The organism is Sphingopyxis sp. YF1 (genome assembly GCF_022701295.1).
Classification (GTDB): domain Bacteria; phylum Pseudomonadota; class Alphaproteobacteria; order Sphingomonadales; family Sphingomonadaceae; genus Sphingopyxis.
Genome location: NZ_CP033204.1, coordinates 4,296,845 through 4,354,515, shown reverse-complemented (window position 1 = coordinate 4,354,515; position 57,671 = coordinate 4,296,845). Strand labels below are relative to the sequence as shown.

Here is a 57,671-nt window from a genome sequence, read left to right as displayed (position 1 = left end):
GCGCCCGCGACGTCGAGCAGCCGGTCGTAGGTCGCCTGTGCGCGCTCCTGACGCGGACGGGACCGCGGCGCAGCGGCCCCCGCGGTCACCGCGCGCGGCCGCGCGCGCTCACCGGCCAGATCGCGACGAGCGTGTCGCCGTCGACGACATGATAATGATCGTAGAGGTTCACCGTCGGGTCGCAGTGCGGGACGGTGAGCGTCACCGGGTCGCCGGGGGCGAGCGCATCGCCGATGCCCGGCGCGATCAGCGCGGCATGTTCGTCGCCCATGAAGGCGAAGAAGGCCGATTCGGGCGCCCCGACCCGCGCGACCGCGACGCCGCCGTCGGTCGACAGCGACTTGAAACCGGCGTCGATGGTGACGAGCCCCGAATGATTGGCGCTGACGACGCGCGCGTCGACCCCGAGCGCGGTTTCGAAAGGACAGCTACCGTCGCCGACGAGGTCACAGTCGAGATATTGCTTGTCCATGAAGACATAGCTGCCCGCCTGCAGCTCGGTGAACACGCCGAGGTCGAGGTCGATGCGGTGCGTGCCGGTGCCCGAGCCGGTGACGATTTCGGGCGCGAAGCCCGCGGCGGCGAGCGCCGCGATGACGGTTTGCAGCCAGGCGGTGCGCTCTTCGATCGCGGCGCGGCGTTCGCCATAGGCCTCGATATGCTGCTGCGAGCCGCAATAGAATTGGACGCCGCGATAGCGAAGCCGCGGCAGGCCGGCGATCGCGCGCGCCAGCGCGACCGCCGCCTCGGCCGAGGCGACGCCGGTGCGCGCGATGCCGGGGTCGATGTCTATGACGACGTCGAGCGTCGTCCCTGCCGCGGCGAGCGCGGCATCGACGCGCGCCGCGACCGCGGGATGGTCGACCACCGCCATCAGGCCGTCGGCCTGCCCCGCGAGCGCCGCCAGCCGGTCGATCGCGCGCGGCGCGGCGACGGGCGAGGTGATCAGGATTCCGGTCACCCCGCCCGCGGCGAGCGCCTCGGCCTCGCCGATCTTGGCGCAGCAGACGCCGAGCGCCCCCGCGGCGAGCTGGCGCCCCGCGATGTCGACGCTCTTGTGCGTCTTGGCGTGCGGACGCAGCCCGACGCCGTGCGCGGCAACGCGCTGCGCCATCGCGGCGATGTTGCGGTCGAGCGACGCGAGCTCGACGACGAGCACCGGCGTGTTGAGGTCGGCGCGGCCGCCCTGCCGGCCGACGAGATGGGCGTGCAGCGTCAGATCGTCGCTCATGCGAAAGACTTCATGAAAAAAGCGCCTCCAGATGCGGGTTGAGGAATTTGCCGGACGGGTCGGCAGCGCGGCGGACCGCGCGATAGCGTTCGGCCATCGGGTAGAGCGCGTCGACGTCGGCGCGCGCCAGCGTGTGACGCTTCGCCCAGTGCGGACGTCCGCCGTGGCCGCGAAAAATCGCCTCGGCGTCGGCGAACAGGCCGGCCCACGGCATTTTCGCATATTGGTGCATCGAAATCGCGGCGACCGGGCCGGCATTCATCGGACTCATCCAGATATCGTCGGCAGCGACGGTGCGATATTCGAAGGGAAAGGTCACCGGAAGGCGCCTGCGGCGGATCCAGCCGACGACCTCCGCGAGCGTGTCGAGTCCCGCGCCGCGCGGCATTTCATATTCCATCTCCTCGAAACGGATCGTGCGGTCGGAGGGAAAGATCGCGTGCGCGGGACCGCGGCGATGGCCCGAGAGATCGGTCTTCATCATGCCGCGCTGGAGCCAGGGCGTGAGGAAGGGCAGCCGCGCCGCGACGTCGAGCACGCGGCGAAAGGCGGTTTCCTCCATATCGGTCGTCGATGGCGGCGGGTCGCACGGATCGCAGGGGTCGAGCGTCTTGAGGATGACATGGTCTGCGTGCGGGAAGAGCCAGAATTCGATATGGCGATGCTGCTTCGCGAGATCGTCGAAGCTTTCGCGCACTTCGTCCCAGCGGCGCTTTTCGATGCGCTCGGCGAGGTGGAACGCCGGCACCACCGCGACAGCGATCTCGGTCGCGATGCCGAACAGGCCGAGCGACAGCCGCTGCGCCTGATAGAGATCGGGTTCGCTGTCGGCGTCGCACCAGCGCGCCTCGCCGTCGGCGCCGATCAGGCGGAAACCGCGCGCCATCGCCGCAAGACTGCCAAGGTCGACCCCGGTACCGTGTGTCCCGGTCGCCATCGCGCCGGCGAGCGACTGCGGATTGACGTCGCCCTGGTTGGCGAGCGCGAGCCCCTCGGCCCACAGCGCCGCGGTCAGCCGCTTGATGCTCCATCCCGCGGGGATATGCGCGGTGCGGCGGTCCGCCGCGATGCGCAGTTCGCCCGGCAGCGCATCGAGCGCGACGATGCGGTCGTCCGATTCGCACAGCGGCATGAAACTGTGTCCGGCGCCGGTCGCGCGAACACTGGCCGCGGCGCGGACGAGCGCCGCGAGTTCGTCCTCGCTTTGCGGATGCACGGCGGCCGGCGCCGCGGTGACGCTGCCCGACCAGTTGCTCCAGCCCATCGCGTTTCTCCCGCCAGCCCGATGCGCAGGCTGTCGCGCGCCAAAACGATAGTCAAGACTATATTATTGCGCGACCGCGGCGATCTGGCGCGCGAAATGGACCTGCACCGCCTGCCTTACGCCGCGCGCGACCTTTTTCTGGCCATCGGTCGAGGCGAGGAATTCGGCGTCGCCCTCGTTCGAGATGAAGCCCGTTTCGAACAAGACCGACGGGGTATCGGGCGCCTTGAGCACGATGAACGAAGCGAAGCGGTGCGCGGTCGACCGGAACTTGACCTCGTCGGCCGCCTCGCGCTGGAGCAGACGCGCAAAGTCCGAGGCGACGTTCATCGTCTCGCGCTGAGTGAGGTCGAGCAGGATCGCCGACACCTCGCTGCTGTGTGCGCCGAGGTCGACGCCGTTGATGACGTTCGCCTTGTTTTCGCGCGCCGCGAGCCGCGCCGCCTCGCGGTCGGACGCAACCTCCGACAGTGTATAGATCGACGCGCCGCTCGCCTGCTGGTTCTCGGCGGCGTCGGCGTGGACCGAAATGAACAGGTCGGCCTTGAGCCGCCGCGCGATCCCGTAGCGCTCTTCGAGCACGAGATAGCGGTCGTCGGAGCGGGTGAGCGCGACGCGGACGCGGCCCGAGGCGATCAAATCGTCGCGGATCGCCCGCGCGAGCGCGAGGGTGATGTCCTTTTCGCGCTTGCCGCTGTGCGGACTGATCGCGCCGGGGTCGTGCCCGCCATGCCCGGCATCGACAACGACGAGCGGCAGGCGCGGATTGTTCGGCCCCTGGATGGCGGGAAGCGCGACGGCCGCCTTGGGTCGCCCGATCGGCACCGTCACCGAATAGCGTTTTTCGGGCGGCTTGGCGCGGAACCGCACCGGCGGCTGCAGTTCGAGCCGCGGCGCGCGCGCGGCGCGCGCGAATTCGTCGGACGACACGGGGGCGAGCCGGAAAGAGAGGCTGCGCCCGTCGGCGGCGAAGCGGGCGTCCGAGACCAGCGCCGGCCGGTCGAGGTCGAGCACGACGCGCGCGGTGGCCGGATCGCGCTGTCCCTGACGGACGGTACGGACGAGGCCCGTTCCCTGCGGCGAACGCCCCGCCTGCGCGCCCGAAATGTCGAGCGCGATACGGTCCGGTCCCGCGAGCAGCAGCGCCGAGGCCCCCGCGACGAGGTCGTCGAACCGCACCGTGACGTCGCTGCCGTCGATCTCGATCGCGCCGATATTGCCCGCCAGTACTGCCGGCGTCGCCAGCAATGCGGACAGAAAAAGTGGCAGGAGCAGCATGGAGCGTTTATGCCGTGGCGCGCGGTGCGTGGTCCAGCGGTTATTCGAAAACATGGCGGCTCCGGCGGCACAAGGTGATGAACCACTCATTAGGCATGGCGTGTCAAGCACGCGTGAAGCAGCAAGGTTAACTGCTGATTCAGCATGTTTCCGTGACTTTTCAGTCATCCAGGCGCGGCGGGTTGCCTGCCGCGGAACCATTTTTTGGACCGGGCAGTTGCCGTTCGATGACACCGATGCTAGCACCGCCAACGCTGACGGTGTCATGGACCGAACCGTCGGGCCTTTGAGGGGAACGCGCCCGTCCAGATCGGACGGCGGCCCGTCCCCGGCGCCCGACACCCGGCCAGGGCGACCTGCCGCCAGCCCACCCCGATGACGGGGCAGCGAGTGAAGATCCATGCTGGTCGATTCGCGCTGGCCGGTCATCCCGTAACAGGTTGATGCCGCATGAGGCTTGCCATGCCCTCTTCTTATCGCGACGCGGGCGCTCCTGCCCCCGCCTTCGCGTGGGAAGACCGCATGCGCGTCCCCGATCGGACGCGAGCCGCGCACGGCAATAACGTCTTTTCTCGTTTGAATCCTATCGACCGTGCCCGCTCCCCACGAGCGGCCGCGGCCTTTTTTGTTGGCGCGCCGCGGCGCGCCTGGAGTGATAATAATGACCACGCGCATGTTGATCGACGCGCGGCATCGGGAAGAAACCCGTGTCGCCGTCACCAAGGGAAACCGCATCGAGGAGTTTGATTTCGAGTCCGCCGAGCACAAGCAGCTCAAGGGCAATATCTATCTGGCCAAGGTAACCCGCGTCGAACCGTCGCTGCAGGCGGCGTTCGTCGAATATGGCGGCAATCGCCACGGATTCCTGGCCTTTAGCGAAATCCACCCCGACTATTACCAGATTCCGAAGGAAGACCGCGAAGCGCTGCTGCGCGAGGAAGCCGAGCACGCCGCCGAGGCCGCGATGCGCGCCGAGGAGGATCTCGACGAGCTCGAAGGCGACATCGCCGAGGTCGAACGCCCCGGCGAGGACGAAAATGGCGACGTCCCGGCCCCCGAAACCGTCGGCGAAGACGCCGAGGGTGACGAGGAGCATGGCGACGACGAAAACGGCGACGCTGCGGGCGACGGCGACGAAGGCTCCGAAGAGGGCCGCGACGAGCGCGGCGACCGCAAGGGCCGCGGACGCGGGCGTGGTCGCAAGGGCGGCCGCGGACGCGGGCGCCGCGACGACGACGATGGCGAAAATCGCATGTCGCTGCGTCGCCGCTACAAGATCCAGGACGTCATCCGTCGCCGCCAGGTGATGCTGGTGCAGGTGGTCAAGGAAGAACGCGGCAACAAGGGCGCCGCGCTGACCACCTATCTGAGCCTCGCCGGCCGCTATTGCGTGCTGATGCCGAACACGATGCACGGCGGCGGGATCAGCCGGAAGATTTCGAACGGTGCCGATCGCCGCAAGCTGAAGGCGATGATCGACGAGCTCAACCTGCCGCCGACGATGGGCTGCATCGTCCGCACCGCCGGGATGAGCCGCACCAAGGTCGAGATCAAGCGCGACTTCGACTATCTTGCCCGCGTCTGGGACGAAATTCGCGAGACCACGCTGCAGTCGAGCGCCCCGGCGCTCGTCCATTCGGACAGCGACCTGGTCAAGCGCGCGATCCGCGACATCTATCACAAGGATATCGAGGAAGTTCTCGTCGAGGGCGACGAGGGCTACAAGGCCGCGAAGCAGTTCATGAAATTGCTGATGCCGAGCCATGCGCGGCGCGTGAAGCAATATGCCGATCCGGTCTCGCTCTATCAGCGATACGGGGTCGAAGACCAGCTCGCGGGGATGCTCAATCCCGTCGTCCAGCTGAAATCGGGCGGTTATCTGGTGATCAACCCGACCGAGGCTTTGGTGTCGATCGACATCAACTCGGGCCGGTCGACGCGCGAGCATAATATCGAACAGACCGCGCTCAGCACCAACCTCGAGGCGGCGCACGAGATTGCGCGCCAGCTGCGCCTGCGCGACATGGCCGGGCTGATCGTGATCGACTTCATCGACATGGATCACGGGTCGAACGTCCGCAAGGTCGAGCGCGCGATGAAGGAAGCGCTGAAGAACGACCGCGCGCGCATCCAGATCGGCCGCATCTCGGGCTTTGGCCTGATGGAAATGAGCCGCCAGCGCCTGCGCACCGGCGTGCTCGAAGCGTCGACGCGCCCGTGCCCGCATTGCGAAGGCACCGGACTCGTCCGCACCGCTTCGTCGGCGGGTCTCGGCGCGCTGCGCCTGATCGAGGAAGAAGCCGCTCGCGGCAAGGGCAGCAAGATCACGCTGCGCGCGAGCCAGGAAGCGACCTTCTACCTGCTCAACGAAAAGCGCCGCGAACTGCGCGAAATCGAGGAGCTTTACGGCGTCAGCGTCGAAATCCTGCCCGACGGCGAGACCGAGGGCGCGCGCATGGCGATCGAGGTCGGCGGCCCGCCGCCGGTCCAGCGCCGCAGCTTCGCGCCGATCGTCGAGATCGAGGAAGAGGAAGAAGACGTCTTCGACGAGGAAGATGACGTCGAAGAGGAGGCCGCCGAAGAGCGCCCCCGTCAGCGCGAACGCGAACGGAGCGACGACGAGGCCGACGGCGACGGCCGCAAGCGCCGCCGCCGCCGCCGCCGCGGCCGCCGCGGCCGCCGCGACGACGAGGGTGGCGAGATCGTCGATGGCGATAACGACGCCGACTCGGATAGCGATGGCGAAGCCGTCGACGCGGTGGAAACGGCCGAAGCCGAAACCGCAGCCGATGCCCCCGAAACCGAAACCGCCGAAGCGGAAACCAAGCCCAAGCGCCGCCGCGGCGGACGCGGGCGCAAGGCGAAGGATGAGGCGGCCAACGCCGAAGCCACCGAGGTCGCCGAGGTCGCCCCTGCCGGGGATGCAGCCGCGGAGGTCGCCGCCGAAACCGCGGACGTCGCCGCCGAAGCCACCGCCGAACCGGTAGCCGAAGACGCGCCCGCCGAAGAAAAGCCGAAGCGCAAGCGCGCGCCGCGCAAGACCAAGGCGGCGCTTGCCGCCGAGGCGGCCGCGGCGGCCGAAACCGCCGAAGCGCCGGCTGAAGCCGCCGCCGAGGACGCTCCTGCGAACGAAGCCGTCGCCGAGCCGGCAGCCGAAGACGCCCCCGTCGAGGAAAAGCCGAAGCGCAAGCGCGCGCCGCGCAAGACCAAGGCGGCGGCCGACGAAGCTCCCGCGACCGAAGCGCCGGCAGCGGAAGCCGAACCCGTCGGCGCCGGCGCCGAAGCGGAAACCGATGACACCCCCGACGGCGAACCCCGCCGCGGCTGGTGGCAGCGCACGTTCGGCAACTGATCGGCGGCGCTTGATCGCAAAGCGGCAATCCGGGCCTTGCCTCCGCGCGTCCTGAACCCCACAAGGCCTGTCATGGCTTCAGTCGGGGTTCAGGCGCGCGGCGCGAGGACGGACAAATGAGTTTCGCTATGCCGCAAAGAGCGGAACGGACGCCCGTGTGGCGTCCGCTGTTCCGCCTGATCGTGACGCTGCTCGCGCTGTTGACCCTGGCGGTCCGCCCGGTGGCGGCGCAGTCGATCCTGCGCGACGCCGAGACCGAGGCCCTGCTCCAGGACATGATGAGTCCGCTGCTCCTCGCGGCGGGGCTGCAACCTGGGCAGGTGCGCGTGCACCTGCTCGGCGAGCGCAGCATCAACGCCTTCGTCGCGGGCAGCCAGGATATCTACGTCTTTGCCGGGCTGATCGAATCGGCCGACAATGCCGAAGAGGTGCAGGGCGTGCTCGCGCACGAACTGGGTCACGTCATGGGCGGCCACGCGATCCGCGTGAACGACGGCGCCAAGACCGCGACCAACATCTCGCTGCTCAGCCTGCTGCTCGGCGCCGCGGCGATCGCCGCGGGCGGCGGCGAAGCGGGAATGGGAATCATGATGGCGGGGCAGCAGGCCGCGCTCGGCAAGTTCCTCGCCTTCAGCCGCGTCCAGGAATCGACCGCCGACGCCGCGGGCGCGCAATATCTGTCGAAAGCCGGGATCAGCGGCCGCGGCAGCCTGGCCTTTTTCAAGAAGCTCCAGAACCTCGAATTCCGCTATGGCGTCAAGCAGGACGACGATCAGGCTTATGGCCGCACGCACCCGATGTCGGGCGACCGCATCCAGGCGCTGCGCGAAGTCTATGTCGTCGATCCCGCCTGGGAAAAGCCCGCCGACCCCCTGATCGAGAAGCGTTTCCAGCGCGTGAAGGCCAAGCTCGAGGGTTTCATCGCCGAACCCGAGCGGACGCTGCGCAAATTCCCCGAAAGCAACACCAGCGTCCCCGCCCGCTACGCCCGCGCCTATGCCTGGCACAAGAGCGCCTATCCGCAAAAGGCGCTGGCGGAGGTCGAGGGACTGCTCGCATCCGACCCCAATGATCCCTATTTTCTCGAACTCGAAGGCCAGGTTCTGCTCGAATCGGGGCGGCCGAAGGAAGCGATCCCGCCGCTGCGCAAGGCGGTCGCCAATTCGCGCTCGCAGCCGCTGATCGCCGGCACCCTCGGCCATGCGCTGATCGCGTCCGAGGACCCCGCCAACTATGCCGAGGCCGAGGACGTGCTGAAGACCGCGGTCGCGCTCGACAACCAGAACCCCTTCGCCTGGTATCAGCTCGGCATCGTCTATGCGAACAAGGGCGACCAGCCGCGCGCGGCGCTCGCCTCGGCCGAACGCTATCAGCTGATGGGTGGACAGGAGATGCTCGCGCTGCGTAACGCCGACCTTGCGATGCAGGGCCTGCCCGAGGGGTCGCCCGACTGGATCCGTGCACAGGATATTTCGCTGGTCGCGCGCGCCGAGGTGGAACGGACGCGCAAACGGCGCTAGATTCGGTTAACGAATTCGGGGATGTGTCGCCCCGCGCGACACATAAGGGCAACAAGTGACTGAAAGAAAAGACGATTACTACCAGCCATGGCTGCGTGACGCGGCGGCAGCGCCGGTCGAGCCGCGCGCCGTGGCGTCCGACGCGCCCCCCGACGGCGGGCTGGCCAAGCCGCGCGAGACGGTGCCGCTCGGCCTCGACGTATCGCGCTATCCCGCCGAAGACCGCATGCCCAGGCGCGCGTCGGTCGACACCGACCGGCTGAAAGACGGCGCCGGGCGCCTCTGGCAGGCGATCCGGACCGGCGGCAGCGCCTTTGCCGACTGGACGATCCGGCTCGGCGAAACCGCCGACGTGCCGCGCCGCGTCGAGGAGATGGAAATTCCGCGCCGGTCGCGCGAACTCGCCGGGCGCACCGCCGACGGCACCGCGCGCACCGTCAAGGCGCTGGGGCGCGGCACCGCGAAGGGCAGCCGTGCGACCGCGGCGGCGAGCGCCGCGCTGTGGCAGAAGATGGCGCTGGGCGAGAAGGTCAGCAAATTGTCGAGCGAAGCGCAGCGCGGACTGGGCGACGTCGCGGGCAAGGCCGGCGAAGCGCTGGGCCAGGCCGCGCAGGCGGGCAAGGACAGCCTGGGCGATGCCGCGAGCAAGCTGCGCCCGGCACCGCGCGAAGACGCGCCGCCGCCGCCGTCGGGGCTCGAGCAATTGCTGGCCCGCGAGGAAGCCGAAGCCGCGGCCGCCGAAGCCGCGAGCCGCCCCGCTACGCCCGATCTGCCGCTGTTCGCGGGCGACCCAGGCGTAGAGCTGGCCAAACCGAGACCCGCGAAAGCCGCGAAAGCCGCGGCGGCGACCCCGCCGCCATCGGTGTCGGCCCCGGCACCCGACGACCGCATGCCGCATCGCGCGGCGCCGTCGGCGGGCGGCACCGGCCGCGCCGGCGGATCGCCTGCGCTGGCGCTCCCCGCCCCCGGCTGGGCGATCGGGCTGGGCGCGATCCTGCTGCTCGCCGCCGCCTTCTGGCTCGGCGGCCGCTTCGGCGGCGGGCTGAGCAAGAGCGAGGTCGAGACGGTCGTCGCCGACTATATCCGCGCCAACCCGCAGATCATTCCCGAGGCGATCGAGGCGCAGCAGAGCCGCGAGATGGCAAAGGCGATCGACGCGATTCGCCCGGCGCTCGAAAAACCCTATGCCGGCGCGTGGACGGGCAGCGCCGATGGCGACGTCACGCTGGTCGTCTTCACCGATTACGCGTGTGGATTCTGTCGCGCGAGCCTGCCCGACATCGACCGGCTGGTGCGCGAGGACCGGCGGGTCAAGGTGGTGTTCCGCGAACTGCCGATCATCGCGCCGCAGAGCCGCGATGCCGCGATCATGGCGCTCGCGGCCGCACGGCAGGGCAAATATGACGCCTTCCACCACGCGATGTTCGCCGCCTCGTCGCTGAGTCCCGACGCGATCGCGGCGGCGGCGGAAAAGGCCGGCGTCGTCACCGACGGCAGCGCCGACGCGACCGCGAACGAGGCGTTGTTCCAGCGCGAGCTCGACAGCAACCTTGCGATCGCCAGCCAGCTGCGGCTGAACGCCACCCCGACCTGGGTGGTCGGCGACGAGCTGCTCCAGGGGCAGATCGGCTACGCCGCGCTGAAGGCGGCGGTCGCGCGGGCGCGCAAGGGCTGAACGCCGTGACCGCGGACCCGGCGCAGGCAGCGATCGCCCGAGGCATCCGCAACCCCGCGCTGATGGAGGCCGCGCTCGCGCTCGCCGAGGGACGGCTGCACGACGCCGAACCCGCGCTCAAGGCGCATCTGAAGCGCGACCCGTTCGACGTCGCGGCGATCCGCATGCTCGCCGAGCTGGCGGCGCGGATCGAACGCTATCGCGATGCCGAAGCGCTGCTGCGCCGCGCGCTCGAACTGGCGCCCGACTTCCTCGCCGCGCGCTCGAACCTTGCAACCGTGCTGCACCGGCAGGGGCGGTCGGGCGAAGCCGTCGCGGAGCTCGAGCAATTGCAGCGGCTCGACCCCGGCAATCTGGCGAACGCCAATCTGAAAGCCGCGGCACTGGGCCGCGTCGGCGAGTTCGACGAAGCGCTGGCGCTGTACGAGCAGGTCCTCCGGACACTCGGCAGACAGCCAAAGATCTGGATGTCCTACGGGCATATGCTCAAGACCGTCGGCCGCCAGCCCGATGCCGTCGCCGCGTACCGCAAGGCGCTGGCGCTCGCCCCGACGCTCGGCGAAGCCTGGTGGAGCCTTGCCAATCTGAAGACCGTCGCGTTCGACGACGCCGACATTGCCGCGATGGGCGCCGCGCTCGATCGCGACAACATCGGCCCCGAGGACCGCTTCCACCTGCATTTTTCGCTCGGCAAGGCGCACGAGGACCGCGGGCAGGCCGAGGCGGCCTTTACCCATTATGCCGAAGGCAACCGGCAACGAAAGGCGCTGATCGACTATGACGCCGGCCAGACGCGCGCCGCGGTCGAGCATGCCATGGCACTCTACACCCCCGACTTCTTCGCCGCGCGGACCGGCCATGGCTGCGCGGCGGGCGACCCGATCTTCATCGTCGGCATGCCGCGCGCCGGCTCGACGCTGATCGAGCAGATTCTGGCGAGCCATTCGATGGTCGAGGGCACGATGGAACTGCCCGACATTCCCGCGCTCCACGCGCGTGCACGCGCGATGGGCGGCGTCGCCGCGCTGTCAGCCGACGATGCGCGGATGCTGGGCGAGCAATATCTGCGCGACACCCGGATCCAGCGCAAAACCGACAAGCCATTCTATATCGACAAGCTGCCGAACAACTGGCTCCACGCGGGCTTCATCCGGCTGATCCTGCCGCAGGCGAAGATCATCGACGCGCGGCGGCATCCGATGGATTGCTGCTTTTCCAACTTCAAGCAGCATTATGCCCGCGGGCAGGCGTTCAGTTACAGCCTGTCCGACATGGGACGCTATTATGCCGACTATACCGGGCTTATGGCCCATTTCGACGCGGTGCTGCCCGGCCGCGTCCATCGCGTCTTTCACGAACATCTGCTCGACGACCTCGAGCGCGAAGTCCGCGCGCTGCTCGATCATCTGGGCCTGCCGTTCGAGGCCGCCTGCCTCGATTTCCACAAGAGCGACCGCGCCGTACGCACCGCCAGTTCGGAGCAGGTGCGACGCCCGGTCAACCGCGACGGGGTCGGCCAGTGGCGCCCGATGGAAGCGTGGCTGGCGCCGCTCGTCGAGGCGCTTGGCCCCGCGCTGACCGAATATCCCGCGAGCAGTTGATGCGGACCCGAATGTTGCAATTTTGTCATAGTGGCCGCGAAAGTGCGGACGCGGACGAGCCGGTGCGTCGGGCGCGATTGACGGCGGGCCGAAACTGATCAAACTCCCCTCCGCTGCGCCGCGAAAAACGGCGCCGGAACATAGAGGGGGGTCTTTATGCAGGTCCGTTTATCCCGTCGTGCGCTGCTTCTGGCATCGCTGTCCGGTTCGATTCTTTCATCCGCACCCGCGTTCGCACAGGACGCGCCCAAGACGGGCTATGACGACGAGATCATCGTCACCGCGCAAAAGCGCGAGGAAAATCTGCAAAATGTCCCGATCAGCATCCAGGCGCTGGGGACGCGCAAGCTCGACCAGCTGAACGTCACCAATTTCGAGGATTTCTCGAAGCTCCTGCCCAGCGTCTCGTTCCAGTCGAGCCAGCCGGGGGTCACCACCGTCTATATGCGCGGCGTCGCGAGCGGCGGCGACGGCAACCATTCGGGCTCGCTGCCCAGCGTCGGCGTCTATCTCGACGAGCAGCCGGTGACGACGATCGGCGGCACGCTCGACGTCCATGTCTATGATATCGCGCGCATCGAGTCGCTCGCAGGACCGCAGGGCACGCTCTACGGCGCCTCGTCGCAGGCCGGCACGATCCGCATCATCACCAACAAGCCCGATACCAGCGGCTTCGAAGGCCGCGTCGACGGCGAGCTCAACAGCGTCAAGAGCGGCGGCATGGGCGGCAAGCTCGAAGGCATGATTAATGCCCCGCTGAGCGACCGCGCCGCGGTCCGGCTGGTCGGCTGGTACCAGAAGGATGCCGGCTATATCGACAATGTGCCGGGGACGCGCAGCTTCCTCGGCGCGCCGATCCTCGACCAGAACGGCGACCTGATCGGCAATGATCCCGGCATCACCGTCAACAATGCCGCCTTCGTCAAAAAGAATTTCAACGACGCCGAAGTTTACGGCGGCCGCGCCGCGCTCAAGGTCGATCTCGACGACAATTGGACCGTCACGCCGACCGTCCTGTACCAGAAGCAGAAGAACAACGGCACCTATGCGCAGGATCCGCGCGTCGGTGATTTGCAGACGCAGCGTTTCTACCCCGACAAGCGCACCGACAAGTTCGTCCAGGCGGCGCTGACGATCGAGGGCAAGATCGGCAATTTCGACGTCACCTATGCCGGCGCCTATCTCGACCGCAAGGCGTATCAGATCAACGATTACACCGACTATTCCGAGGCCTATGACGCGCTCTATGCCAATTATACCTACGAGGGCGATTTCGTGTGCAGCGGCCTGGCGGGCTGCTTCTATCTTCAGGACAACGGCGGCAACACCATCGACCCGCGGCAGTTCATCATCGGCACCGACCATTTCCGCAAGCTGAGCCAGGAACTGCGCGTCGCGTCGCCGCAGGACGAACGCTTCCGCGTCGTCGCCGGCCTCTTCTACCAGCGGCAGAGCAATCAGATCCATCAGGATTACATGATCCCCGGTCTCGCCGGCAATCTGTCGGTCAACGGCCGGCCGGGCACGCTGTGGCTGACCGAGCAGAAGCGCGTCGACAAGGATTATGCGGCGTTCGGCGAGGCGAGCTTCGACATCACGCCGACCATCACGCTGACCGGCGGCGGACGCTTCTACAAATATGACAACAGCCTGATCGGCTTCTTCGGTTTCGGGCGCGATCCGAACGGCCCGCCCTATAATGGCGCGGCCAGCTCGCGCACCGGCGTCGCGGGCTGCTACACGACCACCGGCGCGATCCTGCGCGACAATCCCGGCGGCACGCTGTTTCCCGCGGCGGTTCCCGGCGGTCCCTGCACCAACCTGGCCGACTTCGTCGACGGCAAGCTGGTCCCCAAGCGGACCAAGGACGACGGCTTCACCCACCGGCTCAACCTGACCTGGAAACCCAGCGAGGATATGCTGCTCTATGCGACCTGGTCGCGCGGCTTCCGTCCGGGCGGGATCAACCGGCGCGCGACGATCGTCCCCTATGCGGCCGATTTCCTGACCAACTACGAACTGGGGGTCAAATCGACGCTGGCCGACGGCCGGGTGCGCCTCAACGCCGCCATCTACCAGCAGGAATGGAAACGCTTCCAGTTCTCCTTCCTCGGCGAGAACAGCTTTACCGAGATCCACAATGGCCCCAACGCCCGTATCCGCGGGATCGAGGCCGATGTGAACATCCGGCCGACCGACGGGCTGACGATCACCGCCGCGGCCTCCTACACCGACGCCAAGACCAAGAATAACCTCTGCGCGATCGACGATCCGACCTATCAATGTACCGATCCCGGGAACTCGATTGCCGCGGAAAAGGGAACGCGTCTGCCGGTGACGCCGAAGTTCAACGGCAATGCGACGGTGCGCTACCAGTTCCCGGTCGGGCCGGGTGAGATGCACCTGCAATCGGTGATCGCGCATCGCAGTTCGGCGACCCCCGACATCCGCGTCGCAACGGCGAACGCGCTGGGCCGGATCCGCGGGTCGACCACGGTCGATTTCGCGGTCGGTTTCGACTGGACCAACTACAGCTTCGAACTGTTCCTGCAGAACGCATTCGACGAGCGCGCCGAACTCGCGCGCTATTCGAACTGCGGCCAGTGCGACGGCCGGGTGCAGATATTGGTGAACCAGCCCCAGACGATCGGGGCGCGGCTCGGCGCCAAGTTCTGACCGGGTGACCGGACACCGCAACGACAACGAAGGGCCGGGCCAAAAGCTCGGCCTTTCCATGTGCATCGCGCTCGTGATGGGCAATATGATCGGGTCGGGGGTGTTCCTGCTCCCCGCGAGCCTGGCGCCCTTCGGCTGGAATGGCGTCGCGGGCTGGGCGATCACCATCGCCGGGGCGCTCGCGCTCGCCTTTGTGATCGCAAGGCTGACCGTCGCCTTTCCCGACGCGAGCGGACCGACGGGTTTCGTCGAGCGCGCCTTCGGCCGCATCCCGAGCTTCATGATCGGCTGGGCCTATTGGGTGTCGGTATGGACCGCGAACGTCACGCTGGCGGTGGCAAGCGTGTCGTTCCTGAGCCTCTTCCTGCCCGAACTGCGCGGGCATATGGCGGTCTCGACGATCGCGCTGATCTGGATGGTCACCGCGATCAACTGGCGCGGCGCGCGCGCCGCCGGGCGCTTTCAGGTCGTGACGCTGGCGATCAAGCTGATCCCGCTGCTCACTGTGGTCGTCCTGATCCCGGTGGCGTTCGGCCGCAGCGAACCCGTCGCGATCACCCCCTTCCCCGCCGGCGGCCTGTCGGTCGCTGCGGTGAGCGGTTCGGCGATCCTGACCCTGTGGGCGCTGCTCGGCTTTGAATCGGCGAGCGTCGCCGCCGACAAGGTCAGGAACCCGACCGTCACCATTCCGCGCGCGACGATCATCGGCACGCTCGCGACGGGCATCCTCTACCTGATCGTCTGTTCGGCCATCGCGCTGATGCTCCCCGCCGCCGCGGTCGCGACATCGGAGGCGCCCTTCGCGCTGTTCGCCGAAACCTATTGGGGGCACGGCCCCGCGGTATGGATCGCCGCCTTCGCCGCGGTCAGCGCGCTCGGTGCGCTCAACGGCTGGACGCTGATCCAGGCCGAACAGCCCGCGCGGCTCGCCGAACAGGGGCTGCTCCCCGCCTGGTTCGCGAGGACGAACCGCCACGGCACGCCGGCTGCCGCACTGCTGCTGTCGAGCGGAATCGCGACCGTGTGCGTCATCCTCAACAGCAGCAAGTCGACCAGCGAGATGTTCACCTTCATGGCGGTGCTGTCGACCTCGGTGACGCTCTGGCTCTACCTCGCCTGCGCTGCGGCGGCGCTGCGGCTGCGCGTCGCGATGGGAGTCGCGGTGGCGGGGCTTGGCTATGCCGTCTGGACGTTGTGGGGCGCGGGCCCCGGCGTCAGCGCGATGAGCCTGATCCTGATGGTCGCCGGGCTGCCGCTCTACGCCTGGACGCGGATGCTCGCGGCCAAGCCGGCGGCGGGTGCCGCCTCCGGCGGCTGAAACCTTGCGCGCCGGGCCGAAATCGCCTATCGGCGTCCTCCCGCTGGCCCGGATTCGGGCTTTTTCTGGAGACGTGACGTGTCGGACCGCCGAATAATCCAGGGTTTGAAACCCTGCGGCATCCGCCCGCTGTCGTAGCGCGTTTTTCCTGACGCGGTGCGCCCGGGCGCTGCCGCAATTTCCAACCCGCCCATCATACTTCTGCCGTCGGGCGCCGTGCGTCCGCCGGCCGCAGGCAGGTATTTATGTTGCACGACAGCCATTGGGCGCGCACTCGCGCGCGCCGTCGCCACGGATCATCCGGGCAAGACAAAGACTGGCCGGGCCTTGCTCGGCTGGGCCCGCGCGCGCGCCGCCGCGCTCGGGTTCAACGACAAGACCATCGCGCGTGCCGCGCTGCTCGGGGCTCCCGCCCCGGCACCCGATGTGCGCGCGGACGAGAGCCTGCTTCAGGCGAACCGGCTGGCCGACGCGCTCGACCTCGCCGCCGACGAGCGTGCGCTGTTGCTGCTCGCGACGGCGATGGAGCGCGGCCCGTTGACGCGCAGCCTCGCCAAACTCGTCGAGAGCGAGGCGCTCGACATGGAGGCGCTGGTGAGCGCGCTCACCGGCTTCGCGCCGCACGCGATCCGCGGCGCCGAGGTGGTGCGGCTCGATCTCGTCGGGCGCTGGACGACCAAGGAAGGCAAGGTCGAATTCGGGCTCTGCTGGTCGTTCGAGCGGCTGCTCGACGCGCGGCCGGGGCAGCATGAAAGCCTGATCGACGGCCTGCTCGGTCGGCGCCAGACGGCACGCCACGCGCTCGCCGCCTTCCCGGCGCAACAGCACGATGCCGAACTGGCGCTGGCGCTGCTCGGCGGTGCGCTCGCGAACGGCGCGCGCGGGATCAACATCCTGATCCACGGCCCGCCCGGTACGGGAAAGACCGAGCTGGCGCGTACGCTTGCCGCGACGCTCGGCGAACCGCTGCACGCGGTGGGCGAAGCCGACAGCGACGGCGACGAGCCGAGCCGCTTCGACCGTCTCGCCGCGCTGCGGCTCGCGCTACGCACGCTTGAAAAGCGCGGGCGCGCGCTGCTGCTGTTCGACGAGATGGAGGATATGCTCGGCGACACGCGCATCGAGCAGGACGGCCGCGTGCGCAAGCGCGCGGGGTCGAAGCTGTTCGTCAACCGGCTGATCGAGGACAATGTCGTCCCCGTGATCTGGACCTCGAACTGCATCGCCGACCTCGACCCCGCGATCCTCCGCCGCTTCAGCCTGTCGATCCGCATGGATTTCCCCGGCCAGGGTCACAGCCCGGCGATGCTCGCGCGCGTCAGCGCCGAGGAGCAGGTCGCGGTCGACCCGGCGCTGCAGGCGCTCGCGGCGCGCGCCCCCGAAACCGCGTCGCTGTTCCGCGTCGCGGCGCGCGCGGCCGCGCTTGCCGGCGATCCCGAATCCGCGAACCGCTTTGCGGGTTCGATCCTCGGCGCGATGCGCGGCGAGGCGGTCGAGGCGCGCGCCCCGCGGGCGTTTGACGAGAGCTTGCTCGCCGCCGACACCGACCTCCCCGCGCTGTTCGCGAGGCTCGCAGAGGCGGCCGCGCCCGCCGACTTCTCGCTGCTGCTCACCGGGCCGCCGGGAACGGGCAAGACCGAAGCGGTGCAGGCGCTCGCACGCCGGCTCGGACGGCCTCTGCACGTCAAGCGCGCATCGGACCTGATGTCGAAATGGGTGGGCGAGACCGAAAAGGCGATCGCCGCCGCCTTTGCCGACGCAAAGCGGCAGGGGGCGCTGCTCTTCTTCGACGAGGTCGACTCGCTCCTCGCCGACCGCGGGAGCGCGACGCGCGGCTGGGAGGTGAGCCAGGTCAACGAGCTTCTGACGTGGATGGAGGATCATCCGCTGCCCTTCGCCGCGGCGACCAACCATGCGGCGAAGCTCGACCCGGCGTCGGCGCGGCGCTTCGTCTTCAAGGTCGAGATGCGGTGGCTCGACGAGATGCGCGCGCGACGGGCGTTCGCGCATTTCTTCGGGCGCGAAGCCCCGGGGACGCTCGACGGGCTCGATGGGCTGACCCTCGGCGACTTTGCCGTCGTCGCGCGTCAGGCGCGTTTCCTCGGCACGCTCGACGATGCGGCGCTGCTCGACCGGCTGCGGCGCGAGCGGGCGGCGCGTCCCGCGATGCCGCAGGCGATCGGTTTCGGCGCGGTACCGGCGCTAGCGCCACCGGGGCGCGAAGAAACCCCGGTCGCGTAGGATTACCTCGGCCGCATTGTGCCCCGGCGCCCCGGTCACGCCGCCGCCGGGGTGCGTCCCCGCCCCGCACATGTAGAGCCCCTTCACCGGCCCGCGGTAACCGCCGTTGCCGAGAACCGGGCGTGCGGCCCAGAGCTGGTCGAGGCTCATATTGCCGTGCATGATGTCGCCGCCGACGAGCCCGAACTTGCGTTCGAGGCCCTTGGGCGACAGGCGCGTCTGCGCGATGATGCTCGCGCGGAACCCCGGCGCATGCTGCTCGACCGTGTCGATGATGCAGTCGGCGGCGGCGTCCTCCTCGTCGTCCCAGTCGCGGCCGTCGGGAAGCTCGGGCGCGAACTGCTGGCAAAAGAGGCTCGCGACATGCTGGCCCGGCGGCGCGAGGCTGTCGTCGACGGTCGAGGGGATCAGCATCTCGACGATCGGCGCCTTCGACCAGCCATGCTGTTTTGCGTCGAGGAAGGCGCGGTCCATATAGTCGAGCGTCGGCGCGAGGATGATCCCCGACTGGTGATGCTCGCCGGGTTCGGGGAGGCAGGTGAATTTCGGGAGCTCGCTGAGCGCGACATTCATCCGGAACGTGCCGCTGCCCGCCTTGAAGCCCTTGATGCGGCGCTGGAAATCGGCAGGCAGGTCGCTCGCGTCCATCATCCGCTCGTAGAGCAGCTTCGGCCCGACATTGGCGATCACGCGCACCGCAGCGATTTCCTCGCCGCCGACGAGCTTCACGCCGACCGCCTTGCCGCCATCGACGAGCACCTTGTCGACCGGGCTTTCGAGGCTGGTCTCGACCCCCATGTCGCGGCAGACCTTGGCCATGATCTCGGTGATCTTGCCCATGCCGCCGACGCTGTGGCCCCACGCGCCCTTCTTGCCGTTCACTTCGCCGAAAACGTGGTGAAGGAGCACATAAGCACTGCCCGGCGTATCGGGGCTGGCATAATTGCCGACGACGGCGTCGAAGCCGAAGGCCGCCTTGACCGCCTCGCTCTCGAACCAGCTGTCGAGCATCGTGCGCGCCGATTTGGTGAAGAGGTCGAGCACGTCGCGCTGCTGTTCGAGGCTCAGTCCCGCGAAGCGCCGCCCCTGCCGCGCACCGTCGAGCAAGGTGCGAAGACCCTCGCCGACGTTCGGCGGCACGCGGAGCGCGAGGTCGCGGAGCAGTTCGGCGACATTTTCGAGCGCATCATAATATTGGGGCAGCACCTCGGCATCGCGCGCGCTGAACTTGCGGAACTCGGCCTGCGTGCGTTCGAGCCCGCCGCCGAGCTTCAGATAGCCGCCACCTTCCTGCGGCAGGAAATTGCTGATCGGGCGTTCGATCACGCGATAGCCGTGATCGGCGAGCTTCATGTCGGCGATCACCTTCGGCTGGAGCAGACTGACCGTGTAGCTCGCGACCGAATTGCGGAACCCCGGCGCGAATTCTTCGGTCACCGCGGCGCCGCCGACGACGTCGCGCGCCTCGACGATCCGCACCTTCAGCCCCGCCCTCGCGAGATAGAAGGCGCAGACGAGGCCGTTGTGGCCGGCACCGATAATCAGCGCGTCATAGGCTTTGGTCATGGAAACTCTTTCGCAAGCGGGGACTGGACATGCTGACGGCCGAACCCGAGGCCGAGGATCCGGCCCGGAATGCGGCGCAGCAGCGGAATGGAATCGAGCAGGCGCACCGCGAGGGGCACGCGGGTGATCTCACCGCGGAGCATCGGTTCGATGACGCGCTGATGCGCGAAGCGCTGGATTGCCTGCATGCGGGTGGTCGGTTTCCAGCGGCGTTCCTGCACCTTCGTCAGCAGCGGATCGGCGTCGGCGCCGACGGTGAGCGGCGCTGCGAGGATATTCGCGGCCGCGACGGCGTCCTGCACCGCGAGGTTGATCCCGACGCCGCCGACGGGCGACATGGCGTGCGCGGCGTCGCCGATCGCGAGCAGCCCGGGACGCGACCAGCGCGTCAGCCGGTCGAGCGCGACCGAGAGCAATTTCACATCGTCGAAGCTCCGGATCGCATCGATCCCGGCGGCAAGGCCGGGTGCGATCGCGACGATCTCATCCCGGAACGCCGCGATGCCGCGAGCCTCGATCGGTGCGAAACCACCCTTCTCGATGATCCGCGCACATTGCCAATAATCGCCGCGCGGGATCGCGACGACCATGCCGCCCTTGTCGATCGTGCCAAGCGCGACTTCGGACATGTCCATGCCCGCGGGAACCGGAATGCGGAACCACAGCACATCCATCGGCGCGCCGAGATCTTCGAGCGGCAATTCGGCGGCCTCGCGCAGCACCGAGCGACGCCCATCTGCGGCGATGACGAGCCGGGCGGGCAAGGTTTCGCCGTTCGCGAGCGTCACCCCGTTGACGCGGCCCGCATCGTCATGGGTCAGCCCGGTCGCCTCGGTCGACATGCGCAGATCGAAGGTCGGATAGCGCCGCGCCTGCCCGGCGATGAAATCGAGCAGGTCCCATTGCGGCATCATCGCGACAAAGCGCGCCGCGACGGGCAGATGCTTCATCGTCGCCACCGTATAGCGCCCGCCCAGCAGGTTGAGCGTCATCGTGTCGATCGCGGCGTGCGGTTCCTTGAGCAGCTCACCCAGCAACCCGATCTCGTTGAACAGCTCGAGCGTCGAGGGATGCACCGTGTCGCCGCGGAAATCGCGAAGAAAGTCGGCGTGCTTTTCGAGCACCGTCACGCGCACCCCGGCACGCGCGAAGAGCAATCCCGCGACCATGCCGGCGGGTCCGCCGCCGACGATCACCACGGGGAGACTATCAGCCATTCCGACCTCCGTTCGTGTCGAGCGAAGTCGAGACACCCTGCGGTCGTGCGCTCACGATGGGCATCTCGACTTCGCTCGATGCGAACGGAGAAAAGGCGATCATGCGCGGCTCCACCCTGCCCCGGGCGCCTTCTCCAGCCGCGCCTCGGGGATGATATCGCGCATGCGCGAACAGAAATGCTTGAGGCAGACTTCCTTGTCGCTGAGCGGGCCCATCGAGAAGCTCTTCGACTGCATGCCGGCCTGAACGCGAGTGATCAGTTCGGTGTCCTCGGCATTGACCTGCCGGTTGATGCGCCAGTTGAGGTAGCGCGCGGCCTTCATCTCGCGGCGCTCATCGGGCAGGACGTAGCTGATTTCGCGGATCAGGCACGTCGTCGGGCCGGTCGGCAGCCACTGCATGAAGTCGACCTGGTCGGGATAGATGTCGAACGCGACATTCGGCCATAGCTTGAAATAGAGCCAGTGGCGCTGGTTGGCCTCGGGCAGGTGCGGCACCGGCGGCAGCAGCCGCTGGTACATGCGCTCGGACCAGTTGGCTGACGGGCGATCGATCAGGTCGCCCCACATGCGGTCGACATTGTCCTCGGCCTCGACGCCATAGCTTTTGCCGAACAGACGCGTCAGGCCGGGGTGCGCGACGGGGATGTGGAGGCCGTCCGAATAATTGTCGCCGACATTCTTCCAGTTGACCTCGCGCGGGCGCAGCGTGACGCGGCCCAATGCACCGAGTTCCTCGAAGCGATAGGGCGCGACCTGCGCCTCATAGGGCGCCATCATCGATGCGACCGACGGACCGCCGTCATCCTCGATCCGCACGAACCAGAAGCCGCGCCATTGTTCGAGGCCGACCGGGACGAGCCCTGCCCTGTTCCTGTCGAGTGTCGGATAGCTCGCGCTGTCGGGCACGCCGGTCAGCCGGCCGTCGAGGTCGTAGGTCCAGGCGTGATAGGGACACACGAGCTTCTTCGCGCAGCCCGTCGCCCCGTCGACGAGGCGCGACCCGCGGTGGCGGCAGACGTTGGTGAAGGCGCGCACGATGCGGTCGGCGCCGCGCACGACGATCACGCTTTCGCCGCAATAGTCGATGCTGTGCCAGTCGCCGGGGTTCGGGATATCGCTGTCGTGGCAGACGACCTGCCAGCTGGGGCGGAAGATGCGGTCCATTTCGACCGCGTGGAAATCGGGGTCGCTGTAGGTCCACGCGGGGAGCGACCAGCCGTCCAGGGAATCTTCGGGAGCGGGGTCGATGTTGTCGAAAGTGTCGCGCAGCGTTGCCATGGGCCCATCCTTGTTGTACATACGTATAACAACATGACACCCGCTCGCCAAGCCTTTACGCGCGAAAGCGCCGATGCCCGGAGGGCGGACCTGATCGAAGCAGTGGCGGCGTGCCTTGCCGAACAGGGTCTCGCGGGCACCAATGTTCGCGCCATCTGTGCAAAAGCGGGGGTGTCACCCGGGCTGCTGCGCCATTATTTCGCGGGAATCGACGATCTGATCGCCGCCACCTATCAGGCGACGAGCGACCGGATGGACGCGATTTTCGCGGGCGCGGTCGAGGGCGCGGGCCCCGATCCGCGGGCGCGGCTGACCGCGTACCTCACCGCCAGCTTCCGCGCGCCGGTGACCGATCCCGAATTGCTCGGCGCATGGACCGCCTTCTGGGCGCTGGCGCGGAGCGATGCGCGGATGGCCGCGATCCACGCGGACAGCTACGCGGGCTATCGCGAACGGCTGGGCGACCTGCTCGTCGCGTGCGGCGCGACCGACGCCGGGCGGCTGGCGATCATGCTGACCGCGATGGTCGACGGGCTGTGGCTCGAACTGTCGCTCGACGCGGACAGCTTCGGCGCCGAGGCGGCAGTGGCGATGGTCGAGCGCGCGGTGGCGGCGTTGGTTTAGGCCACCACACCCCGTTCGCCCTGAGCCTGTGGAAGCCTGTCCTGAGCGCCTGCCTTGGCAGGCAGTCGAAGGGGGCCGTCCTTCTCTTGCAACGTCGAAAGAAAGAACGGTGCTTCGACAAGCTCAGCACAAACGGGGTTCGATTGGTCAGCCGTTTATTTCGACAAATCTCTGAGCAGACTGTCCCAATGCGCGAGCGCGGGGGCGATCGCATCGACCGGCACGCGTTCGTTGAGGCCGTGCGCGTAGCTGTCGCTGGCCTTCGAGAAAAGACCCGCAACGCCGTAGCTCGGCACCCCCTGGATACGGAAATGATAGCTATCGGTGGCGCCCGCGCTCATCGACGGGATGATCGGCAGGCCCGGCGCGCGGGCATGCACCGCCTTCGTCACCGCGGCGACGACGTCGGGGCGCAGCGGCGAGGCGTCGCTGGCACTCGCGTCGGGATCGGTGTGCACCTTGATCGCGGGGTCGGCGATCACGCGTTCGAGTTCGGCGCGCACCGCCTCGACCGCCACGCCGGGGAAGATGCGGCAGTTGATGTTCGCGGTCGCCCTTTGCGGAAGCGCATTTTCGGCGTGGCCGCCCTTGACCAGCGTCGGCACGCAGGTGGTGCCGATCTGGCCGACATATTCGGGCTCGGCACGGATCTTCGCGATCGCGGCCGCATCCGCCGGATTGGCGGCAAAGGCCCTGAGGGCTGCACCGATGTCACCGCCGACCTGATCAGCAACGATCGGCATGCCGACCTTGGTCAGCTCGTTCTGCTGCGGGGTGAAGCGGTAGGCGCCGACCTTCGCGAGCGCGTTCGCGAGCTGGACGATGGCGTTGGTGTCCGAGGGGCGCGAACTGTGGCCGCCGGGGTTGGTGACTTCGAGCATGAAGTCGGCATAGGTCTTCTCGCCCGCCTGCAGCCCGTAATATTTGGGCTTGCCGTCCTCGCCGATCGTCCCGCCGCCGCCGTCGCCGTTGAGCGCGAATTCGGCGCCCTTATATTTGGCCGCGAGCGCGCGCGTCGTGGTCATCGAGGTTTCCTCGTCGCCCGAGAGCGCGAGGATGATCGTGCGCTTCGGCTTGAAGCCGTCGCGCTTGAGCTGCGCCATCGTCGCGACCATCATCGCGACGTCGAACTTGTTGTCCTCCGACCCGCGGCCGAAGATATAGCCCTGCTCCTCGACGGGGACGAAGGGATCGCGCGTCCAGTCTTTCGCGTCGGCCTCGACGACGTCCATATGCCCGAGCAGCACGATCGGCTTGCCCTTCCCCGTCCCCTGCAGCGTAGCGGCGAAGGTCGCGGTTTCGCCGATCGGGGTGATCTCGATATCGGCGTCGGTGTAGCCTGCGGCCTTGAGCACGCCCGCATAGTAAGCGGCGAGTTCGGGCACCTTCCCGCGGCCCTCGACGGTCGGGATCGCGATGCTGTCGATCAGGATCTTCTTCGCCGCGCCGGTATCGGCGGGCTTGGCGTAGGCGGGAACAGCCGCGAGCAGGGCTGCGGAAGCAAGGAAAGCGGAAACAAGACGCATATCGTCGACCCCTTTTGATTATCCTGATTCATTCGTTCGGGCCGAGCCCGTCGAAGCCCGGTCCTTGATACGCATGCTGGAGGAAGAACGGCCCTTCGACAAGCTCAGGCCAAACGGAAATTCAAGCCACCGCCTTCTTCGTTTTCGGCGCGGCCGTCTTCGGCTTGAACCGGCACAGGTCGGCGACCGGGCAGCGCCAGCATTCAGGGGTGCGCGCCTTGCAGATGTAGCGGCCGTGGAGGATCAGCCAGTGATGCGCCCCGACGCGGAAGGGCTGCGGCGTTTCCTTTTCGAGTTTCTTCTCGACCGCGAGCACCGTCTTGCCCGGCGCGAGGCCGGTGCGGTTGCCGACGCGAAAAATGTGCGTGTCGACCGCAAAGGTCTCCGCGCCAAAGGCACAGTTCATCACGACATTGGCGGTCTTGCGCCCGACACCCGGAAGCTCGACGAGCGTGTCGCGGTCAGCGGGGACCTCACCCCCGAAATCGCGGACGAGGATTTCGCTGAGCGCGATGACATTCTTCGCCTTGGCGTTGAACAGCCCGATCGTCTTGATATGCTGTTTGAGGCCATCCTCGCCGAGGTCGAGCATCGCCTGCGGCGTCGCCACCTCCTGAAACAGGCGCCGCGTCGCCTTGTTCACCCCGACGTCGGTCGCCTGCGCCGAGAGCACCACCGCGACGAGCAGCTGATAGGTGTTGCCGAATTGCAGCTCGGTCTCGGGACTGGGGTTCAGTTCGGCGAGGCGACGGTAGAATTCGAAAATGTCGGCTTTTTTCATTGCGATTCGGGCGGATGCGCCGCCTTCCATTCCATTGCGGCGCGGACGCGGCGTTCGACCGAGGGGTGCGAGTAGAAGATGAACTCTTCGGCCGCATTCGGGCGCGGGTTGCGATATTCGGCGGTCTTGACCAGCGCGCTGGCGAGCGCGTCGGGCAGGTTCACGGTGCGCAGCGAATAGGCATCGGCCGCGCTTTCATCGTAACGCGAAAGGCCATTGCGCACCGGCTGCGCAAGAAAGGCGAAAAGCGTCAGCATAAACATCAGCACCGGCAGGCCGCGCGGATCGCCGATCGCGGCAGCGCTGCCGAAGGTGCGGGCGACGCGCGCGTACAGCCGGTCGGCGAGGAAGAAGAGCAGGATCGCGAGCAGCGAGAAGACCGCGATCATTATCCAGATATGGCCGAGGACATAATGGCCGATCTCGTGCCCGGTGACCGCTCGCACCTCGTCGAGCGAGGCGCCCTTGAGCGCGACGTCCGAAATCGCGATGCGCGCCGAATGACCGAGCCCCGACACATTGGCGGTGAAATTGTTCGACTGGCGCGAGCCGTCGTAGAGGAAGATGCGGCCGGGCTCGATCCCCGCCTGCTGCGCCTGCACGACCAGCGCATCGCGCACCGGCCCGGCGGGAACGGGCCGATAGTCGTTGAACAGCGGTTCGACCACCACCGGGGCGAGGAGCAGGAGCAGCGAGATGGCGAAGGCCGCGAGACCGCCCGACCAGATCCACCAGCGCCGTCCGGCGCGGCGGATAAGCGCATAGATGCCGAGGAAGAAAAGCGCCCCGAACAAGGCCGCGAAGACCATGCCGATCGCGCCCTGCGCCAGCCAGTCGCCGAGCGGCTGGCTGGTACGGCCATAGGCGCTTTCGCGCCACCAGTCCTGATAGAGGTTCCACGGCAGCGCGACGATCGCCGACAGCAGCAGGAAGGCGGCGCAGACGAGCAGGGTGCGCAGCACGAACCCGCGCCCCGCGAGCCGCGCATCGAGACAGTCGAGGATGCGCAGCCGCACGAACAGGACGGCGACGAGCGCTGCGACGACGACATCCCACAAACCCAGCCATTCGCCGCCGCGCGTATAGGCGGCGGCCTTTGCGAGTGCGGCGGGGCCGAGCGCGTCGATATAGGCGGCGGTGGCGGCGGCGGGATCGAAAGCCATGGTCGGTGTCCTCGTGCGGCGGTCAACGCAGCCAGCGGCTGAGCGCGGGAAAGGCGGGCAATCCTTCGGCGAGCGCGGTGCGCAGGTCGGCGGTCATGCCATAGAGACCGAGCATCGGCGCACCGATGAAATGGCCGGTCGCAAAGCTGGCGATCAGCGCCGCGCTGTCGCCGCGATAGCCGCCGTCGTGGAACAATTGGCGCGGAGTCACCCCGCACGGGAAGGAGGCGGCATAGGACCAGGCGATCGCCGCCATCTCGTCGACCGGGTCGGCGTCGATCGGGCCGAGCGCGGGCCGGTCGGCGGCGTCGACGACCGCGATATGCCCGGCCTCGTGGAGCAGGTCGCCGGGCCATACCGGGGTTTCGGGGTCGATCAGGAGGCGCCCGTTCACGATCGCGAGGCCGCCGAGCAACTGCTCCTTTTCCGCGCCGATCCAGTCGACCGCGATGCCGATTTCTTCGAGAAAGGGCAGGATGCGCGCCGCCGCGGCTTCGCCGCCGCCCTCGTCGCGCCATGTGCAGGCGGATGCCGTGACCTTGTCCATCGTCAGTCCTTTTCGACGAGGCGCGAGACGATGGCAACGAACATCAGGCTGGCGATCCAGCCGAACATGATGTTGAACCACATCAGCCAGCGCAGCGCGCGCCCGCCCCACAAGGTTTCGCCCGCCGCGTTCGCCACCAGCGGCCCCCAGTCGGCCTCCTGATGCAGGTCGACGAAGGGCAGGGTCACGTCGAGCGCGAAGAAGAAGGGTTGGAAGGTCGAATATTCGGGGGGCACCGGACAGCGTGAATCGGTCCAGTGATACCGCGCGCCGGGATCACCCGGTGCCCCGCAATCCGCGGTCGTGCCGCTCATATGGACAAGCGGGCTGGTCGGGCCGATCAGCCCGTGATCGCGCCCCTCATAATAAGCGAGCGACGAGAAGGCCACGAGCAGGAGCGTCAGATAGACGATGCGCTGCGGCTTGTGGCCATAGCCCGAGAGCTTTCCGTAGACATAGTGCCAGCCGCGCGCGACGAGATTGGCGAGCGGGTTCCAGCCGCGATCGAGCGTCTGCCGGAAAGCGGGCGCCCAATGGTCGGGGAACGCCTGCGGCTCGCGCATGCCGACCGAGCAAGCGGCACGGCGCATGTCCTGTTTCGCAATCGCCACTTCGGCCGCCTCGGTCATGTGCCCCGTAGCGCGCAGCGTCTTGACGAGTTGCTCCCACGGCTGCGGGTAGAAATCGGGTTTCCTGCCGTTCCTGAGCGCCCGCGCCGCCTCTTCCCGCGTCCGGATGTGCGACTGGGTCTTGAGCCAGGCGATGCGCATTTTCGAATCGGTCGGGCCGTTGATCTTGTGATATTCGAAGCCGTCGAATTCGTTTCCCGAAGGCCAAGCGAAGCGGGTATCGGCGAGTTCGCCGACCGAGGCCGAGGCCAGCCCGATCGTGCCGTGCACCAGCGCGCCCTCGAGAAACAGCGAGCCCGTGACCTTCATGCCGTCGGCGACGAGGACGTGCCCGGGCGCCGCCTTCCCGGGCGTTCCGATCTCCGCTCCCCTGAGCGTAAGATCGCCGCCGATCTGGGCGTTGACCAGTCGCAGCGTCCCGTCGCAGACGAAGGGGGTTTGCGTCTCGCCCGCGCGCAGGAACAGCGTGCCGTCGAGCTCGATCCGGTCGGCGAGCAGCGTGGGCAGCCGGCTTCCCGACAGGACGAGCGAATCGAGATGCGCGTGCCGCACGACGACCTCTTCCGCGAAGGTGCAATCCTTGAGCTTCAGGACGCGGGGGACGTCGACATAGTCGAGGTCGAGCTTGCCCGCGATCCAAGCGCCCTGCACCTCGATGCCCTTTTCATGCACCGGGTGATGTTCGTCGCCGCCCAGCAACAGGAAGCGGATCAGCGCGGCATCGATCGTCACCTCGCGATCGGCCCGATCGGGCCGCGACGTACCGAGGAGGTACGGTTCGCCGCGCGCGGCGCAGTCGAGCAGCACCATATGGCCGGGATAATCGGTGCGGATATCGCTGTATCGGCGGCCGTGCGCGACGACCTTGCCGCTGGTCACAAACCGAGCACCTGCGGCATCGTGTAGCGCCCCGGCTTCTGGTGGATCAGCCACAGCGCCGCGCGAACCGCGCCGCGCGCGAAGATCATGCGGTTCTCGGCGCGATGCGAGAGGGTGATCATCTCCTCGGGTCCCGCGAAAATGACGTCATGGTCGCCCGCGACGGTGCCGCCGCGCAGGCTCGCGAAGCCGATATGACCGTGGCCGCGTGCGCCGGTGACGCCATCGCGGCCGCGTTCGGAACAGGTGGCGAGGTCGATGCCGCGCCCCTCGGCCGCCGCCTGCCCGAGCAGCAGCGCGGTGCCGCTGGGCGCGTCGACCTTGTTGCGGTGGTGCATTTCGACGACCTCGATGTCCCAGTCGGCGTCGAGCCGCGCCGCCGCCTCGCGCACCAGATGCGCAAGCAGGGTAACCCCGAGCGACGTATTGCCGGTCTGGAGCACCGCGATATCGCGCGCGGCATCGTCGATCAGCCAGTGATGGCGTTCCTCGAGCCCGGTGGTGCCGATGACGATCGGCGTCTTCGCCGCGATGCAGGCGCCCAGCGTCGCCTCGAGCGCGGCGGGCGAGGAAAAGTCGACGAGCACCGCGGCGTCGCCCGCAAGCTTTGCGACATCGCCGCCCTTGTCGATGCCGAGATGACCATGCCCCGCCTCCGCCGCCGCCGCGGCGAGCGCGACACCCATGCGGCCCTGGCTACCGACGATACCGATGCTGGTCATATTCCGTCCCCCATATTTCGGATCCCCCCTTAGCCGCTCGCATCGCGCGAAGTCGAGATGCCGAGACGGGCGGCACCCCGTCGACGGATGTCTCGACTTCGCGCGACCCGAGCGGATAAGAGGGCGCCATGACCGACATTCAGAACATCGTGATCCTGACCGGCGCCGGCGTGTCGGCCGAAAGCGGGATCGACACGTTTCGCGACGGCGGCGGATTGTGGGAACAGCACCGCGTCGAGGATGTCGCGACCCCCGAGGCCTATATCCGCGACCCCGACCTCGTCCACCGCTTCTACGACGCGCGGCGCGCGGCGATCCAGACCAAGGTCCCGAACGCGGCGCACGACGCGCTGGCGCGGCTCGATGCGGCGTGGAAGGGCGAGTTCCTGATCGTCACGCAGAATGTCGACGACCTGCACGAACGCGCGGGGGCGAGCCGGCTGCTCCACATGCACGGCGAGCATCTGAACGCCTGGTGCACCGCGTGCGACAACCGCAGCCACTGGACGGGGACGCTGATCGAGCGGCCGCCCTGCCCCGCATGCGGCTTGCCGGGATATCTGCGCCCCGACGTCGTCTGGTTCGGCGAGATGCCGTACCGGATGGAGGACATCTATCGCGCGATCAACCGCGCCGACCTGTTCGTGTCGATCGGCACGTCGGGCGCGGTCTATCCCGCCGCGGGCTTCGTGCGCGAGGCGCGCGCCGCGGGGGCGAAAACGCTCGAGCTCAACATGGAACCGAGCCAGGGATCGCACTGGTTCGACGAAGCGCGCCACGGGCCCGCAACGGCGCTGGTGCCGGCGTGGGTCGACGCGATGCTGGGCCGCTAGCGCCGCGCCGCGAAAAAGTCCCGCAGCAGCGCCGCGGCTTCGTTCGCGCCGATGCCGTCGTAGATTTCGGGGCGATGATGCACCGTCGGCTGCGAAAAGACGCGCGGACCGTGGACGACCGCACCGCCCTTGGGATCGTCGGCGCCGTAATAGAGGCGCGCCATCCGCGCATGCGCGATCGCCCCTGCGCACATCGCGCAGGGTTCGAGCGTCACATAGAGGTCGCAGCCGTCGAGTCGCTCGTTGCCGAGCTTTGCCGCCGCAAGGCGAATCGCGACGATTTCGGCGTGCGCGGTCGGATCGTGCGATTCGCGCGGACGGTTGTGCCCCTCGGCGATCACCTGCCCGTCCTTGACGACGACCGCGCCGACCGGCACTTCGCCCCATTCCGCCGCGATCCGGGCGAGATCGAGCGCGCGGCGCATCGGGTCGGGAAGCGGAAACTGGGCCATGGCTTTCCCGCTAATCGCTTGACGAATCTCCGGCAAGCCGATAAGCGCGCGCCTTTCCCGGCCCACCCGGTTCTTTCGGTGCCTTTTCGCGCCAACCCGGACGCCGCCCATTGATTCGAGGAAGAAGACCATGTCGCGCATTTGCGAACTGACCGGCAAGGGCCGCCAGGTTGGCCACAACGTCAGCCACGCCAACAACAAGACCAAGCGCACCTTCCTGCCCAACCTGCAGAATGTGACGCTGCTGTCGGACGCGCTCGGCAAGGGCGTCAAGCTGCGCGTTTCGACGCACGGCCTGCGCACCGTCGAGCATAATGGCGGCCTCGACAACTGGCTGCTCAAGGCCGGCGACGACCAGCTGTCGGCTGGCGCGCGCAAGGTGAAGAAGGAAGTGGCGAAGAAGCTGGCCGAAAAGGCCGCCTGACCCCCCTTCGAATCGCGAGCCAATCAGGCCGCCGGTTTACCGCGCGGCCTTTTTGCTGTCCGCGCGGCGCGGCGGCAGGTCGACGAGTTCGAATTGCAGCAGCAGGCTGCGCTGCCAGTTGTTGAAATTGTCGTCGGCGACGAGCCAGAGGAAGGTGCGGCCGCCCGCGACCGAAACCGCCGCGCCCTCGTAATTTTCGCGCAGCGGTTCGGGGACCCGGCCGATCGCGACCGAGCGGACGACGCCGTCCTCGCGAATGTCGGCGGGATCGACGATCGCGAGAATCGTCGTGAACAGCGGCGCAATCCCCAGCTTGCGGTGAACGAGGAGGATGCGCCCGTCGGGGAGCGGCGCGGCGTCGCTGACCAGCCCCTTGCCTTGCGCATCGTAGAAGAAGCGCAGCGCCCGCTTGCCGGGCGTCGCGGGATCGCCAGCGAAGACAAGCGCCTCGGTCCCGCGCGCATCGTCGTCGGCCTCCTCCGAAAAAACGATCGTGCGTCCGTCCGCGAGCCGCGCCATCGCCTCGGCACCGCGATTCGTCGGCCAGGGTTCGAGTTGCGGCGAGCGGTTGCGCGATTCGATTCGCGTCAGTTCGGGATTCAACCGCCAGATCTGGTCGATTCCCTCGAGCGCGACCCAGACCTTGCCGCTCGCGGCATCGACCGACACCGCCTCGACGTCGGTGAAGGCCTTGCTGCCCGGATTGCGCGGCGGCAGCGGCAGACGGCGGATCGCGACCTCCGAGACCGTGCCGCCTTCTGCCAGCGTCAGCCGCGTCGCATAGCCATTGTCGCCGACGAGGAGGAAGCGCCCCTCGCCGAGATGCGCGAGCCCCGAGAAGCCGCCGAACAGGCTGTGCGGGCTGGTCAGCCGCCAGCCGCGCACGAAACGCAGACTGCCCGCCGTCGCGGGCGGAAAGACGAGCGGGCGCGCCGCCGCCGTCTGGCGGAAATCGTCGACGGGAAAGCGATGCCGCGTCCCGGGCACCGGGCCGAGCGCAAGGAAAATCAGGACAGCGAGGAGCGGGCGGCGCATGGCCGCGGCGATAGGGCAAAGCTGAACGCCAGCCAACAGCGGCGTTCAGCATCGGCTCAAGGCGAATCACCCATAACCCCTTCATCGACCAGCCCAAAGGGGCCGAGACGACGACGAAGGAGAATGACGATGAAGAAGATGGTGACCCTTTCGATCGCCGCCCTGATGTCCACCGCGACGCTGGGCCTGGCGACTCCCGCCGCCGCGCAGAACGGCTATTACTACCGCGACGGCTATTCGAGCTACGACGCGCGCTACGGCCGCGACGACCGCCGCTATGACCGCCGCGACTATCGCAACTACGACCGCCGCGATTATCGCCGCGACCGCCGCTACGACAATCGCCGCTACAACAACCGCTATCGCTGCGACAACGGCACCGGCGGCACGGTGATCGGCGCGATCGCCGGCGGCCTCGCAGGCCACGAGATCGCAGGCCGCGGCGACAAGACCGTCGGCACGATCATCGGCGGCGCGGTCGGCGCCATCGCGGGCCGCGCGATCGACAAGGGGAATGACGGCTGCCGCTAAGGCCGGACCCGACCCCCAATAACTTCCCTCTCCCCCTTGCTCGCCCCGTCCGGTTTCGTACCGGGCGGGGTTTTCTTTTGGGGTGGCAGCGTGATGGTTTTCGACCGGTAGCGGCCAAAAGATCCTCCCTGTGCCGCAGGCATGGGGAGGGGGACCACCCGAAGGGTGGTGGAGGGGCTGCGGCCATCCACGACGCCTGACGGCGTCGGCCCCTCCGTCAGCGCTTCGCGCTGCCACCTCCCCATCGCTGCGCGACAGGGAGGATTGGCAGAAAGCGACCGGTTGCGGACAGATATCCTCCCTGTGGCGAAGCCATGGGGAGGGGACCGCTCGCGCAGCGAGTGGTGGAGGGGCCGAAAGGTCGCGCGACGCCTGACGGCGTCGGCCCCTCCGTCAGCGGCTGACGCCGCTGCCACCTCCCCATCGCTGCGCGACAGGGAGGAGCTGGGTCGCTTCGACCGGCTACGGGCTTGTCTTTCATCGTCGCCCCGAACTTGATCCGGGGTCCATGACTTCGACGCTGCTATGGATCCCGGATCAAGTCCGGGATGACGAAGTCAGGCGGGAACGTCCGCTTCCCACCCCAAACCCGCCATTGGGTCGGCCGCCGCGCGCGCCCGTCCCCCCGGGGTTGCCATCGTCCGCCCGCGCGCCTAGTCTTGGCCCAAGTGCACGTCCGCTCTTCGGGCGCGTGAGAAACAGGTACAATAGCCATGCGGCAAATGGCAGCGTCCTCCGGACCACCGCCGCGGCCCGGGGTGGCAGCGGCGAAGAATCGGAAACCGGCGGTGACGGGTGCGCGTCCCGCCCCCTTCGTGCGGCAGAAAAGCTATGCCGCAATCGACCTTGGCACCAACAATTGCCGGTTGCTGATCGCGCGGCCGCAGGATGGCGAGCTGGTCGTCATCGACGCCTTTTCGCGCATCGTGCGGCTGGGTGAGGGTTTGCACGGCAGCGGACGGATCAGCGACGCGGCGATGGACCGTGCGGTTGCCGCGCTGGCGATCTGCGGCGACAAGCTGCGCCGGCGCCACGTCAGCCTGTCGCGCGCGGTCGCGACCGAGGCGTGCCGCCGCGCGAGCAACGGCGCCGAACTCGCCGACCGGGTGCGCCGCGAAACGGGCATCGTGCTCGACATCATCTCGCCCGCCGAAGAAGCCCGCCTCGCGGTGCTCGGCTGTCACAACCTGATGGAGCCCGGCGACGGCCCGGCGCTGATTTTCGACATCGGCGGCGGGTCGACCGAACTCATGCACGTCGAAGGCGACGGGCACGACGTGGCGATCCGCGACTGGGTGAGCGTGCCGTGGGGCGTGGTGTCGCTGACCGAACATGCCGCGGGCGCCGGCGAGAGCGCCGCCGACCGCCAGGCGAGCTATGCCCATATGCGCGCCGTGACGCGCGAGGCCTTTGCCGCCTTTGCGGCGCGTGCGACCCGCTTTTCGGGCCAGCCGCTGCGCCTGCTCGGCACCAGCGGGACGGTGACCACGCTCGCCAGCGTCTTCCTCGACCTGCCGCGTTACGATCGCCGCGCGGTCGACGGGCTGGTCGTGCCCACGGGCGCGATGCGCGACATCAGCCGCCGCCTCGCCGAGGCGAGCATCGCCGACCGCGCCGAAATCGGCTGCATCGGGCGCGAACGGGCCGACCTCGTCGTCGCGGGCTGCGCGATCCTCGAAAGCATCATCGACCTGTGGCCCGCCGCGCGCGTCGGCGTCGCCGACCGCGGCATCCGCGAAGGCATATTGCGCACGCTGGCGATGCAGGGCCGCGATATCCCCGTAACCCGGCGCGAGTTCCGTAAATGAGTCAAGGCAAGAGCAAGGGCGGCGGCGGACGCGGCGGCCTGCACGTCCGCGTCAAGACCGCGAAACGGCGCAGCACGTCATCGACGCGCTGGCTGCAGCGGCAACTCAACGACCCCTATGTCCGGCGCGCGCAGGCCGAGGGGTACCGGTCGCGCGCCGCGTACAAGCTGATCGAACTCGACGAGAAATTCGGTCTGCTCAAAAAGGCGCGCGCGGTGGTCGACCTGGGAATCACCCCCGGCGGCTGGTCGCAGGTGGTGCGCAAGGCGAACCCGCGGGCACGTGTCGCGGGGATCGATCTGTTGCCGTGCGAACCGCTCGAGGGGGTCGAGATCCTCGAGATGGACTTTATGGACGATGCCGCCCCCGACGCGCTGATCGAGGCGCTGGGCAGCGCCCCCGACCTCGTCATTTCGGACATGGCGGCGAACACCGTCGGCCATCCGCAGACCGACCATTTGCGCACGATCGGGCTCGCCGAGACCGCCGCCGATTTCGCGGTGCAGAACCTGCTGCCCGGCGGCACCTTTGTCGCCAAGGTGTTCGCGGGCGGCGCCGACCGCGAACTGCTAACCCTGCTCAAGCAGAATTTCACGAGCGTGAAGCACGCCAAGCCGCCGGCGAGCCGCAAGGGCTCGCCCGAACTTTACGTGATCGCACAGGGGTTCAAGGGCCGCGCCGCGGACGCGGACGAATGAACGACTAACGTCAGGACAGACGAACCGGGGGAACAGCGTCATGGGGTCCAAATTCAGCCAATCGGTCGCCGCGATCGCGCTGGCCGCCTTCACGCTGGCATCGTGCGGCGGCGGTGGAGGTGGCGGAGGCAGCGCCCCGCCGGTCACCGTCACCCCGACTCCCTCGCCCACCCCGACCCCGACGGCGGGTTGCGGCCTGTCGGCGCGCCAGGCCTTTGCCAAGGCGGTGATCGACGAATGGTATCTGTTCCCGAACGACGTCGCGACCAACGTCAACCCCGCGGTCCACAGCAGCGTGCAATCCTATATCGACGCGCTCGTCGCACCGGCGCGGCTGCTGAAGAAGGATCGTTTCTTCACCTACATCACCTCGATCGCGGAGGAGAATGCCTTTTTCCAGAGCGGGTCGAGCGCCGGCTTCGGGGTCCGGCTGGCGTATAATGCCGGAACCCAGCGCGTCGTGATCGCCGAAGCCTATGAAAATGCCCCCGCGCTGAACGCCGGGATCGACCGCGGGACGCAGATCATCGCGATCGGAACGTCGGCCGCGAATCTGCGCACCGTGTCGAGCATCGTCGCGAGCGAGGGCACCGACGGCATCATCGCCGCGCTCGGGCCGAACGATCCCGGGGTCACGCGCGTACTGCGCATTCTCGACGCCAGCGGCGGCAACCAGCGCGAGGTCACCGTCGCCAAGGCCGATTATGCGCTTGACCCGGTTTCGGACCGCTATGGCGCGAAGATCATCAGCGAGGGCGGCAAGAGCTACGGCTATCTGAACCTTCGTACCTTCATCAGTTCGGCGAACCCGCAGTTGCGCGCCGCCTTCCTCAATTTCCGCAACCAGGGCGTGACCGACATCGTCATCGACTTCCGCTACAATGGCGGCGGGCTGGTCAGCACCGCCGAGCTGATGGGCGACCTGCTCGGCCGCAACCGCAACGCGAGCGAGCTTTTCTCGCGCACCGATTTCCGCCCGTCGAAATCGATCGAGAACGAGCGGCATTTCTTCACCAGCCAGCCCGAATCGATCGCTCCGACGCGCATCGCCTTCATCGGCACCGATTCGACCGCCTCGGCGAGCGAGCTGGTGATCAACGGCATGCTACCCTACCTCGGCACCAACATGACGCTGGTCGGCGGCAACACCTATGGCAAGCCGGTGGGCCAGATCGCGGTGGACAAGTCCGAATGCGACGACCGCATGCGCGTGATCGCCTTTGCCACGGGCAATGCGTCGGGGCAGAGCGACTATTACGGCGGGCTGGCGTCCAAGATTCCCAACAGCTGCGCCGCGGGCGACAATCTGGCGCTCCAGCTCGGCGACCCGAACGAACCTTCGCTGCGCGCCGCGCTCGATTTCCTCGCCGGGCGCAGCTGCGGCGCGCCGATCGCCGGCATCGACTCGCGCGTCGCATCGACCGGGCGCGCGCCCGGCGAGGCGCGCGTGGTGCAGGACATGCTGCGCCCCGAACGCCCCAGCGCGGCGCAGCGCGAGCTGCCGGGACTCTTCTGATCGCCTGATCGATCGCGACGGCGGGGTTCGTCGCACCGCGGACCGGTCCCGTCGCCCGCGCGCGGTTTCCGTCGCACGGTTCCCCGGCTTGGCAGCACCGGCAATGCCCGGCGGCGCGGCGCGCCCTACGTCCGCTCGCGCCCCGAGCCGCCGGCGCATCCGCGACGCATCGGCTCCCCATCGATCAGGAGACCCCGATGACCTTGCTACGCAGCCTGCACTCGATCGCCGCCGGGCTGATGCTGTCGGGCGCCGCGGCGCCGGTTGCCGCCAAGATGGCGGCCGCCTCGCAATGCGCGCGCGGCTGGACGGGGTCGGTGCAATATACGCGCAACCAGTCGCACAGCGACGCCAAGACCGAACAGCGCGTGTCGGGCAAGGGCACCGAAACGACCAACTGGTCGATGACCTATGACTATGCGGCGCAGGTCGCGGTGCGGGCCGTACCCGATTCGGAGCTCAGCACGGGCCGCGCGAACATCAGCCTGACCTCGGTGTCGACCGAGACCAGGACCGCCGAGGATCGCTATATCTGCCCGCACGAACGCACGCCGCGGTCGATGTCGGGCAGCTTCGTCAGCCAGAGCAAGACCAGCGCGAACGGCAGCGGGCTGGAAGCCGAGGTCGACGTCAGCCTCGATTCGGACGGCACCTACACCGTCGGTGTCCGCTTGCCCGAGGTCGAGGGCAAGGTTTCGGGATCGAATTCGTCGAGTTTCAGCGGCCAGTGCACCGCCAAGGCGGGGGTGAGCGACAGCATCGCCGACATGCCGACGACGATCGACGCGGTGCGCTTTTCGAGCGGCGGCGAGGATCGGATCCAGCCCGGGGCGCCCGACCGGCTGACCGGCAGCCATTCGGTCTCCGCCTTTGGCGTGACCGAAACCCTGCGCTGGAACCTGCGCCGCTGCGGCGGCGACCTGCGGCTGGCCAACCTCAAGTTCGAGCATATGCGCTTTCCCAACTGGGGCGAATGGGGCGAAATCGTCGAGCAGACGGGAACGATCGACGGCAATCTGGTCCAGATCACCGCGGTCGTCGCCAACGACGGCCCCGAAGAGAAATCGGCGACGGTCAAGTTCCGCGACACCTACAAGGGTGACAAATGGGACGGCGCGCGTCCCGACGGACTGCTCGAGGAACGCACCATCACCGTGCCCGCGGGCGAGGAGCGCAAGGTGAGCTTCGAATGGGACAGCGCGGGCTATGCCTGGTACGATGACGGGCGCCCGCGCGTGACGCAGCGGATCAAGGCCGAGGTCCTAGATGCCGGCAAGACGGTCGACGAAACGACCAAGAATCTGAAGGTCGCACCCAAGCCGGTCGTGCTCGTGCACGGCCTGTGGTCGACCTGGCAAGCGTGGGAAAGCTGGCAGAATATCCTGACCACCGCACACAGCTACGACTGGAAGGCCTTTCCGGTGGGCCAGGTCGCCGAGCATGGCAAGATGAGCACGGGCGAGTTCGTCGGCAACCTCGGCCCGACCAACACGATCGCCGAGAACGCCAGCGAGCTGCGCAGCTACATCAACTACGCCCAGAAGGACCGCAACGCCTGGCACGTCGACCTCGTCGCGCATTCGATGGGCGGGCTGATCAGCCGCCGCTACATCCACGCCACGATGCCGACCTATCCCGACGGCAAGCCGCAGGTCGCGCATCTCGTCATGCTCGGCACCCCCAATATGGGCAGCCGCTGCGCCGACCTGATCAGCGCCCCGCTGGAGGCCACCGACCGGACGATGAACGCGATGCGCGAACTGCGTCCAAGCGTGGTGGCACGGTTCAACGCGGAACATGTCAACCGCAAGGGGGTGGAATTCTCGGTCCTCGCCGGCAACCCGCTCCCCGCCGTCTGCTACATGTTCGACCGCAACGACGGCGTGGTCACAGTGCCTTCCGCGACCTGGACGATCGAGGATCATGCGCAGGAGGACGTCATCCACATCGACATGGCCACACCCGCGATTTTCTCGTCCTTCGTGAAGCCGCGGATCGCAGTCGGGCCGGCAAAGCAGAAAGCGGGCGCCGGACCGTCGGGCCGCGTCATGCTGCTCGGTTTCGACGAGCCCGCCGATGCCGCGCCGACGGCCGGCGATCGCGCGACACCCGATTTCTCGACGATCGTGACGCTGGCACCGGGGGCGACGATGCATGTGCCCCTACCCGTCCGCGGCGCCCGCAACCTCGGCCTGACCTTCGTCGCCGCGGAGCGCGTATCGGCAACGCTGCTCGATGCCGCAGGCGCGGTCGCCGCCAGCAACCGGACCGGCACGCCCGAAGCCGGGCAGATATTCCGGTCGATCTTCGTCGATCGGCCGGTCACCGAAGCGACCTGGACCCTGACGCTGCGGAACGACGACGAAGCCGAACGCGAGGTCGCGCTGGCCACCTGGTCGAGCGCCGGCTGACGAAAGGACCGGCGCCGGACCTCAGCGTCGCCGCGGCGCGGGGTCGAGCCGCGGCATGACGCGCTGTTTCAGCAGCGCGGTTTCGACCGCGCAATTGTCCGCCGGCGGCGCGCTGGCACGAAGCGCGGCCAGTTCGTCGCGGGCCGCGGCCAGATCGCGCTGATAATCGGCCTTGGTGGCGACCAGCACCATCGTCGAAGAGGCCGAGAGCATGCCCGCTTCGACCGCGCTTTCATTGTGCGCGCCGCAGACGAAGCGGCTGTCGCCATAGGCGCGGCCGCGTTCGAGGATCTGCTGCGCCCGGTCGGGCGCGACCGACGACAGGACGAGCGCCCAGGTCCAACCCCACGTGGTATGCCCCGACGGATAGTCGTAGCTCATCCGCCCCGCCTTCTTGTCGTAGAGTTCGGCCTGCGGCTGGCAGATCCTCCCCTTGTCGATCGTGAAGGGACGCCCGCGCCGATAGGTCTCCTTGGCGGTCCGGGTCTGGTCGGCGGTATCGAGCCCGGCGCGGCGCACCACGGCGACGAGCTTCGGCGCGTTTTCCGGGGTCAGGTCGACGCCCACCGCACAGCTGAAGTCGCGCAGCAACGCCGGCACGCCTGTGTCGGCATCATTCGTCGCCAAATCCCAGCGGGCCGATCCCGCAAGGCGCCGCGTCGCGCGGAAAATCTTCCGGTCGGTATCATACCGCGGATCGCCCGGACGCGGTGCCGGCTCGAGCACCGACGTCACGTCGAATTCTCCCGGCGTGAGATAGCCGCCATAAGCCGGAGCCGCGGCGTAGTCCGCCGCCCCGGCAAGCAAAAGGGCCGCGACGACCGCACAGGCAAGTTTGCGACGCATCATTCGATCCCTTCCCGATGATCCCGTTCAAAGCCTCGACACACCCGGCCGGTCGGGCCGGATGCCGTAGCGCGCAAGCGTGCTGATCGCACCGCCCGGGGTGAGCACCTGATCGACGACGCGCAGGCTGGCCGACCAGCCCTTCGCGTCGATATCGCACAGCAGATAGCCCCGCTGGTCGTGGATCGTCGCCATGTGCGGATTGGTCGCCGCCCGCGGATCGGGTCCGATCGGCATGCCGTTGCTGCTCGTCGAACTGATCGAGGTCGCGTGGAGTTCGGTCGCCGCCGGCGCGCTTTCAAGGTCGTCGCGCCGCGACGGCAGATGGCCGATGAAGAACATGTGACTGTCGCCGCCGGTGATCACGACGTTGTCGAGCTTGCGATCGCGGATCATCGCCAAAAGCCGTTCGCGCGCGTCGGGATAGCCGGTCCAATTGTCGAAGCCGTTCGACGGGACCTTCTGCGCCGACCGGTCGAACGGCATGACAAGGCCGCCGAGCCCGAGCATGTTCCAGGTCGCGCCGCCGTCGAGTCCCTCGCCGAGCCAGCGCTCCTGCGCTTCGCCGAGCATCGTATCGGGGTGGTCGCGCCGGTCGACGCAATTGCCGTCGCCGGGCCGTTCGCACAGGCGGATGCTGCGATAGCTTCGCTTGTCGAGGAGGTTGACGCGCAACAGCCGGCCGAAGTCGAGGCGGCGGTAAGCGCGCGGCAGGCCATATTGCGGGAACTGGCTCGGCCGGACGGGCATATGCTCGTACCAGGCCTGCATCGCCGCGGCGCGGCGAAGCCGGAAAATCTCGGGCGGGGTGCGGCTCGAGTCCAGATCGCCCGCCCAGTCGTTTTCGACCTCATGATCGTCGAACGACGGCAGGAAGGCGGCGGCGGCGTGTGCGGCCCTGAGATCGGGGTCGACCTTGTAGAGCGCGTAGCGCTGGCGATAGTCGTCGAGGCTGTAGATTTCGTCACCCGTGTGGCGGCGGACGATGGGAACCTGTCCCGCCGCGGCGCTCCCCGCGGCTTTCCCCTCATAGATATAGTCGCCATAGTGATAGACGAAATCGAGGTCGGCTTCCTGCCCGATGTGGCGCCACGCGGTGAAGAGGCCGCGTTCATATTGCTGGCAGCCGGCAACCGCGATGCGCAGCCGGTCCACCGCGGCGCCCGCCGCCGGCGCGGTACGGACGGTGCCGGTATCGCTGCGGATCCCGTCGACGACGAAGCGGTACCAGTATCGCCGATGGCTGCCCAGACCGAAGACCTCGACATGGACCGCATGCGCCAGTTCGGGCCGCGCGAAGGCGGTACCGGCGCGGACGATTCGCCGAAAGCCGTCGTCTTCGGCCACTTCCCACGCGAGCTCGACCAGTTCGGCGGGCATGCCGCCGTGCGGTTCGAGCGGCCGGGGCGCGAGACGGGTCCAGATCACGAAACCGTCGGGGGTTGGATCCCCCGATGCGACCCCCAGCGAGAAAGGGTCCTCCAGGAATTTCGGGGCAGCGAGCACCGGTGCGCCGGCGAGTCCGGCGAGCAAGGCAGCTTGCCCGCCCGCGACGAGCAGGGTGCGGCGATTGAACAGGCGCGCCGTCATGGCGTCGGACACGATGCGTCGGCGGGGAAGCGCCGCCGGATGGAATGAAACATGGGCGACATGATAACCCCGCTTTAAGGCAGAATGCCATGCTGGCACGGCGCGCCGCGCAGCCCGGGAGAGGATTGCCGCCGAAACGATCACCCAATTCCCCACCCGCCCGATCCGACAGTTCAAAATTCGGTATCGATAATGTATCCTGCCATGCGATGGGCTGCGAGTCAAATCTCTTACATTCGTATGATATCTAATGAATTTATGTGGATATTCGGCTTGCATACCGGGCAATTGACGATCGAGATTTCCAGATTTAAGATAACGATAATGATGGTGGAGGAATGAGGAAACCGGTGCAGCGATCGACGACAGGGCGACGATCCTCGCGCCGCGCCGCTGCATCGCCAAGCTCCCCGCCCGCCCACCCGGGGCGACGCCGACACAATTGATGGGAACCGCCAGATGACCGACGCCGCAACCACCAGCCCCGACACCGCCCCCAGGAAGAAACTGCCACTGAAGGTGGTGCTCGTCCTCGGGCTGCTGATGAGCCTCGTCGTCCTCAACTATTTCGACCGGCAGACGCTTTCCATTCTCAAGCCGATCGTCAAGACCGAGCTGGCGTTCGACGACACGGCCTATTCGCTGCTGACCTTCGCCTTCATGCTTCCCTATATTGTGATGTACATCGCCAGCGGGCGGCTCATCGAACGCTTCGGCACCCGCATCTGCATGGCCGTTTTTGCGATCGGCTGGTCGGTCGCGAACATCGCCTCCGGCCTGTCGCACAGCTTTTCGCAGCTTGCGGCGTCGCGCGCGCTGCTCGGCGCGACCGAGCCCGGCGTCTTTCCGATCATCCAGCGCGCCATCCTCAACTGGGTCCCCGTCGAACGCCGCAGCCTGGCGATCAGCATCGTCCTGCCCGCCGGCAATCTCGGCGCCATCCTCGCGCCGCCGCTGGTCGCGTTGCTGGCGACCGGCATCGGCTGGCGCGCGGCTTTCATCATCCCGGGCGTGATCGGCGTCGCGGTCGGCATCCTGTGGTGGTTCACCGACACCGGGCACGCCTCGCGCACCGGGTCCGACGCGGCCGGCACCGAAGCTGACGCCGAAGTCGAGGCCGAAGAGGATTCGGCGTCGGTCGCCGACCTGCTCCGCGACCGGAAATATTGGGCGATCATCGCGGCGCGCATGATCAGCGACCCGGTCTGGTATTTCTACCTGTTCTGGATCCCCGGCTATCTGCAGGAACGCGTCGGCCTGTCGCTGTCCGAACTCGGCCTCGTCGGCGGCATTCCCTATATCGTCGCGATGATCGCCTGCGTCGCGCTGGGCCGCACCGTCGATCGCTATGCCGCGCGCGGCCACGATCCGATCCGTGTCCAGCTTTGGTTGTTCGCGATCACCGCCGCGCTCATGCCGCTGGGCGGCTTCATCACCTCGGCGTCCAGCGCCGCGATGGCGCTGCTGATCATCACGATCGTCGTCGCGGTCTGTCAGGCGTGGTTCGTCGGTTTCAACGTGCTCCTCGCGGGCCTGTTCCCGGTGAAGGTCAACGCATCGGCGGTCGGCATATTGGGCGCAGTCGGCGCGAGCACGTCGCTGCTCCTCAACCTGCTCGCCGGACCGATCCTCGCACAGTTCGACTATGTGGCGCTCTTCGCCGGACTGGCGCTGCTGCACCCCGTTTCGGCGATCATCATGATCGCGGTGATCGGACGCGGACGGCCGAAACGCGCAGCGGCGACTGCGGACTAACGCCCGATTCGGGCGCGCCGGTGAAGCGCGATCACCGCAGGCTCGACGCGCGCAGCACGAGTTCCGGAACGATGCGCTCGGTGACGACCCGGCCGTCGGCGCGCCCCTCGATACGATCGAGGAGCCGCCGCGTCGCGCGACTGGCGACATCCTGGAAGGGCAGCAGCAAGGTCGACAGCGGCGGCTCCATGAAGCGGGTGAAGGGATGATTGCCCCATCCCATCACCAGCACGTCGCGGGGAATCTCGATCCCGCGCTCGCGCAGCGCGCGATACAGGCCGAGCGCATAATAATCGTCCCCGACGACGAAGGCATCGGGCCGGCGGCCGCGGTCGAGCAGGTCGCTGGCGACGCGATAGGCGTCGTCGGCGTGCCACGACTGCGACACGCGGAACGAGCGGGCGGGCGGGACGAGCGCGAGATGATTGCGCGGGTCGAAGGACAATCCGTGCTGCTCGAGCGAGCGGCGAAACCCCTCGATACGGAGCCGGATGGTCGAGAATGGCATGTCTTCGTCAAGGAGGACGACGTCGCGCGCCCCCTCCGCCAGCACCGCATCGGTCGTCAGCCGGATGCCCGCCTCATTATCGGTCGAAAAGAAGTCGACACCGAGTTCGGGAAGCTCGCGACTGACCAGAACGAGTGGGATGCCCGCCTTGATCACCGGCGTCCAGGCGTCGGATCGCTCCTGCACCGGCGCCGCGATGAGGCCATCGAGCCCCGAGCGCAGGGCCCGGCTGATTGCATCGCGCTCGCGCTCGGCCGATTCGTACGAAAGCAGCAACAGCACGGTGTAGCCGGCCTGCTGCGCCTGCAGCTCGACCTCGCTGACCAGATCAGCGAAGAAGGGATTGGAGATGTTGGTGACGATCACGCCGATCGTCTTGCGCGACCCCAGCACGAGCGAGCGCGCATGGACGTTCGGGACATAACCGAGACGCTCCGCCTCGGCCTTGATCAGCGCCCGCGTGGTCGCGCTGACCCCGGGCTTGTCATTGAGCGCGCGCGAGATGGTGTTGGCCGTCAGGCCGACGGCGGCCGCCAGATCCTGCAGCGTTGGCGGACGACGCCCGTTGGTTCCCTCCGTCATGCTGTCGCCTCCAATTCCAGATTGACGTTTAGCCACGCGCGCGCGGCGTGCCAAGGCGATGATGAAATAACATTATCGTTATTGCATATTGCACCGCAAATCCCCTCCCTTCATCGCAGACACATCCAAGAACCGCAAAATATCATTGATTTTCATTGAAATTTTGCAGCGTTGACGAACGCTCAGACATATGCCAGATAACATTATCGCTATCTTTTAAGAAGCAAAGCCTCACCCTTGACGGCAAGGATCGGGCGGGCCGCGTGAGGGGGAGGCGCAACAGGATCGGGCAACGCACCGCCGGCCGCAGCACAGCGACCGGACTTCGCTCACCGGCCAGATCGCCCGCAGGGCGAAACCGGGCCGGCGGCGGGGTCTTACCCGCATCCATCGAACGGCAACGGATCAACAGGAAGAAGATGTGTCGGTGAAATCTGAAGAGAATATGTCGATCCGGGAACCCGGCAGGGACGTACCCGTCGCCGGCTGCTACGACGTCGTCGTGTGCGGCGGAGGCCCCGCGGGCCTCATCGCGGCCGTGGCCGCGGCGCGCAACGGCGCGAAGACCCTGCTGATCGAACGCTACGGCTTTGTCGGCGGCATGTCGACGAGCGCGCTGGTGACGCCGATCAGCGAATTCCGCCACTTCGGCAAGCAGCACATCGGCGGCATTCCGTTCGAGCTTCTTCGCAAGGCGGCCGAACTCGGCGGCGCCGACGTATCGCTGGAAAGCGGCAATTATCCGGTCAACGACGAAATCCTGAAGCTCGCGGCGCAGCGCTTGCTGCTCGAGAGCGGGGTGACACTGCTCTATCACAGCTGGTTCTCCGACTGCGTCACCGAGGGGGACCGCGTCACCCATGTCATCGTGCAGAACAAGGCGGGCCGCGTCGCATACGGCGCCAAGGTCTTCGTCGACTGCACGGGCGACGCCGACCTGGTGCGCGCCGCGGGTTTCCCGACGACCAAGGGCGACGTGCTGCAACCGGCGACGCTGTGGTTCCAGCTGGGCGGCGTCGACACCGATGCGCTCGATTATCTGTTCAGGGACGCGGTCGACGGGATGCTCCCCGTTTCCGACACGATCCGCGGCCGCCTGCTCGAGCTCAACGCCGAGGGCGACATCCCGATCTTCGGCGGACCGTGGATCAACAAATTCTTCCGCGACGGCATGGTCAGCATCAACCTGCTCCGCGAGGCGACCGATGCAAGCGACCCCGAGTGGTTCACGCGCACCGAGTGCAGCCTGCGCGAGAACCTCCAGCTCATCATCGAGATATTGCGGCGCGAGTTCCCGGAATTCCGCGACTGCTGGCTGGCGAAGTCGGGCATCCAGACCGGGGTGCGCGAATCCTATCACATCGTCGGTCTCTACGAACTCCAGAAGGACGACATCCTGACGCCGAAGGCCTTTCCCGACACGATTGCCAAGGGCGCCCACGTCATCGACATCCACGCCTCGGACAGCAACGAGCAGAATGATCTCGTCATCCCGCGGCAGGAATATAATGTCCCCTTCCGCTGCCTCGTGCCGCAGGGCAGCGTCAACCTCGTCACCGCGGGCCGATGCCTCAGCGCCGACGGCCCGGGGTTCGGGTCGGTCCGCGTGATGGCGACCTGCATGGCGATGGGCCAGGGCGCCGGCACCGCCGCGGCGCTGGCCAGTCGGCACGGCTACAGCATGTCCGCGATGGATTTCACGCATCTGCGCGAAACCCTTATCGCGCAGGGCGCGGTCGTCGACTTCGACAATGTCGTCAATCCCGGCGCGCCGATCGAGCTGACGACCTATCCGGCGGTGAAAGCGGCGGATTGCGTGGCGTGAGCGCGTGGTCACCCGGTTTCACGCCAGGGGCGAGGAAAGGTTTCCAGCATGCGACTTGAGGGGAAAACCGCGCTGATCACGGGCGCGGCGCGCGGCATCGGGCTGGAATTCGCGCGCGCCTACATCGCCGAGGGCGCCGCGGTGGCGCTCGCGGACATCGACGGCGCAGGGGTCCGCGCGGCGGCCGCAGCGCTCGGCCCGCACGCGATGGCGGTCGAGATGGACGTCACCCGGCAGGGCTCGATCGACGACGGCTTTGCCGAAGCGATCGCGAAGCTGGGCAAGATCGACATTTTGATCAACAATGCCGCGCTGTTCACCGCCGCGCCGATCGCCGACATCGCCCGCGCGGATTACGACCGCGCCTTTGCGGTGAATGTCGCAGGCAGCCTCTTTTGTCTGCAGGCGGCGGCGCGGCACATGATTGCGCGCGGCGCAGGCGGCAAGATCATCAACATGGCCAGTCAGGCCGGACGCCGCGGCGAGCCGCTGGTCGCGGTCTATTGTGCGACCAAGGCGGCGGTGATCAGCATGACCCAGTCCGCCGGGCTGGACCTGATCCGCCATGGCATCAACGTGAACGCGATCGCCCCCGGCGTCGTCGACGGCGAGCATTGGGACGGCGTCGATGCCCATTTCGCCAGGCTGGAAGGCCGCCCCGCCGGCGAGAAGAAGCATCTGGTCGGCACATCGGTGCCGATCGGCCGCACGGCCCGGGCCGCCGACCTGACGGGCATGGCGATCTTTCTCGCCACCGCCGAGGCGGACTATGTCGTCGCCCAGACCTTTGGCGTCGACGGCGGCAACTGGATGGCATGAGTTGAACGTTTCCCAGCCCCGCTACGATCGTCGAGGTCTGACGCCCGGGATCGTCCATATCGGCCTCGGAAATTTTCACCGCGCGCATATGGCGGTGTATCTGGACGACCTGTTCGCGCGCGGAGAGGATCACGACTGGGCGATCCTCGGGGCGGGCGTGCGCCCGGCCGACGCCGCGATGCGCGACGCGCTGAAAGCGCAGGATTGCCTGTCGACGGTGATCGAGCTCGACCCCGACGGCAAGCGCGCCCGGCGCGTCGGTGCGATGACCGACTTCATCGCCGTCACGCCATCGAACGCCCCGCTGATCGCGGCGATGAGCCGGCCGGAAATCCGCATCGTCTCGCTGACGGTGACCGAAGGCGGCTATTTCATCGATCCCGCGACCGGCCGCTTCGATCCCGGCGACCCCGCCATGATCGCGGACGCCGCCGCACCCGATCGCCCCACCACCGCGTTCGGCGCAATCGTCGCAGCGCTGGGACGACGCCGCGCCGCTGGCGTCGCCCCCTTCACCATATTGTCGTGCGACAACCTGCCCGGCAACGGCGACGCCGCACGGGCCGCGACCATCGGCCTCGCGCGCCTGTCCGACCCCGGGCTCGCCGACTGGATCGCCGCCCATGCGACCTTTCCGAACGGCATGGTCGACCGGATTGCCCCCGCCACCGGTCCGCACGAACGCGCGATGGCAGCGCGCTTCAGCCTTGCCGACGACCCGGTGCCGGTGACCTGCGAGCCCTTTCGCCAGTGGGTGCTGGAGGACCGATTTGCCGCGGGGCGCCCCGCGCTCGACAAAGTCGGCGTGACCTTCACCGATGAGGTGCACGCCTTCGAAACGATGAAAATCCGCATCCTCAACGGCGGGCATGCCATCCTCGCCTATCCGGCGGCACTGCTCGGGATCGACCAGGTGCATGAAGCGATGGGCAATGGCCTTGTCGCAGCCTTCCTCGACAAGGTGACGAACGACGAGATCCTGCCCGTCGTCCCGCCGGTACCGGGCCAAGACCTTGCGGCCTACAAGCGGCAGGTCGCCGGACGCTTCGCCAACCCCGAGATCGCCGACACCACGCGCCGCCTGTGCTTCGACGGCTCGAACCGCCAGCCCAAATTCATCATTCCGTCGATCCGCGACAATCTGGCGCGCGGCGCGGTGCCCCGAGGGCTAGTCCTCGCGAGCGCCCTGTGGTGCCGTTATTGCCATGGCACCGACGCGCGGGGTGCGCCGATCGCGCCGAACGACCCCGCCTGGGACGAACTGACGGCCGCCGCGCGCGCCGCGCAGGGCGATCCCGCGCTATGGATCGGCATGCGATCGATCTATGGGGATCTGGCGGGGCATCATGAATTTGCAGCAGCCTTCGCGGAAGCGCTGTCGCTGATCTGGAGTGAGGGAATCGACGCAGCGCTGGCGCGCTACATCGAAAGCTGAAGAGCGGATGGGGACGGTCCGCGCGGATCGTCGCAACAGGGGGAAGAGGGGCCGCGCCCCTCGCCGCCGTATCGCGACCGAAGCAGCCGGTTCCCCGGAAAGAGGTTTGGGAGATTTCATGTCCAGTTCCGCACCATTCGCCGCGATCGAGGCCGGCGGCACCAAATTCATCTGCGCTCTCAGCGCAGCGGACGGGCGCATATTGGAACAGGCGCATTTCCCGACCCGCACGCCGGCGGAGACATTTAGCGACATGAGGCGGTTCTTTGCGCGCGCGGTCGACCGCCACGGCACGCCGGCGGGCGCGGGACTGGCCGCATTCGGCCCCGTCGAACTGGACCCTGCGGCCGCGGCATATGGGCGGATCGGCGGGACCCCGAAAGCGGGCTGGTCGGACGCGGACATCCTCGGCGCCGTGAAAGACGCCACCGGCGCGCCGGTGGCGATCGACACCGACGTGAACGCCGCGGCGCTGGGCGAAGGCCTGCATGGCGCAGCCCGGAACGTCGCGAATTTCGCTTATGTCACGATCGGTACGGGCATCGGCGTCGGCGTCATGCTCGACGGCGCGGTGCGTCGCATATTCCCGCATGCCGAGATGGGACATATGCGCGTATCGCGGGCGCCGGGGGATGCCTTCGCGGGCAACTGCCCCTTCCATGGCGATTGCCTCGAAGGACTCGCCGCCGGTCCGGCGATGCTGGCGCGGTGGCAACACCCCGCCGAAACGCTGGACGCCGGTCACCCGGGCTGGAGCGTCGCAAGCCACTATATCGCCGCGCTGTGCACAAACCTGGCCTATATGCTGCGGGTCGAGCGTGTCATCCTCGGCGGCGGCGTGATGAGTCCTCCCTTTCTGCTCGACCGCGTCCGCGCCGATTTCGCCCGGATGATGGCGGGGTATGCGACGGGGGCGGCGGCCGCCGACCCGCACGCCTTCCTCGTCGCGCCGCAACTGACCGACCCGCCGCCCGCGCTGGTCGGCGCAATCGAGCTGGCCCGGCACGCCGCGAAAAAGGGAGCGACATGATGCCGGTCGCTGCCTAGCCGGTCGGCGCTTCGGACCCGCACGCCCCCCCCCGCTTCGCCGAACAATCAGGTCTGCGGCGGCCCGCCCAAGGCGAATCCCGGCGCGCTGACTTCGTCACAAAAGCGACCCGAATCTCCTCTAGGCCGCAGGCTGAAACTTGATCATTATCGTTATTGTAGATTCGCGATCAGAAACCATAATCCGATTGATTTCGGATCATGCCTTGAATTTTATATGATATAAAACAGTGATTTATATCGAAAATTGACGACCGGAGAAGTTTATGCCAAGAAACATTAACGATATTGAATATCGCCGTCTCCGATTGCAGGGGCCGCCCACGCGCGATCGCGCGGGGTCGCGAAAATTGTTGAACATAAATATGTGGGAGGATGGAATGAGGATGAAGGCCAGGCTGTTTTTCGCGGCATCGACCGCTTCGATGCTGGTGGCTGCCGCCGCATCGGCTCATGCCCAGCAAGCGCCGCTCGCGCCCGCCGACAACGGCCAGGCGCAGGGCGAAGCCGAGGAAGCGATTGTCGTCACGGGATCGCGCATCGCCCGGCCCGAGCTCGAATCGGCGATGCCGGTCAGCGTGACCAGCATGGACCAGGCGCTCGGCCTTGGCCGGATCAGCGCCATCGACGCGCTCGCCCGCGAACCCGCGCTCGGCACCAGCCAGAATCTGTCGAGCGACGTCAGGGGCTGGGACGCCGGCATATCGGCGGTCAACCTGCGCAACCTCGGGACCAACCGCAGCCTGACGCTGATCGACGGACAGCGCCGCGTGTCGAGCTCGGCACGCTCCTCCGCGGTCGACATCGGCATGATCCCGGTGGGCATGGTCGACCGCATCGAGGTGGTGACCGGCGGCGCCGCCGCGATCTACGGCGCCGATGCGGTCACGGGCGCCGTCAACGTCATCACCAAACGCAGCATCGACGGGCTGCATATCTCCGCGACCAACGGCATTTCGCAGCAGGGCGATGCCAACGAGTTTCTGGTGTCGGTCGCGACGGGTGGGAAATTTGCCGGCAACCGCGGCGGCTTTGCGATCGGGGCGACCTATTCGCAGGCGGACCCGCTGATCTACACCGACCGCTTCGACTGGCGCGATTGGGTGACCTACCGCGCCAATCCCGCCAACACGGGGATCAACGACGGCATTCCCGACCGCGTCGTGATCTACAACACGCGCCAGCTCTATTACGACTATGTCCCGACCTATTGGCTGAACAACAAGCGCTACATGGTCGAAGGCAACGGGAATATCCGCGAATCGCGTTGCCAGACCAGCTTCGAATCGCCGCAATATGCCGTGTGCGACGGGGGTGACGGCCGCAACCTGAGCGACCGCGACCAGTTCCGCGGCGGGCTGAAGTCGTTGGCACTGATGGGCCGGGCCGACTATGACCTGACCGACCACCTCACGGTCGACGGCTATTTTTCCTATGCCCGCCAGAAATACCGGGGCAGCTACAATTATTGGCGCGACGACAGCCGGACGACCTATTTCTCAGGCCCGGTGGCCGGGTCGCGCGGCGCGAGTGCGCGGCTGGACAACCCCTTCCTGCCCGACGCGCTTCGGCAGGTCATGCTCGATAACGGGCTGACGTCGCTGTACATCGATCGCACCTATGGCAATTTCCCCGAGCGCGAGGAAATCCACGACCGCGAGAGCTTCACGATCGGCTCGTCGCTGAGCGGCAAGTTCAGCGACAGCCTCAAGTGGCAGGCGTTCTGGCAATATGGCCGCGTCACCGATGACGCCACCTCGACCAACAATCCGTGGAAGTCGCACTGGATCGCGGCGCGCGACGCGATCGCCGACCCGGTGACCGGCCTGCCCGTCTGCCGCGACCCGGCGGCGCGCGCGGCGGGATGCGTTCCGTTCAACATCTTCAGCACCGAACCCGCCACCGAAGCCCAGATCAAATGGGCGATGGCCGACCGGCAGGAAAAACGCGTCAACAGCCAGCAGGTCTATGGCGCAAATGTCAGCGGCGGCCTGTTCGCGCTTCCCTATGGCGACCTTTCGGTCGCGCTGGGCGTCGAACATCGCAAGGAGTCGCTCAAGACGACCGACGACCCGCTCGCGCTGGCCGGGGAGCTCGTCTATGGCGGCGGGGCATCCGAACATCCCGAACTCGACGTCTCGTTCGACGTGACCGAGGTCTATGGCGAAGTCGTCGTGCCGATCCTGCGCGACCTGCCCTTCGCCGACCGGCTCGAGGTCGAGGGCGCCTATCGCTATTCGGACTACAGCACCGTCGGCGGCACCGACACCTGGAAACTGGGCGCCACCTGGTCGCCGGTCCGCGGCGTCAGCTTCCGCGGGGTTCGCTCGCGCAGCGTGCGCACCCCCAATTTCGGAGAGCTTTACGAAGCGCAGGTCAGGACGCTGACCGGCTCGATCGACGATCCGTGCGAAGTGGTGTCCTATTACGCCAGCGAGCGACGGGCGGCGAACTGCGCCGCGCTGGGCATCACCACCCCACTGCCCGATGCCAAGATCGGGCCGGTCGTGATCACCGGCGGCAACCCGAACCTGCAGCCCGAAACCTCGAATAGCCTGACGCTGGGCGTCGTGCTGCAACCCAGGTTCCTGCCGGGCTTCGACCTGACCGTCGATTATTGGGACATCGACATCAAGAATGTCATCACCCAGTTCGGCTACGCGACCCTGCTGCGGCTGTGCGTCGACGCACCGACGATCGACAATCCCTATTGCGCACGCGTCGTCCGCGATCCGGTGGCGCACAACCCGCTGTCGGTCGAATCGAACCAGCTGAACGCGGCGCGGCTGTATGCCCGCGGCATCGATATCGGTGCGAACTACCGGCGGCGGATCGGCGACGGCCAGCTCACCCTGTCGTTCAAGGGCAGCTACCTGATCGACAAGGTGACCGAAACCACGCCGGGTATCGATACCGGCAACGTCATCGCCGACGGCGGCTGGCAGGACCCCCGTTTCCGGGCGACGCTGCTGACCGCGTACAAGATCGACAATGTCAGCATCGCGCTCGATACCCGCTTCATCAGCGCCGCGACCTTCGATCTCAACACGGACTCGGACGAAGCCTATCCGGACAATCACATCCCGGCCAAGGTGTACAACGACTTGTCGCTGCAGCTCGACGTCGGCAATCACCAGATCGGTTTCGGCGTGAAGAACCTCTTCAACGTCATGCCGACCTATATGCCGACGATTTACCGCAACGACACGGTGTACGGGATCGTCGGACGCTACTTCTTCACTACGGCGAAGCTGAAATTCTGATACGGACCGTTCGGACAACGACGCGCCGGGCCCCGATCGCCCGGCCAAAAAAGGAGAGCAGGGGCATGATCCGATCCACTTCCGCCATGGTGGCGGCCGCCGTGCTGGCGCTGACCGTTCCGGGTTCCGCACAGGCAGCGCCCGGCAACACCAAGGCGGAAGTGGTGCGCGGGGTGGAAGCGCGCGCGAAGCTGTCGCAGGTCATCAACGACAAGCTGTTCAGCTTCGCCGAGCTCGGTTTCCACGAAAGCGAGACCGAGCGCTATCTGACCGCGCTCCTCGAGAAGGAGGGCTTTGCCATCGAGCGCAACATCGCGGGCCTGCCGACGGGGTGGACCGCACGATGGACGCACGGCTCGGGCGGACCCGTGATCGCGCTGGGGAGCGATATCGACGGCATTCCGAAAGCGAGCCAGACGCCCGGCATCCCCTGGCGCCAGCCGATGGTCGACGGCGCCCCCGGGCACGGCGAGGGACATAACAGCGGTCAGGCGATGAATATCGTCGCGGCGCTGGCGGTGAAGGACTGGATGGTCCGCACCAACACGCCGGGGACGCTGCTGATCTGGCCCGGCGTCGCCGAAGAACAGCTGGGCGGCAAGGCCTATTTCGTGCGCGAGGGCGTCTTCAAGTCGGTCGACGCCGCGATCTTCAGCCATGTCAGCAGCCAGCTTTCGACCAGCTGGGGCCAGCCCAACGGAACGGGCATGATCAGCGTCGAATATATGTTCAAAGGCGAGAGCGCGCATTCGGCGGGGGCGCCCTGGCGCGGCAAGTCGGCGCTCGACGGCGTGATCGCGATGGCGAACGGATGGGACATGCGCCGCGAGCATCTGCGTCCCGAGCAGCGCTCGCACTATGTCGTCAGCGACGGCGGCGACCAGCCCAACGTCGTGCCGTCCGAAGCGAAAATCTGGTTCTATCTGCGCGAACAAAGCTTCGACGCGATCGCGAAGATGCTGACCGTTGCCGACAATGTGGCCGATGGCGCCGCCAAGATGACCGACACCAGCGTCAGCCGGCGCATCCTGGGTTCGGCGGCGATCCAGCATTTCAATCGCCCGATGGCCGAAGCCGCGCAGGCCAATATCAAGCTCGTCGGCATGCCGAAATGGGATGCCGACGACCAGGCCTTTGCCCGCGCCGTGCAGGCGAACATTGGCGCGACGGTGAAGGACGGGCTGGAAACCGTCGTCGACGCCCCTGCCCCGCCGCCCAAGGAACCCAAGTCGGGCGGGTCGGACGATATCGGCGATGTCAGCTGGACCGTGCCGACGATCACCATCCGCTATCCCGCGAACATCCCCGGCCTGCCCGGGCACAATTGGGCGAACGCGATCGCGATGGCGACCCCGATCGCGCACAAGGGGGTGCAGGCGGGCGCCAAGGTGATGGCGATGACGGTGGTCGACCTGCTGACCAAGCCGAAGCTGCTGGCCGATGCCAAGGCCTATTTCCGCGACGTACAGACGAAGGACCAGCAATATATCCCCGTGCTGGCAAAAGACGACGCCCCCGCCGTCTGGCTCAACACCGACATCATGGCACGGTACAAGCCCGACCTGGCGAAGCGCTATTACGACCCCGAACGCTACGGGACCTATCTGGAGCAGCTGGGGGTCAAATGGCCCACGCTGGGCAGCGAACCGGCGAAATAATGCCAGGTCGAAGTGGAGCGCCCTGAATTCGGCTTTCGCGGGTCAGCGTCCGCCGGCCGCTCACGGCATCAGGCGCCATTCCCGCGCACTCGGCCGGGCCTGAGAAGATCGGGAACCCCTTGCGGCTGGGACCGCAGATATTGCGACGGCGCCGTCACGCTCGCGCCCAGATGCGCAGCGGCGTGCCACGGCCAACGCGGGTCGAACAGCATCGCGCGCGCCAGCGCCACCAGATCGGCATCGCCCGCCGCGACGATCGCCTCGGCCTGATCATAACCGGTGATCAGGCCGACCGCGACGACAGGCATGGAGACGCCCTGTTTGACCGCGCGGGCGAGCGGAAGCTGATAGCCCGGCCCGACGGGAATATCCTGTCGCGGATCGAGACCGCCGCTCGACACATGGATCGCCGCACAGCCCATGGTTTCCAGAGCGCGGGCGAATTCCACCGTCTCCCTCATCGTCCATCCGCCCTCGACCCAGTCGGTCCCCGATACGCGGACGGTGACCGGGCGATCGGGCGGAAAGACCTGTCGTACCGCGTCGAAGACTTCGAGGGGGAAGCGCATCCGGTTTTCCAGACTCCCGCCATAAGCGTCGGTGCGCCGGTTCGAGAGCGGCGACAGGAACTGATGCAGCAGATAGCCATGCGCCGCGTGGAGCTGGACCGCGTCGAGACCGAGCCGCGCGGCGCGTACCGCCGATGCGGCGAAAGCCTCGCGCACGCGGGCGAGCCCGGCACTGTCGAGCGCCGCCGGGCTGTCCTGCCCCGCCGCGAAAGGCAGCGACGTCGGCGCTTCGGTCTTCCATCCGCTCGGGTCGCCGGGGAGCAATTGCGCGCCGCCCTTCCACGGCACCTCGGTCGAGGCCTTACGGCCGGCGTGCCCGAGCTGGATCGCGACCGGCATGTCCGACCAGCGGCGCACGCTCTCCAGCGTGCGCGCCATCGCCGCTTCGGTCGCGTCGTCCCACAGGCCGACATCGGCATGGCTGATCCGTCCCTCGGGCAGAACCGCGGTCGCCTCGATCGTCAGCAGCGCCGCGCCCGACAGCGCCAGATGGCCGAGATGGATCAGGTGCCAGTCGGTCATGCAGCCGTCCACCGCCGAATATTGACACATCGGCGCAATGACGATGCGATTGGCAAGGTCGAGGCCGCCGACGGTCAACGGTGCGAACAAGGCGGGCTGGGACAAGCAGTTCTCCCGTGTTTGCGGTCGGTCAGACCCCCATCATACCGGCGGTGGTCGCGCCGTCGATGACATAGTCGGCACCCGAAATGAAACCCGCATCGTCCGACGCGAGGAAGGCGACGAGCGCGCCGATTTCGTCCAGCTGCGCCATGCGCTTCATCGGCGCCATGCCCTCGAACGCCGCGCGCGCCGCAGCGGGATCGGGCGAGCGGTCGATAACGCCGCGGATCATCTCGGTTTCGACGACGCCCGGCAGAATGGCGTTGACGCGGATCTTGTAGCCCTTGCCCGCGCAATGGATCGCCGCCGACTTGACCAGCGCCACGACGGCCGCCTTGGTCACCGAGTAAGCGGCATAATTGCCCATCGCGCGGTGCGCGTTCATCGACGAATTGACGATGATCGAGCCCGCCGCCCCTTCCGGATTCTTCGCCATCGCGCGGATCGCGTGCTGAACGGTCAGCATCACCCCGGTCTGGTTCACCTCGACGATATGGTGCCACGCGTCGATGCCGATATCCTCGACGCTCGCATCGCCCGCCTCGGTCCCCGCGTTGGCGAAGGCGATGTCGAACCGGCCATATTCGGCCTCGATTTCGGCCATCAGCGCGGGCCAGGCGGCCGCATCCTCGACGCGGTGGCTGCGGAACGTCGCCCCGGTTTGGGCCGCGACCTTCGCCGCCGCATTGGCGTTCGAGCCGGTAAAGACGACCTTGGCGCCCTCGTTCGCCAACCGCGCGACGGTCGCCGCGCCGATCCCGCTCGTCCCGCCGGTGACCAAAGCGACCTTGCCGCCCAGCCTCTGCTGCATCGCGCCTCTCCTCTCGCCTGTCCTTCTGCCAGTTTCGCGGACGCCGCGAACCTATCAATAGAATAAGGTGACGCCCGCCGATCCCGTCCGCATGATGGCGCCATAACAGGAGGAGAGGACCGGCGATGAGCGACAGCGAACATCCGCCCCGCATCGATTGCGTGCTGATCTGCGGCGGCGTCTGGCACGACATGGATTTCGCGCGGCTCGAGCTGCTCAAGCTGCTCGCCGAAGATCCGCGCGTCCGCACGCGGGTGTTCGAGAATTACGACAATATCGACGCGATCGAAGCGGCCGATATCCTCATCACCTACACCTGCGACGTCACCCCGTCCTTGCCCGCGCAGGAAGCGCTGAAGCGCTGGCTGGCGAAGGGCGGGCGCTGGTACGCGCTCCACGGCACCAATTCGATCCTTCGCCTGCTCGACACCGGCGTCTGGGATGCCCCGCGCTGGGCGCCGCTGATGATGGACCTCCTGGGATCGCAGTTCATCAGCCATCCCGCGATCGAACCCTACACCGTGCGCGTCGTCGACCCCGATCATGCGCTCACGCGCGGTATCGAACCCTTCGAGACCAACGACGAGCTCTATCATCTCGAAACGCATGGGCATCTGCACGTCCTGCTCGATACCGAATGCACCGGGCCGGGTACGGGGTTCGTCGAAGCCGCGGATGCGCCCGGCACCTATCCCGTCTTCTACATCAAGCAGCATGGCGCGGGCGCGGTGCTGTACCTGACGCTCGGCCATTGCCGCGGGCATTACGACCTCCAGCCGATGATGGACTGGTGGCCGACGGTCGACCGCTGCGCGTGGGACCTGCCGGTCTTTTACGACCTGCTGCGCCGCGGGGTCGGGTGGCTCAAGGAGCGCGAGCGCGCCTGAACGGAGAGGACCGCGGTCAACCGATTGCAGTCATAAAATCCTCCCTGTGGCGAAGCCATGGGGAGGTGGCAGCGCGCAGCGCTGACGGAGGGGCTAGAGCGCAACGTTGCGGGCCCCTCCACCACCGCCTGCGGCGGCGGTCCCCCTCCCCATGGCCTGCGGCCACGGGGAGGATCGCTAGTGGCAGCTTCCCACCCCAAAGCCGACGTTGCCCAATGTTTCATGCCACCGCACACAACCTCCGCCGGTCCTCACGGATCAGCGCCGCGGCGCGGAGTGCCAGCGCCATAGCCGGGGCGTTGGTGTTGCCCGTCACCGGCGAGGGCATCACCGAGCAATCGACGACGCGCAGCCCCCCGACGCCGTTGACGCGCAGCCGCGCGTCGGTGACCGCGCGATTGTCGCTGCCCATCCGGCACGTGCCGACGCCGTGCAGCCCGCAGGTGGCGAGGCGGCGGAAGGCGGCGAGGATTTCGGTGTCGCTCTGCACCGCCGCGCCGGGCAGCAGTTCGCTCTCGATCAGCCCGGCCAGCGCTGGCTGCGCCATATAGCGACGCATCGCATGCACCGCGGCGATCGCGCTGCGCTCATCCTCGCGGGTCGAGAGCCAGTTGGGCCTGATATCCGCGGGGGCGTCGCTGGCGGGGCCGCCG

Annotated in this window: 44 protein-coding genes (2 of these 44 running past the window's edge); 23 read left to right on the top strand and 21 right to left on the bottom strand. The window is 67.5% G+C overall.

What is annotated here, in order from left to right; genetic code table 11:
• From EAO27_RS20825 to EAO27_RS20810, 4 genes are all read right to left on the bottom strand, one after another.
• Nucleotides 1–89: the beginning of a TetR/AcrR family transcriptional regulator gene (locus EAO27_RS20825; protein ID WP_242775364.1), read on the bottom strand. The gene continues 562 nt to the left of window position 1, outside the view; the window shows 89 of its 651 coding nt (coding positions 1–89); it begins with the start codon at nucleotides 87–89; its stop codon lies off the left edge, out of view.
• On the bottom strand, nucleotides 86–1,231 hold the full coding sequence (locus tag EAO27_RS20820; protein ID WP_242775362.1) for a DSD1 family PLP-dependent enzyme: 1,146 nt from the start codon (nucleotides 1,229–1,231) through the stop codon (nucleotides 86–88). The genes EAO27_RS20825 and EAO27_RS20820 overlap by 4 nt, the downstream gene beginning before the upstream one ends.
• A 10-nt stretch (nucleotides 1,232–1,241) precedes the next feature.
• Complete coding sequence (locus EAO27_RS20815; RefSeq protein WP_242775360.1) at nucleotides 1,242–2,495, bottom strand: D-arabinono-1,4-lactone oxidase; 1,254 nt, start codon at nucleotides 2,493–2,495, stop codon at nucleotides 1,242–1,244.
• Between the two features lie 63 nt (nucleotides 2,496–2,558).
• A complete protein-coding gene (locus tag EAO27_RS20810; protein WP_242775358.1) occupies nucleotides 2,559–3,773 on the bottom strand; it encodes an N-acetylmuramoyl-L-alanine amidase in 1,215 nt (404 codons plus the stop codon).
• A 661-nt stretch (nucleotides 3,774–4,434) separates the two neighbouring features.
• Here EAO27_RS20810 and EAO27_RS20805 point away from each other — a divergent pair.
• The 7 genes from EAO27_RS20805 (at nucleotide 4,435) to EAO27_RS20775 (ending at nucleotide 18,156) form a co-directional block, all read left to right on the top strand.
• The gene (locus EAO27_RS20805) at nucleotides 4,435–7,125 is read left to right on the top strand and encodes a ribonuclease E/G (protein WP_242780686.1); all 2,691 of its coding nucleotides are present in this window, start codon (nucleotides 4,435–4,437) and stop codon (nucleotides 7,123–7,125) included.
• Nucleotides 7,126–7,253: 128 nt separating this feature from the next.
• Complete coding sequence (locus EAO27_RS20800; RefSeq protein ID WP_242775356.1) at nucleotides 7,254–8,645, top strand: M48 family metalloprotease; 1,392 nt, start codon at nucleotides 7,254–7,256, stop codon at nucleotides 8,643–8,645.
• Nucleotides 8,646–8,700: 55 nt separating this feature from the next.
• Nucleotides 8,701–10,320 carry a thioredoxin domain-containing protein gene (locus EAO27_RS20795; RefSeq protein ID WP_242775329.1) on the top strand — a complete coding sequence of 540 codons (1,620 nt, stop codon included), beginning with the start codon at nucleotides 8,701–8,703 and terminating at the stop codon, nucleotides 10,318–10,320.
• 62 nt (nucleotides 10,321–10,382) lie between these two features.
• The gene (locus EAO27_RS20790) at nucleotides 10,383–11,921 is read left to right on the top strand and encodes a tetratricopeptide repeat-containing sulfotransferase family protein (protein WP_242780684.1); all 1,539 of its coding nucleotides are present in this window, start codon (nucleotides 10,383–10,385) and stop codon (nucleotides 11,919–11,921) included.
• A 156-nt stretch (nucleotides 11,922–12,077) separates the two neighbouring features.
• Nucleotides 12,078–14,597 carry a TonB-dependent receptor gene (locus EAO27_RS20785; RefSeq protein ID WP_242775314.1) on the top strand — a complete coding sequence of 840 codons (2,520 nt, stop codon included), beginning with the start codon at nucleotides 12,078–12,080 and terminating at the stop codon, nucleotides 14,595–14,597.
• Between the two features lie 58 nt (nucleotides 14,598–14,655).
• A complete protein-coding gene (locus tag EAO27_RS20780; RefSeq protein ID WP_242775311.1) occupies nucleotides 14,656–15,915 on the top strand; it encodes an amino acid permease in 1,260 nt (419 codons plus the stop codon).
• A gap of 327 nt (nucleotides 15,916–16,242) precedes the next feature.
• Entirely contained in the window at nucleotides 16,243–18,156 is a 1,914-nt protein-coding gene (locus tag EAO27_RS20775) for an ATP-binding protein (protein WP_242775308.1), read from the top strand.
• On the opposite strand, the gene EAO27_RS20770 is transcribed toward EAO27_RS20775, so the two are convergent.
• From EAO27_RS20770 to EAO27_RS20760, 3 genes are all read right to left on the bottom strand, one after another.
• Nucleotides 18,118–19,722 carry an NAD(P)/FAD-dependent oxidoreductase gene (locus EAO27_RS20770; protein WP_242775293.1) on the bottom strand — a complete coding sequence of 535 codons (1,605 nt, stop codon included), beginning with the start codon at nucleotides 19,720–19,722 and terminating at the stop codon, nucleotides 18,118–18,120. The two genes, EAO27_RS20775 and EAO27_RS20770, sit on opposite strands and share 39 nt — an antisense overlap.
• A complete protein-coding gene (locus tag EAO27_RS20765; protein WP_242775290.1) occupies nucleotides 19,719–20,939 on the bottom strand; it encodes an FAD-dependent oxidoreductase in 1,221 nt (406 codons plus the stop codon). The genes EAO27_RS20770 and EAO27_RS20765 overlap by 4 nt, the downstream gene beginning before the upstream one ends.
• A 99-nt stretch (nucleotides 20,940–21,038) precedes the next feature.
• Entirely contained in the window at nucleotides 21,039–22,220 is a 1,182-nt protein-coding gene (locus EAO27_RS20760) for an aromatic ring-hydroxylating dioxygenase subunit alpha (protein WP_242775288.1), read from the bottom strand.
• A gap of 33 nt (nucleotides 22,221–22,253) precedes the next feature.
• Between EAO27_RS20760 and EAO27_RS20755 the strand changes: the two genes are divergently transcribed.
• Nucleotides 22,254–22,844, top strand: a complete 591-nt coding sequence (locus EAO27_RS20755) for a TetR family transcriptional regulator C-terminal domain-containing protein (RefSeq protein ID WP_242775285.1) — start codon at nucleotides 22,254–22,256, stop codon at nucleotides 22,842–22,844.
• Between the two features lie 155 nt (nucleotides 22,845–22,999).
• Here EAO27_RS20755 and EAO27_RS20750 read toward each other — a convergent pair whose 3' ends face one another.
• The 6 genes from EAO27_RS20750 to dapB all read right to left on the bottom strand — a co-directional run bounded on the left by EAO27_RS20750 (nucleotide 23,000) and on the right by dapB (nucleotide 29,091).
• Nucleotides 23,000–24,370, bottom strand: a complete 1,371-nt coding sequence (locus tag EAO27_RS20750) for a M20/M25/M40 family metallo-hydrolase (protein ID WP_242775282.1) — start codon at nucleotides 24,368–24,370, stop codon at nucleotides 23,000–23,002.
• A 121-nt stretch (nucleotides 24,371–24,491) separates the two neighbouring features.
• Complete coding sequence (nth, locus tag EAO27_RS20745; RefSeq protein ID WP_242775279.1) at nucleotides 24,492–25,151, bottom strand: endonuclease III; 660 nt, start codon at nucleotides 25,149–25,151, stop codon at nucleotides 24,492–24,494.
• Nucleotides 25,148–26,314 carry a M48 family metalloprotease gene (locus EAO27_RS20740; RefSeq protein WP_242775276.1) on the bottom strand — a complete coding sequence of 389 codons (1,167 nt, stop codon included), beginning with the start codon at nucleotides 26,312–26,314 and terminating at the stop codon, nucleotides 25,148–25,150. Before EAO27_RS20740 ends, nth begins: the two co-directional genes overlap by 4 nt.
• Nucleotides 26,315–26,336: 22 nt before the next feature.
• Complete coding sequence (locus EAO27_RS20735) at nucleotides 26,337–26,861, bottom strand: hypothetical protein (protein ID WP_242775234.1); 525 nt, start codon at nucleotides 26,859–26,861, stop codon at nucleotides 26,337–26,339.
• 2 nt (nucleotides 26,862–26,863) lie between these two features.
• A complete protein-coding gene (locus EAO27_RS20730) occupies nucleotides 26,864–28,369 on the bottom strand; it encodes a hypothetical protein (RefSeq protein WP_242775231.1) in 1,506 nt (501 codons plus the stop codon).
• Nucleotides 28,366–29,091: a 4-hydroxy-tetrahydrodipicolinate reductase gene (dapB, locus tag EAO27_RS20725; RefSeq protein WP_242775215.1), complete on the bottom strand. Its 726-nt coding sequence runs from the start codon at nucleotides 29,089–29,091 to the stop codon at nucleotides 28,366–28,368. Before dapB ends, EAO27_RS20730 begins: the two co-directional genes overlap by 4 nt.
• Nucleotides 29,092–29,219: 128 nt before the next feature.
• On the opposite strand from dapB, the gene EAO27_RS20720 reads away from it, so the two are divergent.
• Nucleotides 29,220–29,924 carry an NAD-dependent deacylase gene (locus tag EAO27_RS20720; protein WP_242775212.1) on the top strand — a complete coding sequence of 235 codons (705 nt, stop codon included), beginning with the start codon at nucleotides 29,220–29,222 and terminating at the stop codon, nucleotides 29,922–29,924.
• Here the strand turns inward: EAO27_RS20720 and tadA are convergent.
• Entirely contained in the window at nucleotides 29,921–30,376 is a 456-nt protein-coding gene (gene tadA / locus EAO27_RS20715) for a tRNA adenosine(34) deaminase TadA (protein WP_242775209.1), read from the bottom strand. The two genes, EAO27_RS20720 and tadA, sit on opposite strands and share 4 nt — an antisense overlap.
• Nucleotides 30,377–30,506: 130 nt before the next feature.
• Between tadA and rpmB the strand changes: the two genes are divergently transcribed.
• A complete protein-coding gene (gene rpmB, locus EAO27_RS20710) occupies nucleotides 30,507–30,800 on the top strand; it encodes a 50S ribosomal protein L28 (RefSeq protein WP_093509717.1) in 294 nt (97 codons plus the stop codon).
• Nucleotides 30,801–30,836: 36 nt separating this feature from the next.
• Here the strand turns inward: rpmB and EAO27_RS20705 are convergent, their stop codons facing one another.
• Nucleotides 30,837–31,835 carry an esterase-like activity of phytase family protein gene (locus EAO27_RS20705; protein ID WP_242775206.1) on the bottom strand — a complete coding sequence of 333 codons (999 nt, stop codon included), beginning with the start codon at nucleotides 31,833–31,835 and terminating at the stop codon, nucleotides 30,837–30,839.
• A 129-nt stretch (nucleotides 31,836–31,964) separates the two neighbouring features.
• On the opposite strand from EAO27_RS20705, the gene EAO27_RS20700 reads away from it, so the two are divergent.
• The 5 genes from EAO27_RS20700 to EAO27_RS20680 all read left to right on the top strand — a co-directional run bounded on the left by EAO27_RS20700 (nucleotide 31,965) and on the right by EAO27_RS20680 (nucleotide 38,799).
• A complete protein-coding gene (locus EAO27_RS20700; protein WP_242775203.1) occupies nucleotides 31,965–32,366 on the top strand; it encodes a glycine zipper 2TM domain-containing protein in 402 nt (133 codons plus the stop codon).
• A gap of 713 nt (nucleotides 32,367–33,079) precedes the next feature.
• Entirely contained in the window at nucleotides 33,080–34,174 is a 1,095-nt protein-coding gene (locus EAO27_RS20695) for a Ppx/GppA phosphatase family protein (RefSeq protein ID WP_242775190.1), read from the top strand.
• The gene (locus EAO27_RS20690; RefSeq protein ID WP_242775187.1) at nucleotides 34,171–34,872 is read left to right on the top strand and encodes an RlmE family RNA methyltransferase; all 702 of its coding nucleotides are present in this window, start codon (nucleotides 34,171–34,173) and stop codon (nucleotides 34,870–34,872) included. Before EAO27_RS20695 ends, EAO27_RS20690 begins: the two co-directional genes overlap by 4 nt.
• A 40-nt stretch (nucleotides 34,873–34,912) precedes the next feature.
• Nucleotides 34,913–36,388 (top strand): S41 family peptidase, encoded by a 1,476-nt coding sequence (locus EAO27_RS20685; protein WP_242775184.1) that lies wholly within the window; start codon nucleotides 34,913–34,915, stop codon nucleotides 36,386–36,388.
• Between the two features lie 197 nt (nucleotides 36,389–36,585).
• Nucleotides 36,586–38,799 (top strand): alpha/beta fold hydrolase, encoded by a 2,214-nt coding sequence (locus tag EAO27_RS20680; protein WP_242775166.1) that lies wholly within the window; start codon nucleotides 36,586–36,588, stop codon nucleotides 38,797–38,799.
• A 21-nt stretch (nucleotides 38,800–38,820) separates the two neighbouring features.
• Here the strand turns inward: EAO27_RS20680 and EAO27_RS20675 are convergent, their stop codons facing one another.
• Nucleotides 38,821–39,648, bottom strand: a complete 828-nt coding sequence (locus EAO27_RS20675; protein ID WP_242775163.1) for a phosphatase PAP2 family protein — start codon at nucleotides 39,646–39,648, stop codon at nucleotides 38,821–38,823.
• A 24-nt stretch (nucleotides 39,649–39,672) separates the two neighbouring features.
• The gene (locus EAO27_RS20670) at nucleotides 39,673–41,235 is read right to left on the bottom strand and encodes an alkaline phosphatase D family protein (protein ID WP_242775160.1); all 1,563 of its coding nucleotides are present in this window, start codon (nucleotides 41,233–41,235) and stop codon (nucleotides 39,673–39,675) included.
• Between the two features lie 459 nt (nucleotides 41,236–41,694).
• Here EAO27_RS20670 and EAO27_RS20665 point away from each other — a divergent pair, with 459 nt between their 5' ends.
• On the top strand, nucleotides 41,695–42,990 hold the full coding sequence (locus EAO27_RS20665; RefSeq protein ID WP_242775157.1) for an MFS transporter: 1,296 nt from the start codon (nucleotides 41,695–41,697) through the stop codon (nucleotides 42,988–42,990).
• Between the two features lie 31 nt (nucleotides 42,991–43,021).
• Here the strand turns inward: EAO27_RS20665 and EAO27_RS20660 are convergent, their stop codons facing one another.
• Nucleotides 43,022–44,080 (bottom strand): LacI family DNA-binding transcriptional regulator, encoded by a 1,059-nt coding sequence (locus EAO27_RS20660; RefSeq protein ID WP_242775154.1) that lies wholly within the window; start codon nucleotides 44,078–44,080, stop codon nucleotides 43,022–43,024.
• Nucleotides 44,081–44,501: 421 nt separating this feature from the next.
• Here EAO27_RS20660 and EAO27_RS20655 point away from each other — a divergent pair, with 421 nt between their 5' ends.
• The 6 genes from EAO27_RS20655 (at nucleotide 44,502) to EAO27_RS20630 (ending at nucleotide 54,127) form a co-directional block, all read left to right on the top strand.
• Entirely contained in the window at nucleotides 44,502–45,905 is a 1,404-nt protein-coding gene (locus EAO27_RS20655; protein WP_242775138.1) for an FAD-dependent oxidoreductase, read from the top strand.
• A 48-nt stretch (nucleotides 45,906–45,953) separates the two neighbouring features.
• Complete coding sequence (locus tag EAO27_RS20650) at nucleotides 45,954–46,724, top strand: L-iditol 2-dehydrogenase (protein WP_242775135.1); 771 nt, start codon at nucleotides 45,954–45,956, stop codon at nucleotides 46,722–46,724.
• Nucleotides 46,675–48,159: a mannitol dehydrogenase family protein gene (locus EAO27_RS20645; RefSeq protein ID WP_278190112.1), complete on the top strand. Its 1,485-nt coding sequence runs from the start codon at nucleotides 46,675–46,677 to the stop codon at nucleotides 48,157–48,159. The genes EAO27_RS20650 and EAO27_RS20645 overlap by 50 nt, the downstream gene beginning before the upstream one ends.
• Nucleotides 48,160–48,277: 118 nt before the next feature.
• Entirely contained in the window at nucleotides 48,278–49,189 is a 912-nt protein-coding gene (locus EAO27_RS20640; protein ID WP_242775129.1) for an ROK family protein, read from the top strand.
• Between the two features lie 403 nt (nucleotides 49,190–49,592).
• Complete coding sequence (locus EAO27_RS20635; protein WP_242775126.1) at nucleotides 49,593–52,469, top strand: TonB-dependent receptor; 2,877 nt, start codon at nucleotides 49,593–49,595, stop codon at nucleotides 52,467–52,469.
• Nucleotides 52,470–52,534: 65 nt separating this feature from the next.
• Nucleotides 52,535–54,127 carry an amidohydrolase gene (locus tag EAO27_RS20630; RefSeq protein ID WP_242775123.1) on the top strand — a complete coding sequence of 531 codons (1,593 nt, stop codon included), beginning with the start codon at nucleotides 52,535–52,537 and terminating at the stop codon, nucleotides 54,125–54,127.
• Between the two features lie 68 nt (nucleotides 54,128–54,195).
• On the opposite strand, the gene EAO27_RS20625 is transcribed toward EAO27_RS20630, so the two are convergent.
• Together EAO27_RS20625 and EAO27_RS20620 are read right to left on the bottom strand one after the other, a co-directional pair.
• Nucleotides 54,196–55,323: an NADH:flavin oxidoreductase/NADH oxidase gene (locus tag EAO27_RS20625; RefSeq protein WP_242775120.1), complete on the bottom strand. Its 1,128-nt coding sequence runs from the start codon at nucleotides 55,321–55,323 to the stop codon at nucleotides 54,196–54,198.
• 25 nt (nucleotides 55,324–55,348) lie between these two features.
• Nucleotides 55,349–56,131 (bottom strand): SDR family oxidoreductase, encoded by a 783-nt coding sequence (locus tag EAO27_RS20620; RefSeq protein ID WP_242775117.1) that lies wholly within the window; start codon nucleotides 56,129–56,131, stop codon nucleotides 55,349–55,351.
• Between the two features lie 125 nt (nucleotides 56,132–56,256).
• Between EAO27_RS20620 and EAO27_RS20615 the strand changes: the two genes are divergently transcribed.
• Nucleotides 56,257–57,018 (top strand): ThuA domain-containing protein, encoded by a 762-nt coding sequence (locus EAO27_RS20615; RefSeq protein WP_242775114.1) that lies wholly within the window; start codon nucleotides 56,257–56,259, stop codon nucleotides 57,016–57,018.
• Between the two features lie 220 nt (nucleotides 57,019–57,238).
• On the opposite strand, the gene EAO27_RS20610 is transcribed toward EAO27_RS20615, so the two are convergent.
• Nucleotides 57,239–57,671 carry the end of a GMC family oxidoreductase N-terminal domain-containing protein gene (locus EAO27_RS20610; protein WP_242775111.1) on the bottom strand. 1,205 nt of this gene lie beyond the right edge of the window, so 433 of the gene's 1,638 nt are visible here — the last part of the coding sequence; its start codon lies beyond the right edge, outside the window — the gene reads right to left on this strand; its stop codon occupies nucleotides 57,239–57,241.

What these genes read in the sequence shown, in the direction of transcription:
- EAO27_RS20690 (WP_242775187.1), top strand. Translation starts at nt 34,171, where the DNA reads ATGAGTCAAGGCAAGAGCAAGGGCGGCGGCGGACGCGGCGGCCTGCAC.
- EAO27_RS20695 (WP_242775190.1), top strand. Translation starts at nt 33,080, where the DNA reads ATGCGGCAAATGGCAGCGTCCTCCGGACCACCGCCGCGGCCCGGGGTG.
- EAO27_RS20820 (WP_242775362.1), bottom strand. Translation starts at nt 1,231, where the DNA reads ATGAGCGACGATCTGACGCTGCACGCCCATCTCGTCGGCCGGCAGGGC.
- dapB (WP_242775215.1), bottom strand. Translation starts at nt 29,091, where the DNA reads ATGACCAGCATCGGTATCGTCGGTAGCCAGGGCCGCATGGGTGTCGCG.
- EAO27_RS20750 (WP_242775282.1), bottom strand. Translation starts at nt 24,370, where the DNA reads ATGCGTCTTGTTTCCGCTTTCCTTGCTTCCGCAGCCCTGCTCGCGGCT.
- EAO27_RS20720 (WP_242775212.1), top strand. Translation starts at nt 29,220, where the DNA reads ATGACCGACATTCAGAACATCGTGATCCTGACCGGCGCCGGCGTGTCG.
- EAO27_RS20740 (WP_242775276.1), bottom strand. Translation starts at nt 26,314, where the DNA reads ATGGCTTTCGATCCCGCCGCCGCCACCGCCGCCTATATCGACGCGCTC.
- EAO27_RS20670 (WP_242775160.1), bottom strand. Translation starts at nt 41,235, where the DNA reads ATGACGGCGCGCCTGTTCAATCGCCGCACCCTGCTCGTCGCGGGCGGG.
- EAO27_RS20615 (WP_242775114.1), top strand. Translation starts at nt 56,257, where the DNA reads ATGAGCGACAGCGAACATCCGCCCCGCATCGATTGCGTGCTGATCTGC.
- EAO27_RS20635 (WP_242775126.1), top strand. Translation starts at nt 49,593, where the DNA reads ATGAAGGCCAGGCTGTTTTTCGCGGCATCGACCGCTTCGATGCTGGTG.
- EAO27_RS20700 (WP_242775203.1), top strand. Translation starts at nt 31,965, where the DNA reads ATGAAGAAGATGGTGACCCTTTCGATCGCCGCCCTGATGTCCACCGCG.
- EAO27_RS20650 (WP_242775135.1), top strand. Translation starts at nt 45,954, where the DNA reads ATGCGACTTGAGGGGAAAACCGCGCTGATCACGGGCGCGGCGCGCGGC.
- EAO27_RS20755 (WP_242775285.1), top strand. Translation starts at nt 22,254, where the DNA reads ATGACACCCGCTCGCCAAGCCTTTACGCGCGAAAGCGCCGATGCCCGG.
- EAO27_RS20770 (WP_242775293.1), bottom strand. Translation starts at nt 19,722, where the DNA reads ATGACCAAAGCCTATGACGCGCTGATTATCGGTGCCGGCCACAACGGC.
- EAO27_RS20815 (WP_242775360.1), bottom strand. Translation starts at nt 2,495, where the DNA reads ATGGGCTGGAGCAACTGGTCGGGCAGCGTCACCGCGGCGCCGGCCGCC.
- EAO27_RS20705 (WP_242775206.1), bottom strand. Translation starts at nt 31,835, where the DNA reads ATGCGCCGCCCGCTCCTCGCTGTCCTGATTTTCCTTGCGCTCGGCCCG.
- EAO27_RS20675 (WP_242775163.1), bottom strand. Translation starts at nt 39,648, where the DNA reads ATGATGCGTCGCAAACTTGCCTGTGCGGTCGTCGCGGCCCTTTTGCTT.
- EAO27_RS20810 (WP_242775358.1), bottom strand. Translation starts at nt 3,773, where the DNA reads ATGCTGCTCCTGCCACTTTTTCTGTCCGCATTGCTGGCGACGCCGGCA.
- EAO27_RS20630 (WP_242775123.1), top strand. Translation starts at nt 52,535, where the DNA reads ATGATCCGATCCACTTCCGCCATGGTGGCGGCCGCCGTGCTGGCGCTG.
- EAO27_RS20780 (WP_242775311.1), top strand. Translation starts at nt 14,656, where the DNA reads ATGTGCATCGCGCTCGTGATGGGCAATATGATCGGGTCGGGGGTGTTC.
- EAO27_RS20785 (WP_242775314.1), top strand. Translation starts at nt 12,078, where the DNA reads ATGCAGGTCCGTTTATCCCGTCGTGCGCTGCTTCTGGCATCGCTGTCC.
- EAO27_RS20805 (WP_242780686.1), top strand. Translation starts at nt 4,435, where the DNA reads ATGACCACGCGCATGTTGATCGACGCGCGGCATCGGGAAGAAACCCGT.
- EAO27_RS20645 (WP_278190112.1), top strand. Translation starts at nt 46,675, where the DNA reads ATGTCGTCGCCCAGACCTTTGGCGTCGACGGCGGCAACTGGATGGCAT.
- EAO27_RS20660 (WP_242775154.1), bottom strand. Translation starts at nt 44,080, where the DNA reads ATGACGGAGGGAACCAACGGGCGTCGTCCGCCAACGCTGCAGGATCTG.
- EAO27_RS20685 (WP_242775184.1), top strand. Translation starts at nt 34,913, where the DNA reads ATGGGGTCCAAATTCAGCCAATCGGTCGCCGCGATCGCGCTGGCCGCC.
- EAO27_RS20620 (WP_242775117.1), bottom strand. Translation starts at nt 56,131, where the DNA reads ATGCAGCAGAGGCTGGGCGGCAAGGTCGCTTTGGTCACCGGCGGGACG.
- EAO27_RS20800 (WP_242775356.1), top strand. Translation starts at nt 7,254, where the DNA reads ATGCCGCAAAGAGCGGAACGGACGCCCGTGTGGCGTCCGCTGTTCCGC.
- EAO27_RS20790 (WP_242780684.1), top strand. Translation starts at nt 10,383, where the DNA reads ATGGAGGCCGCGCTCGCGCTCGCCGAGGGACGGCTGCACGACGCCGAA.
- tadA (WP_242775209.1), bottom strand. Translation starts at nt 30,376, where the DNA reads ATGGCCCAGTTTCCGCTTCCCGACCCGATGCGCCGCGCGCTCGATCTC.
- EAO27_RS20765 (WP_242775290.1), bottom strand. Translation starts at nt 20,939, where the DNA reads ATGGCTGATAGTCTCCCCGTGGTGATCGTCGGCGGCGGACCCGCCGGC.
- nth (WP_242775279.1), bottom strand. Translation starts at nt 25,151, where the DNA reads ATGAAAAAAGCCGACATTTTCGAATTCTACCGTCGCCTCGCCGAACTG.
- EAO27_RS20640 (WP_242775129.1), top strand. Translation starts at nt 48,278, where the DNA reads ATGTCCAGTTCCGCACCATTCGCCGCGATCGAGGCCGGCGGCACCAAA.
- EAO27_RS20680 (WP_242775166.1), top strand. Translation starts at nt 36,586, where the DNA reads ATGACCTTGCTACGCAGCCTGCACTCGATCGCCGCCGGGCTGATGCTG.
- EAO27_RS20760 (WP_242775288.1), bottom strand. Translation starts at nt 22,220, where the DNA reads ATGGCAACGCTGCGCGACACTTTCGACAACATCGACCCCGCTCCCGAA.
- rpmB (WP_093509717.1), top strand. Translation starts at nt 30,507, where the DNA reads ATGTCGCGCATTTGCGAACTGACCGGCAAGGGCCGCCAGGTTGGCCAC.
- EAO27_RS20665 (WP_242775157.1), top strand. Translation starts at nt 41,695, where the DNA reads ATGACCGACGCCGCAACCACCAGCCCCGACACCGCCCCCAGGAAGAAA.
- EAO27_RS20735 (WP_242775234.1), bottom strand. Translation starts at nt 26,861, where the DNA reads ATGGACAAGGTCACGGCATCCGCCTGCACATGGCGCGACGAGGGCGGC.